Below are 52,280 nucleotides of genomic sequence, written 5' to 3' on the forward strand. Positions count from 1 at the left end.
TGGGATGACACGGTTCCTCCTCGGGCGGATGCTGCGGCAACGCCGCGCCCCCCGGTGCGACCGTCTCCCCAGGGTAGTACGTCCGTCTTCCGAGCCGCAGGGCTCGACGGGGGGCTCGCGAGCTGTCAAGCGGGTGCTCGCCCGAGAGGCCGCGCGTAGCGTGGCTGGTCCCGACGAAAGGCAGAGGCACATGGACGAGCACGAGCAGGGATCGACGATCGGCGCGACGGACGGCGCGGCTCCGGCGACGCGGACCAGCAGCGAGCAGGTCGAGAAGGACCGCGCCGAATCCCCCGGCAGCGAGCGCGAGACCGAGGTCCGCCAGGAGCAGGACCCCACCACCAGCCGGACGGAGGTCTCCGGCTCGGCCGAGGTCGTCTCCGTCCCCGGCACCGGCGGCGCCGACGACGTCGGCACCGTCGAGGTCGACCCCGACGAGGTCAGCCTGAACGGCAAGCCGTTCCCGGGGCACGCCGGAACGAAGTAGCCGCTCCGCACGTCCTAACGAGCGGCTAAGCCGCTTCACATCTCGGTGGTGAGGAGAAGGACGCGCGGCGTCCACTCATGCTGGTCGAGTAGCCCCGCAGGGGCGTATCGAGACCCGCCGTCCCCGACAGGGCGGTCTGCAGACTCGTCTTCCGACGCGAGTGGATCTCGATACGCCCGCGCCGCGGGCTACTCGATCAGCATTGGCTTCCCCGTGTACTCGGTGATCTCTCCCAGGGCGCTGAACGCGCATCGTCCCGGGGGCGCTCAGCTCCTCTCGGGCCGCCCGAACCGGAACGGGCGTGTCTCCGACTCTTCTGGCGCTGCGCTCGGCCGGAGGTGTGACTCGAGATACTCAGTCAATCTCCTCGACGAATGCGCAACCGCTTCCAATCGGAGGGATCGGAGCGTGTCGACGTCCATCTCGCTCCACCGGAGTGTGAAGCCGGCACGATTCGCGAGCATGGTGACGAAGGCGCTCTGGCTTCGAGTGTTGCCGTCCCGGAAGGGATGCAGAGCGGTGATCTCGCCCCAGTGGTCCGCCAGCCCCTCGGCGAGATCACGCAGGTCCCTCCCGTAGAGCCAGTCGTCGTCCTCGAGGCGCTGGAACTCCTTCTCGATCTGCTCGACGAGGAACTCCGGCCGGCAGTACGCGATCCCGGTTCCGCCTGCCTGGACGTCCACGTCGCGAAGCTCACCGGCGAAGGGGTACACCGCCGCGAACAGACGCCGGTGGACGTATTGCAACTGCGCGAAGTCGAGCCGGTCCGGAAGCGGCTCCCGCCGAAGTGCCGCCCACTCGATCGTGGCGAAGTCGTTGAGCGCCTCGTCGAGGTCCGCACTGCTGCGGAGACCGAGCAGATTGACCAGGACGCCTCCGGAGCCCGGGTAGGTGTAGTGGTCGTCACCGTTCACACGGCGTACTTCGCGCGCAACTCCCGTCGAGCATCCTCGATCGAGCGCTCGCCGGTCAGAACCTGGCGACCGCGCTCGAGCGTCTCCTCCGAAGGGAAATGGCCGGCGAGCTGCTGGCCCTTGGTGATCTCCGCCATGATCTCGTCGATCGACGCGGGCAGGTCGACTCGGCCGGGCACGACAGGCGCATCGGACGTCGGGACACCCGGGGAGACGCGTGCGAAGACCATTCATCAAGGCTACTCGCCCCAGGCGCTGAGCGTCGGAGAGGAGCCCTGGGTGGCGCGCGATCCGAGAATCGTCCCGGGCTTGTCGAGCGGGAGGTCCTACGCGACCGGGTCGAGCAGCCCCGGGTCGTGGCGGTCGACCGTCCGCGCGTTGTTCACGCGGCGGTCGACCGGGTAGGCCGTGATCGTCGACGCGACCGCGACCGACGCGCGGTCGAGGGTCGCGAGCATCTCCTCGCTGGAGGCGAGCGGCTCCGGGCTCAGCCAGGCGTCGCGGACGTCGGGCGTGAGGAAAACGGGCATCCGGTCGTGCACCTCGCCGGACGCGTCTCGGGCCTCGCGGGTGATGATCGTGAAGGAGACCCGCCACTCGTCGCCCTCCTTGCGCGCCGCGTAGAGACCCGCCGCGGCGAGGATCGGCTCCTCGCCGTGCAGGAACCACGGCTGCTTGCCGTCGGCGCGCGCCTCCCACTCGTAGTAGCCGCGCATCGGCACGATGGCGCGCTGCTTGGCGAAGGCCCCGCGGAACAGCCCGTTCGAGGCGACCGTCTCGAGCCGCGCGTTGATCGGCGACGGCCCCTTCCCCTTCGCCCAGGACGGCCGGAACCCCCAGGAGGCCAGCTCGATCTCGCGCTCCAGCGACTCCTCGTGCCGGTGCTCGCGCACGATCGGCGCGGCGTCGGTGGGCGCGACGCTGAAGTCGGGCGCCCAGTCGGCCGCCCGGCCGCCCGCCGCCACGAACTCCGCGATCAGGGCGTCGGTCTCGGAATCCATCGCGAAGCGTCCGCACATGCGGGCGACACTACGCCGGACCGCCGACAGCGGCGAGGACGGGATCGCGCCGGCCTCGGCGGATCGTCGCGACCGCGAGCCCCGCGACCATCACCGCGCCGCCGATCAGCACGCCGACCGACGGCAGCTCGCCCAGCAGCACCCACGCCGACAGCACGCCGACCACCGGCACCAGCAGCGTGAACGGCACCACCGACGCGGCCGGGTAGCGGGCGAGCAGCGAGTTCCAGATGCCGTAGCCGATCAGCGACGCGAACACCGCCGTGTACAGAGTGCTGAGGACCGCCGCGAGCGAGAGCCCCTGGATCGCCTCGGCGATCGCGGGCCCGCCGTCGACGAGCAGCGAGAGCAGCAGCGCCGGGATCGGCACGACCAGCGCCGACCAGACCACCAGCGAGAGCCCCGAGGCGCCCTTCGCGCGCCGGGTCAGCACGTTGCCGATCGCCCAGGAGAGCGCGCCGCCGAGGCAGACCACGAACGGCAGCCACGGCGCGACGGCCCCGTGCGAGAGGGCGACGACCACGAGCCCGGCGACGCCGACGACCAGGCCGATGCTCTGCCGCCGCGTCGGCCGCTCCTTCAGCAGCACCGCGGCGATCAGCACCGTCAGCACGATCTGCGCCTGCACCACCAGCGACGCGAGCCCCGCGGGCATCCCCAGCGCCAGCGCCAGGTAGAGCAGCGCGAACTGCCCGAGGCTCATGAACGCGCCGATGGTCGCGACCGTCCGCAGCGGCGCCTGCGGCCGCGGCACGAGGAACACGGCCGGCACCGCGACCACCGTGAACCGCATCGCCAGGAACAGCAGCGGCGGCACGTCCGCGAGCCCCACGTCGATCACGACGAAGTTCAGCCCCCAGAGCAGCACGACGAGGAGGGCGAGGAGGCTGTGCCGGCGGGTCACCGCCGGTCGCCGACGACGCGGCTCTTCGCCGACCAGAAGCGCATCAGCGCACCGGCCGCGATCGAGCCGGCCGCGCCGGCCGCGAGGTCGCCCAGCGTGTCCTCGTAGCCGACGAAGATCGACGGGTCGACGAAGCGGTGCCCGGCCCACTCGCCCCACTCCCAGACCACGCCCATCGACAGGCCGAAGCAGGCGCAGAGCACGATCGCCGGGGCGAGCGGCCCGCGGTCGCCGGCGACCGTCGGCACCACGCCGGCGCGCGCGGCGACGATGTAGGCGACGGCCGCGACCAGCCCGTTCAGCACGAAGTGCACCACGAGGTCCCACGACGCCCAGGCCTGGTAGAGCCCGAGCACGCTGCTCCAGGACGCGACCAGCAGCGCCAGGCCGAACGCGGCGTCCAGCGCCGGCCGGATCCCGAGGAACCGCGGCAGCACCAGCCCGATCGCGGCGAGGGCGAGCACGGCGACGTCGACGAGGTCCCAGCCGATCACCGCGGCGACGATGCTCACGGCGCCGAGGGCGCGGACCGCGTCGGCGAACCACTCGCCCCGGGTGCGCGGGGGCTCCATGAAGGTCGAGATCAGGACGGGCTCGTTCTCGGGGCGGGCTCTCACGGCGGGTCGGGTCACGGCTTCGTGAAGCGGAGGACGGCCTGGACCGCCTCGTGGTCCGAGCCCGGCGCCGTGCCGTAGCGGGTCGCGTTGATCGCCGCCGAGACGACCTCGAAGGCCCCGGCGCTGACCGTGAGCCAGTCGATGCGGCGGCCGGCCTTCGGCGGGCGGTAGTTGGAGTAGGTGCCCCAGTGCGGGGTGAGGTGCGTGCCGGCGACGACCCAGGAGTCCGCGAGCCCGCCCTCGTCCAGCAGCGCCCGGTACGGCTCGGTGCCGACGTCGGTGTTGGTGTCGCCCATCACGATCGCGGGCCGGCCGAGGTCGGTGATCCGCTCGGCGACCAGCTCGGCCGAGCGCAGTCGCGAGCGCCGCGAGAGGTGGTCGAAGTGCGTCGCGACGACGGTGAACTCGCGGTTCGTCGCGTGATCGGTCAGCTCGGCGATCACCGCGGTGCGCGGGATCCGGTTGCCCCAGCTGCGCGAGCCGGCGACGTCCGGAGTCGCGGACAGCGCGATCTGCGACCAGTCGCGCACCGCGAAGCGGCTCCGGTCGACGAAGAGCATCACCCGCTCACCGCCGCGGTCGGCGTCGCGGCCGAAGCCCATGCCCTCGAACGAGGCGCCGAGCGACTCGTGCACCCACTGCGCCTGATCGGGCAGCGCCTCCTGCACCGCGAGGATCGAGGGGCTCTCCTCCTGCAGCAGCCGGCGCACCAGGGGCTTCCGGCGCTCCCACTGGTCGACCGCGCGGGCGGTCAGGCGGGGCATGCGGCGGCGGATGTTGTACGTCATGACGTGGAGCTCGGGCGCCGGGATCGGACCGATCAGGGGGGACGGGTCGGTCATGACTCCACCCTACGGCGGCGATCGGAGCTGCCAGGGAGGCTTGCGGAGTCGCTCCCGCGCACCCCTACTCTTCGAGGATGACCCTCTCGCCCGCTCTCGCGGCCCTCTCCGACGCCTCGTTCGTCTCGCTCACGACCTTCCGGAAGACGGGCGTCGGAGTGTCGACGCCGGTGTGGATCGCCCGGGACGGCGCGGACCTGATCGTCACGACTCCCCGCAAGAGCGGCAAGGTCAAGCGCCTGCGCAACGACCCGCGGGTGACCCTCGTCCCCTGCGACCGCCGCGGCCGCGTCGCCGACGGCGCGACCGCCCTCGAGGCGGAGGCGCACATCGTCTCCGACACCGACACCGTCGAGCGCCTCGGCCGCGTCTTCCTCCGCAAGTACCGCCTCGAGTACCGCGCCTTCATGGTGATCGAGCGGATCGTCTCCCGCGGCGACCGCACCCGCGTGATGCTCCGCATCGCGGACCGCTGAGCCGGGGGCCGCCGCCGCGCAGAGCGTCGCCGCACCACCGTGAGGCGCCATCCCCCACACTCCAGCGATCGCCGTTCGAGACTGGAGGGATGACCCAGGTGCTCCCCGACGGCTATGCGCAGACACTCGAGCTTCTCGTCCGTCGAGCGCACGAGGCGCGGTTCGCGGTGCAGCGGACCGCGAACACGGAGGTCGTCGCACTGTGGTGGTTCATCGGCCACACGCTCGTCGAGCGGCAGCGGGCGGAGCCGTGGGGAAGCGGTGTGCTCGCCCGGCTGGCGGCGGATCTCCGCGCGGAGTTCCCGACGATGAAGGGCTTCTCGGAGTCGAACCTGCGCTACGCGCGGCGGTTCGCGGAGGCGTGGCCGTCCGAGAATCTAATTCGCCAACAGCCTGTTGGCGAATTGCCATGGGGCCACACGATCCAGCTGCTGGACAAGCTCGACGACCAGCGCCTCCGCGACTGGTACGCCGCGCAGGACGTCGAGCACGGGTGGAGCCGAGCAGTCCTGCAGCACCAGATCGCGACTCGACTGCACGAGCGGGCGGGAGCTGCTCCGTCCAACTTCTCGTCCGCGCTGGAGCGCCGTGACTCGGAGCTCGCTCAGCAGCTCACCAAGGACCCGTACGCACTCGACTTCCTCGCGATCGACTCCGACGCCGGCGAGCGCGAACTGGAGGAGCGACTCACCCTCCAGGTGGTCGACACTCTGCGCGAGCTCGGCGCAGGGTTCTCCTTCGTCGGACGTCAGGTTCACTTCGATGTCGACGGCGACGACTTCTTCGTCGACCTGCTGTTCTTCAACTGGCAGCAGGTGCGGTTCGTCGTCGTCGAACTCAAGACCCGCAGATTCGATCCGCGCGATGCCGGCCAGCTCGGCTTCTACGTCGCACTCGTCGACGACACGATGCGCATCCCCGAACTCCATGCGCCCACCGTGGGGATCCTGCTCGTGACGGACAAGAACGAGACGGTGGTCAAGTACTCCCTCGCCGGCTCGACGCAGGCGGTCGCCGTGAGCCGGTATGAGCTGTCGCCAGCCGACCAGGCGACGCTGCCGGCGGAGGAGACGCTCACCCGGATCGCGACCGAAGTCGTGGACGAGACGAGATCGAAGGCGCCCTGAGGCGCGCGTCCGGGCTGCAAGAAGACAACGAATGCCGACGAAAATGGTCCGAATGACGCGTCCGGTCGGGGCGGTCACGCCGGGTCGAGCCGAAATCGATCGGCATCTGCTGTTCGCTGAAGCCGCTCTCGCTCTGGGAGGCCACGAGGTCGAGGATCCGGCGCTGCGCGCCATCATCGGGCGGGCCGCGCGCCGTGAGCTGACGGGGGACGAGGCGATCGCTGCGATACGGCGCCGTGTCCAGGGTTGAAGCCTCGCAGGACGCAGCAGCAGTTTCCCGACGGTCGCCCGCCTGGGGTCGGTGAGGGAAAGGACGCGGCAGCAGCCCTTCATGCTGGTCGAGTAGCCCCGCAGGGGCGTATCGAGACCGGCCGTCCCCAGCAGGGCGGGTCTGCAGACTCAGGTCCTGACGGTGGTGGATCTCGAGACGCCCGCTCCGCGGGCTGCTCGATCAGCAGGGGACGTCCCCACCGCCGGTCCTCTCCGATCGAGACGCCCGCTCCGCGGGCTGCTCGATCAACACGGGCGTCCCGCCTACACCCCGGCCGGCTGTGGCGGATAGGGCTTCGGCGGCGGGACGCCGCGGCACTACGGTGGGGCGTCGCCCGCCGGTGCCCATCGCGCCTCCCGCGCACGCCGGCGTACGCAGAAGGAGCACGTATGAGCATCGGAGCAGGGATCTTCCTCCTCGTCGTCGGCGCGGTCCTCGCGTTCGCCGTGGACGTCCAGGTGTCGGGAGTCGACCTCAAGCTGGTCGGCTACATCCTGATGGCCGCCGGAGCCGTGGGCCTCATCCTCGGCCTCGTCCTGATGACCCGCCGCCGCCAGGCCGTCTCGACCACCCGCTCGGCGGTCGACCCCGCCAGCGGCGAGCAGGTCACCCGCCGCACCAGCGAGGGCAACGGCCCCGTCGTCTGACCTCGGAGAACGACGAGAGGGGCGTCACCGGCATCACCGGTGGCGCCCCTCTTCTCGTCCCCGAGTGTGCCGCGGCGACTACTCGTCGTCCGGCTCGCCGCCCGAGACGGTGTCCGTGTCGCCGCCGCCGCTGGAGGTGTCGGTGCCGGTGCCGTCGGGGAGGTCCTCGGTCTTCTCGGTCTTCTCGTCCTCGGTGCCGTTGCTGCTGTCGCTGCTCATCGCCGCTCTCCCTTCGCCCGGCGCTCTGCCGGAACGCCCACTCTCCTCCGCGCCGCACGGACCGCGCCAGGGGGTGGCGGCGGGCGGCCCGGGGAGGCCACGATGCCCACGCACCGCACAATCCCCAGCGGCGCACCCCGCGCCTCCGGTTGACTGGGGTCGCTCCGCCATCCGACGGCGGCACTCTGGAGGAGACATGGCGAACCACCGATTCGAGCTGCGGTCCGGACGCGGGATGGGCGTCTCGGCCGCCGGCGACCCGATCGCGGACCGGCTGGTCGTCTTCTGCCACCCCACTCCCGGCGCGGGCGGCTTCGACCCCGACCCGCTGGTCACCGGGCCGTGGGGCCTGCACCTGCTGATCCTCGACCGCCCCGGCTACGGCGCCTCCGATCCCGTCGACGCGCAGCACGGCCGCGTCCAGGACCGCGCCGACGACCTCGCGGAGTACCTCCGCCGCTCCGAGCGCACCGCCCGCGACGTCGACGGCGCCCGCTTCGGCAGCGTCGGCGTGGTCGGCTGGGGCTCCGGAGGCGCCTTCGCGCTCTCGCTCGCCGCACGGCACCCGGACCTCGTCGACCGCATCGCGATCGTCGGCACCCCCGCTCCCCCGCAGGCCGGCGCTCTCGTGCACCCGACGACGGCGTGGGAGCGGCGGCAGACCCTGCCCGGCGAGGACGCCGCGGGGATCGCCGCGACGCTCCCCGCCGACGTGCCCGGCCTCGACTCGCTCGGCGTCGACCCCGGCGACCCGGTCCTCGAGAGCCACGGCGGGCTGCGCAACCGGCTCGAGCGGATGCTCGGCGAGGGCTGGCGCCAGGGCCCCGGCGGCGCCGCGACCGACCTGGTCGCGCTCCGCGACGGCTCCTGGGCGGACGAGCTCGACCGGGTCACGGCCGAGGTCCTGATCGTGAACGGCGACGCGGACCCGGTCGCCGGCTCGGAGGACGCGCGCTGGTTCCGCTCCCGGCTCGCCGACGCGCACTCCGCGACCGTCGACGGCAGCGGGCGGCTGGCGCTGGTGCGCGAGTGGCGCCGGATCCTCGACCACGTCGCTCCGCTCGAGCGCGGGGCGCAGGGACGATGAGCCGCCGCACCCGTCGCCGGAGCGGCAGGGGCCTCGGCGCCGGACCGCTCGCGCTCGTCGGCGCGATGGCGGTCTCGGGCGTGATCCACCTCGTGCGCCCCGCCGTCTTCGAGCGCGCCGTCCCGCGGGCGATGCCCGGCTCCGCCCGAGGCTGGGTGCTCGTCTCGGGGGTCGCTGAGCTCGCCTGCGCCGCGACGACGCTCTGGCCGCCGACCCGCGCTGTCGGCGGTCTCGCCTCCGCCGCCCTGATGGCGGGGGTCTTCCCCGCCAACGTGCAGATGGCCCTCGACGCCCGCCGCCCGCGGACCCGGGCGATCACGCTGCTCCGCCTGCCGCTGCAGATCCCGCTGGTGCTCTGGGGGCTGCAGGCCGCCCGCTCGACCCCGCGCTGAGAGCGGCCGCCGAGGCCGACGCAACCCCGAGCGGCGCTCGCGATCGCGCTGCTACCGTCCAGGCATGAGCGACCAGAAGGCGGATGATCGCCGAGACCAGCTGACCAGCGCACCGAAGGCGACGGAGGCCGACGCGGCCCCGCGCATCGACGTGACGACCACCCCCGCGGGCGACACCCGCATCGACATCCGCGACGACGCCGCCGTGCGCCCGGGCCGGGTCGACGCCGACGGGAACGAGCTCGACGAGGACGAGGACGGCGCCGATGTCTGAGCTCCGCCGCGCCGCGATCGTCTACAACCCCGTCAAGGTCGACCTCGAGGCCGTGAAGGCCGCCGTCGCGCGCGCCCAGGAGGCCGCCGGCTGGGACGAGACCCTCTGGTTCGAGACCTCCGTCGAGGACCCGGGAGCCGGCCAGACCAGGGAGGCGCTCGAGCAGGGCGTCGACATGGTGATCGCGGCCGGCGGCGACGGCACCGTGCGCGTGGTGGCCGAGGCGCTGCAGGACTCGAAGGCGTCGCTCGCGCTGCTGCCCTCCGGCACCGGCAACCTGCTCGCCCGCAATCTGAACCTCACGCTCGACGACGTCGACAACTCGCTGACCGTCGCCTTCTCGGGTGAGGACCGCGCCATCGACATCGGCGTGATCGACATCGAGACGTCGAAGGGGCGCGACCGGCGCTCCTACGTCGTGATGGCCGGTCTCGGGATCGACGCGAAGATGCTCGCGAACACCGACGACGACCTGAAGAAGCGGGCCGGCTGGCTCGCCTACGTCGACGCGCTGCGGAAGGCCCTGCTCGACAAGAACCAGCTCGAGTTCCGCTACTCCCTGAACGGCGCGAAGACGCGCAAGGTGCGCGCGCACACGATCATCGTGGGCAACTGCGGCGCCCTGCCGGCGAACATCCTGCTGCTGCCGGACGCCGCGGTCGACGACGGCGAGTTCGACATCGTGCTGCTGCGCCCGGAGGGCTTCTTCGGCTGGGTGCAGATCATCTTCAAGGTGGTCTGGGAGAACGGCGTGCTGCGCCGCAGCGGCGTGGTCGGCACGAAGCTGATGGGCCTCACGAAGGAGGTCTCGGCGCTGCGCTACGTGAAGGGCCACGAGCTCGTGGTGCGCCTGGAGAAGCCGCAGGAGATCGAGCTGGACGGCGACCCGTTCGGAACGACGTCGGCGTTCCGCACCTGGATCGAGCCGGGCGGACTGACCGTCCGGGTCCCCGCCGCGTAGCGCGGCCGTCCCGGACGAGCGCGGACCCGCCGCCTGATCGGCAGGCGGCGGGCACCGGCGAGCGACTGCGGCGCGGGTTCGGGTCCCGCACCCCATGCGCTTGCATGGACACGGCGACCCTAGTGCGCATTCCGTCGTCGAAGCAATGGATTCCGCACCTCTGCGCGCCATTTCGCCACAGAACAGGCGATTCTGCTCAGTCAAGGCGGCCGGACGCAACCGATTCCGCACTCCACGCTCGATCCGGCCGCCGCCCGGCGACCCCCGTCACCGGGCGACCGCGCGGTCGTCAAGCGGGAGAACCGCGCCCCGTCCCTCCACTACGGTTCCCCCCATGGGCTTCTTCGACCGCACCGTCCCCCCGGCCGCCTCCCCGGCCGCCTCGCCGGCCACTCCCCCCGCCGAGCGGCGGCCGACGGTGTGGACCGACGGACTCGGGCGCTTCGCGCTGCGCTGCCTCCAGGTGCTCGTCGTCCTGGCGCTCGCGGCGGTCCTCGTCCTCGCGATGACCCAGCTGACGCTGGTGCTGATCCCCGTGCTGATCGCGATCATCCTCGCGTCCGCGATCCACCCCGTCCTGGCCTGGATGCGCCGCAAGGGCGTGCCGTCGATCCTCGCCACCTGGATTGCCCTGATCGGACTGCTCGCGATCCTCGGCGCCATCGGCTGGCTGATCACCGTCGCGGTCCGCAACCAGTGGGACGAGCTGGTCAGCAGCGCGTCCGACGGCATCGCGTCGCTGCAGGACTACGTGCAGCACCTGCCGTTCCAGATCGATGAGCAGCAGATCGAGGACGCCCGCCAGAGCGTCGTCGACTTCCTCACCTCGAGCTCCTTCGGCTCCGGCGCCCTCGCCGGCGCGGCCGCCGCGGCGAACTTCGTCACCGGCCTGGTGCTGATGATCGTCGTCCTCTTCTTCTTCATGAAGGACGGCCCGAAGATCTGGGAGTTCCTGCTCCGCCCCTTCACCGGCTCGAGCTACGACCGCGCCAAGCGCGTCGGCGGCAAGACCGTCGACGTCCTCGGCGGCTACATCCGCGGAACGGCGACCGTCGCCGCGGTCGACGCGATCGGCATCGGCGTCGCCCTCGCGATCCTGCAGGTGCCGCTCGCCCTCCCGCTCGCCGTGATCGTCTTCCTCACCGCCTTCATCCCGATCGTCGGAGCGACCGCCGCCGGCATCCTCGCCGCACTCGTCGCCCTCGTCGCGAACGGCCCGCTGGCCGCGCTGATCGTGATCATCGTCGTCATCGCCGTCAACCAGCTCGAGGGCAACTTCCTGCAGCCGGTCGTGATGGCCCGCTCGCTCAAGCTGCACCCGCTGATCGTGCTGATCGCCCTGACCATCGGCACCGTGCTCGCCGGCATCGTCGGCGCCGTGCTCGCCGTGCCGATCGCCGCGGTCGCCTGGGGCATCGTCTCGGTCTGGAACGGCCCCGACCGCCCGGCCGAGCCGGCCCGGCAGAAGCGCGACGAGTCCGTCTGACCCGAGCCGGTCGCCGACCGCGGCGGGATCGTCGACCGCGCCCTTAGGGCGTTCGCCCGATGATCCCGTCGCGCAGGGCCTGCCGGCGCAGCGCGATCTTGGTGCTCACGCCCACGCCCTCGGCGCGGTACTTCGCCCGGGCGTTCCGCAGCGAGCTGCGCGCCGCGTCCTGGGTGATCCCGAGCTCGGTCGCGACCTGCTTGAGCGAGAGCCCCTCGACGAAGAGGCCGACGATCCGGCGCTCGCGGGCCGTCAGCGGGCCCGTGCCGCCGCCGCCCAGCAGCGCCCGGGTCTGCGGGGTGAGGAAGCACTCCCCGCGCGCCGCGGTGCGGATCGCCTCGAGGATCACCTCCGTCCGCTCGCTCTTCACCAGATAGCCGCGCGCTCCGGCCTCCAGCGCCCCCGCGACGGTCTCCGCCTGGGAGTGGGTGCTGATGATGACCGGGGCCGCGCCGGCGGCGGTGATCGTGCGGATCTTCATCGCGAGGTCGAGGTCGTCGCCGAGGTCGATGTCCAGCAGCACGACGTCGGTGGGGAAGCGCGGATGCGCCAGCAGACCGGTCCAGCTCGAGGCCGTCGCGACGACGCGGATCTCGGCCCCGGAGCGGTTGATCCACTCGGTGAGCGCGCTGAGCAGGATCGGGTGGTCGTCGAGGATCGCGAGGGCGATCCCGGGCTGCTCGACGGTCGCCGTCCCGGCGTCCGCGCTCACGCCGGCCGCCCCGGCGGGCGGTGGTCCAGCTCGATCGTCGTGCCCGTGCCCTCGGGGGACGCCCGGTGCGCGCCGATCTCGCCGAGGATCCCCCAGACCGCCGGGTCGACGTCCCGCGGTCGCAGGCCCGGCGCGCGCAGGACGATCCGCACCGGCACCGCCGCGTCCTCGCGCTGCGCGAGCACCAGCTCGAGGGCGGGCCGGCCCGCGGCGGCCTGCGCGGTGAGCAGCCAGAGGACGGAGAGCAGGCGCGAGCGGTCCGGCGGCGCCAGAGCCGCGGCGACCCCCCGCGGGTCGCGGACGAGCACCGCTCCGGAGAGCAGCGCGGACTCCTCCACGGCGATCACGAGCCAGGTGCGGTCGTGGCTGCGCGCCAGCACCTCGCGGAGCCGGTCGCCGAGCACCCGGGCCCGCTCGCCGAGGTCGGCGTCGGGCGCGGCGCCCCGGGCGACGACCTCCTCGAGCAGCTCCGCGATCTCCGCGTCGACCCGCGCGAGCTCCACGGCCGCGAGACTGCCCGGACCGGTGCCCGGCCCATCGACCACACTGTCGGCCAGGGTGCGATCGAGCCCGCGGTGCACGTGGCGGTCGAGCGCGGTGAGCAGCGAGGCGTAGACCGCCACGGGGGTCGTCGCCAGCAGCACGTTGCCGACCGCGATGCTCGACCCCTCTCCGGAGATCAGCGCGTGGGCGAGCAGCCCGAGCAGGCTCAGCCCGACGAGCACGATGATCGCCGCGGTGCTCCGCGACGGCGGCTGGAAGCCGAGCAGCGCGATCACCGTCGCGCCGACCCCGATGCAGACCGTCGGATAGTAGAGCGGCGCCGGCGCCGGCAGCGCGTAGTCGGCGAACTCCAGCGCCATCGCCACCGCGTCGACGGCGAGCACCCCGGCGAAGACCGGCCGGGGCAGCTCGCCGTGCCGCGTCACCACGACGACGATCCCCACCGCGAGCGCGGCGAGCACGAGCGCCCAGGACAGACCGGACAGCCCGGTCGCCGACCGGTCGTTGAGCGCCCAGAGGAAGGACGCCAGCCCGCGGACCACCAGTGCCACGGTGATCGCGAGGAAGCCGGCGCTGAGGTAGCTCGCGGTCAGGCGATGGGTGCGGGTGATCCTCTGGCGGACCGAGTCGAGCGTCCTCGGCCCCTCGCCGGCCGCGCGGACCAGCTCGACGAGCGTGCCCTCTCCGGCGCGGTCGGCGGGGTCGGAGCGGTCGGCTCCGGCGGAGCGGTCGGCGTGGTCGCCGGCCCCGATCGGCGCGGTCATCGCGGCACGCTCAGCAGGACGGTGGTGCCGGCGCCGACCGCGGAGAAGATCCGCACCGTGCCGCCGACGGCCTCGATCCGCCCGACGACCGACTGCGCGAGGCCGAGCCGCGACGCGGGGACGGCCGCGGGGTCGAAGCCGCGCCCGGCGTCGGCGACGGTCACGCGGACCGAGTCCGCCCCCTCGTCGAGCGTGACGTGGGCCGTCGCCGCACCGGAGTGGCGCCGCACGTTCTCGAGGCACTCCCCCGCCGCGCGCGCGAGGGCGTCGAGCGCCGCGCCGGGCAGGGGCGGCGCGTCGGGCGCGGCCGTGCCGGAGTGCCAGCGCACCTGCACGCCCAGCGCCTCCGCGCGGCGGCCGACCTCGGCGAGCACCGAGGGCGCGCTGCCCGCGTCGTCGGTCGGCGCCGGGCTCCCCTCCGCGGAGTCGGCGGGGGCGGGATCGGCGCGGTCGAGCCGGCGCAGCAGCGCGAGGTCCGCCGCCGCCTGCGAGCGCAGCGTCGCGGCGGGGACGCCCTCGCCGCGGTGGGCGAGCAAGGTGAGGGTGGCGAGGATGGTGTCGTGCATCAGGCGCGCCTCGCGACGGCGCTGCGCCTCGCTCTCGCTCGAGCGGCGCTCGGCGGCGTGCGCCGTGCGCAGGCGGGTGGTGCCGGCGTGGGCGCGCTCGACGCTCGAGGCGAGCCAGCGGGCGCCGATGACGGCGACGATCCAGCAGACGACGACCGAGAGTCCGACGAACAGCGCCCGTCCCGAGCCGCTCGTCGCCGCCATCCCGAGGGCCAGCGCCGGGACGCCGCCGAGGACGGCCGCCCAGCCGAGCCGCGGCGACGAGCCGATCGCGAGCAGCGGGGCCGGCAGCGCCATCGAGGCGAGCATGGTCACGCAGCTGAGCACGGTGCGGTCGCCGTCCGGGACGCCCGGGCCGAGGAACGCCGCGAGCGCGACGACGCCGAGCACGAGGCCCGCGATCACGGCCCGCGCGCCGCTCGGACCGGCGCGGCGCGAGGAGAGCTGGATCGCGGCGCTGATCACGAGCAGGAGGGCGCTCGGCAGCACGGCGGGCAGCTCGGTCGGCACGAGCATCACCAGGTGGAGCGCGGACGCGCCCGCGAACACTCCCCCGGCCCGGCGCGCGCAGGCGACGCCGACCTCGCTCTGCTCGCGGCCGAGCTCGAGCTCATCCGCGACGGCGGCCTCGGCGCTCGGGAGCCCGGCACTCGTGAGCAGCATCGACACCTCGCCGTGAGGGGTGCGCGAGCCGCACCCGGAGTTGCATCGTGGCACAGGCGCGGGCCGCCTGAGGAGCCGGTCTGGACCCGACGGTCGCGCTCGGGCGCTCCTCTCCCGTAGAGTGGAGTCATCTCCTGGGCGATCGCCCGAATTCCACGGCTGAGAAGTCGCACGACGACGAAGAGACTCAGCCCCTGATAGAGACCGCAACGATCGAGTGCATCGCCCTCGATCCGCCGGTTCGAACGCCCGCCTCATCCGCGGGTACCGCCCTTCACAGGACGCCGCGGAAGCCGCGCCGTTCCTCGTTCGACCCCCGCTTCTCCGACACTCTCGGTGAGCGGGACGTTCTCCCCCGCGCAGTCGCACTCCCCACGAGGAGCCGCGCTCTCCGCCCCCAGACGACCCGGATCGACCGGCCGACGCGTGTTTCACCCGCGGCGGACGAGCGGACCGGGTACCGCACAGCTGTGCGAAATCTAACGACGGCCGCTCACGCGGGCGTCACCATCACGTAAGGAAAAGAAATGCCTACTGGCACCGTTAAGTGGTTCAACTCCGAAAAGGGCTTCGGCTTCATCGCTCCCGACGACGGAGGCGCCGACGTGTTCGCGCACTTCTCCGCCATCGCCAAGGAGGGCTACCGCGAGCTCGTCGAGAACCAGCACGTCGAGTACGACGTCGAGCAGGGCCGCAAGGGCCCGCAGGCCGCGAACATCCGCGGCGTCGGCGAGTAATCACCGACTCCAGCGTCACACGGCCTCCGGGTCGCAACGACCTCTGAACGCCCCGTCCACCGCGATCCTCGGATCCGCTGGGCGGGGCGTTCGCCGTTCCCGGTCCGACCCACCCGGAGCCCGCCGCGGCGGTATCCTCGCCAGCATGGGACGACTGATCTACGGGCCGCAGTCACTCGAGATCGACTTCGACGATCGACTGCTCGCCCACCTCAAGGTGGCGATGTTCGCGAAGATGCGGCGGAACGAGTCGTTCAGCCTCTCCTGGACCGAGCCGGAGTCGAGCGGCTACGGCCGCAGCTCCGTCTGGATCCACCCGACCACGCCGCTGCACTTCCGCTTCCACGGCGGCCGGCGCCCGGCGCTCAACCGCGCCTGGATCGACGAGCTGATCGCCCACGCCAACAGCACCGGCGAGCTGGTGCTCACCGAGGAGCCCCCCGAGTACACCTGACTCCCGGACACGCTGATCGAGTAGCGCCCGCAGGGCGCGTATCGAGATCCACCCCCGCCGGACGACGAGCCTGCCGTGAACGCCGGGTCTCGATACGCCCCTCCGGGGCTACTCGACCAGCATGTCCGCGGGCGTCTCTTCCGCGGGGCTCAGACCACGCGGGGGCGGGCGGTGTGCACGAGCTCGTCGTGGGGCAGGGCGCGCAGGCGGGACGCGATCTCCTCGCGGGCGGTGGTGTCGACCGAGGCCCAGGCGTACTCCTCCGGCCAGAGCGGGGTGACGGTCACCAGCTCGACGTCGCCCGTCGCCAGCTCGAGGCGCTCGGGGAGTCCGCCGCCGCGCAGGCCCAGCAGCACGCCGACCGAGCCGCGCTCGTCCGCCCAGGCGGCCGGTGCGGCCGCGCCCGGAAGAGTGGCCGTGTCGACGCCCGTGCGGCAGCACACGCCCTGCAGCGCGGCGAGCCGCGCCGCCTCGTAGAGGACGCGGAACTGCCAGTGGTTCCAGAGGTCGGCCGCGGGGATGCCGCGCAGCGCCGAGGTCTCGAGGCACAGCTCGAGCCCGAGGCCGGTGCCGGGGCGGGCGAGGCGGTCGAAGGGATCGCTCAGGCCGTCGGTGGCCAGCACCACGGAGGAGCCGCGCTCGACGCGGAGGAAGGCGCGGTGATCGGTGGGCCAGCGGGCGCCTCCGCGGACGCCCGGGTCCTCGGTCGAGACGACGACCGTGCGGTCCAGGTCGCCGACGCTGCGCCACAGCTGGGCGCGGTCCTCGGCCACGGCCTCCGCGAGGGCCTTCCGCTCGTCCGGGGTCCAGCGGAGCTCCCGGGTGCGGTTGAACAGCAACGACATGAGACTCTCCGTCCACGCGGCGGGCCTGCCGCGTCCTCCGGAACCGTACGGGGCCCGCCAGGGGGGCTCCTCCGAGCAACCGGAGTAGTTCCTGGACGCGAAGCCCCGCGCGGGACGGCGTCAGCCGAGCGGATCGACGCCGTTCTGCCGCCAGCGCTCGTCCGCGAGCTGGCCCGAGCCGGCCTCCCCGTCGTGCGCGCCGAGCGGCTCGGCCTCGCGCCGCGCCTCGACCGGGACGGCCCCGAGCGAGGTGCCCGCACCCTCGGCCGTGCTGCCGGGGGCGAGCAGCCCCTCCTCGTCCTCGCGCGAGCCGACCTCGTCCTCCGGGGCGTTCTCGGTGCCGCTCTCGGCCATCGAGTCGTAGGGGTGGTCGGGGTCGGCGCTCTCCTCGGGAGTCGTGCTCTCCTCGTTGTCGGCGTCGGCCGGCTGCACGTCGTCCGGGTGCTCGACGTTCGCCGAGCCTCCGCTGGTGAATCCGGCGAACTCGGGGCTGTCGTCTGCGCTCATGGCCGCCACGGTAGCACCGGGCGGCCAGCGCCTAGGCTCGGAGGACGACCGCCTCGGCGGCGCGACGACGGGAGCGGGAATTGCGACGACTCGGCTACGAGCGGTTCGGCGGACCGGACGTGCTGTCCTGGCGGGAGGCCCCGGTGCCGATGCCCGGACGCGGCGAGGTGCTGGTGCGCACGCGCGCCGCGAGCATCAACGCGACCGACGAGAAGATCCTCTCCGGTGCCGCCCGGATCATGGCGGTCGGCCGGAAGCGCCCCTACGGCTTCGGACTCGACATCGCCGGCACGGTCGAGGCGCTCGGCCCCGGCGACCACTCCGTCTCGATCGGCGACCGCGTCGTCGGCATGACCCGCGACGGCGACGCGTTCGCCGACGCCGCGATCGTCCGCGGCCGCTCGCTGGTCCCGCTGCCCGACTCCCTCGACGACGTGCAGGGAGTGACGCTGGCGATGTCCGGCGGCACCGCGATCGGCACGGTCGACGCCCTGCGGGTCCGCGCCGGCGAGCAGATCCTGGTGGGCGGCGGCTCCGGCGCGATCGGGAACCTCGTCGTGCAGCTGCTGCTCCGCGCGGGCTGCACCGTCGCCGCGACCGGCTCGGCCGCGTCCGCCGACACCCTGCGCGCGCTCGGCGCCGAGCCGCACGACTACCGCCTGCTCGACCTCGGCGTGCTCGGCGGGCGCTTCGACGCGGTGCTCGACGTCTCCGGGCACCTGCCGGCGAGGGACGCCGCGCTCCTCCTCGCCGACGGCGGCCGCTACGCCACCCTCGTGCCGAGCGGCCCGGACCTCGGCGCCCAGGCGGCGAGCCTCGTCCGGCGCGGCCGCCCGAAGGTGAGCAACCTGATCGTGACGGCGAGCGCCGAGCGCATCGGCCGGGCCGTCTCACTGGCCGTCTCGGGCGAGCTCGTCCCCACGGCCGGCGCCGTGCATCCGCTCGAGGACGTCATCGCCGTGCTCTCGCGGCGGGCGCAGGGCACCGACCGGACGATCGGCAAGATCGTCTTCACCGCCGACGACGCGGCTCCGCTGAGCTGACCGGACCCGAGCCGACCGGCTCGGCGGACTCGCCCTTCTCCTCGCGCGGCGCCGCGCCGCCGAGGGAGAGGGTCGCCGCGAAGCCGACGGCGAGGAAGCCCGCCGCGGCGAAGGCGGCGAAGCGCGTGCCGTCCGACAGCGCTTCCCCGGCCGCGCGGGCGACGTCCGCCGTGCCCGGATCGGCCGCGAGTCCGGCGATGGCCGCTCCCGAGGAGTCGACGACGGCGTCCACCGTGCTGCTGACCTGCGCGGCCGGCAGCCCCTGCTCCTCCAGCGACGAGGTGAGCACGCCCGCGGTCGAGGTGTAGAGGATGGTGCCCAGCACCGCGATGCCGAGTGCCGAGCCGATCTGCCGGGCGGTCGACTGGGTGCCGGAGCCCTGGCCGCTGAGCTCGACGGGCACGTCGCGGAGGACCACTCCGGTCAGCTGCGCGGTGGCGAGGCCGACGCCGAAGCCGTAGACGGCGAGGAAGGGCACGAGCGCCCACCACGGCGTCGTGTCGGAGACGACGGCGCCGATGCCGACCACACCCACGATCTCGGCCGCGAGCCCGACCCGGACGATCAGCACGGCGGAGACGCGGTTGCCGAACGCACCCGCGAAGCCGGAGGCGACGAACGAGCCGAGCGCGAGGGCGATCAGCACCAGCCCGGTCTGCACCGCGGTGTAGCCGAGCACGTTCTGCAGCCAGATCGGCAGGGCGAGGATGATGCCGAACTCGCCGAGCGAGACGATCATCGCGGCGATGCTGCCGTTGCGGAACGAGGCCAGCCGGAAGAGCCTCAGCGAGAGCATCGCCGAGCGGCCCGCGCGCTCGCGGGCCCGGCCCCAGAGCACGAACGCGATCGTCGCGAGGACCGCGACGACGAAGGCGACCGGCACCGGCGAGGGCAGCCACCAGCCCAGGCTCCGGCCCTCGATCAGCCCGAAGACCAGGCCGGCCGAGGCGACGACCGAGAGCAGCGCGCCGACCAGGTCGACGCGACCCGCGTCCGGCTGCTTCGACTCGTCGACGAAGAGCAGCGCGCCGACGACGATGACGATCCCGAGCGGGATGTTGATCCCGAACGCCCAGCGCCAGGAGAAGTCGGTGGTGAGCCAGCCGCCGAGCAGCGGGCCGACGGCGGTCATCCCGCCGATGGTCGAGCCCCAGACGGCGAACGCGATCGCGCGCTCCTTGCCGCGGAAGGTCGCGTTGATCAGCGACAGCGTCGACGGCAGCACCATCGCGCCGCCCACGCCCTGCACGACCCGGGACAGGATCAGCAGGTCGCCGGTGGCCGCGAGCGAGGCGGCCACGGACGAGAGCGCGAACAGCGCGATGCCGACGACGAGCATCCGGCGCCGCCCCCAGCGGTCGGCGAGCGTGCCGAAGGCGAGCAGGAGCGCGGCGAAGACGAGCGTGTAGGACTCCTGCACCCACTGCACCTGGGTCGAGGTGATGCCGAGGTCCGCGACGATCGACGGGATCGCCACGTTCACGATCGTCGAGTCGACGATGATCGTCGCGACGCCGAGGCTGATCACGATCAGTCCGATCCAGCGGCGCCGAGCTGCTGCGAGAGCCATGAGGCCGTCCTCCTCCGCCCCGGAACCGGTCCGGAGCTCAATTAGTAAGCCAGCTGACTATATGCCTCGGCGGGCCGATCGCGCCAGGGTGGCGCGTGGAGAGGGGTCCGGAACAGTACCGGCCCGTGCCCCGCTGGACAAGGGCGAGAACCGCTCAGGGAGCGTTCGTCAGGATGGTCGCATGCCCGCATCTCCCCGTTCCTTCCCCTATCCCCTCGGCGTCTCCCTGCGCGGCGACGCCGGCGCGAACGTCGCCGTCTACTCCGAGACCGCGGACAGCGTCGAGGTCTGCCTCTTCGACTCCTCCGGAGCCGAGACCCGTGTCGCCCTCTCCGAGCGCACCGGACACGTCTTCCACGGCATCGTCCCCGAGATGACGGTCGGCACCCGCTACGGTCTGCGCGTCGACGGCCCCTGGGACCCCGCCAACGGCCTCCGCCACAACGCCGCGAAGCTCCTGCTCGACCCGCACGCCACCGCGATCGAGGGCGGCTACGACTGGAGCGAGGACGTCTTCGGCCAGTTCTACGAGGACGCCGACACGCGCAACGACGCCGACGACGCGGCCGCCGTGCCGCGCTGCGTCGTGACCGACCCCGACTCCTTCGACTGGACCGGCGACGAGGCCCCGCGCATCCCGCTGGACGAGACCGTCGTCTACGAGGTGCACGTGAAGGGCTTCACTCAGCTGCACCCGGACGTGCCCGAGAACGTCCGCGGCACCTACCGCGGCCTCGCGCACCCCGCGTCGATCAAGCACTTCACCGACCTCGGCGTGACCTCGGTCGAGCTGCTGCCGGTGCACCAGTTCGTGCAGGACTCGCACCTCGTCGAGAAGGGCCTGCGCAACTACTGGGGCTACAACTCGCTCGGCTTCTTCGCGCCGCACAACGAGTATTCGCACGCCGGCGACGACGGCTCGCAGGTCGACGAGTTCAAGGCCATGGTCAAGGCGTTCCACGAGGCGGGCCTCGAGGTCATCCTCGACGTGGTCTACAACCACACCGCCGAGGGCAACGACAAGGGACCGACGCTGTCCTTCAAGGGCATCGACAACGGCTCGTACTACCGCCTCGTCGAGGACGACCGCGCCAACTACTTCGACACCACCGGCACCGGCAACAGCCTCAACGTCGCGCATCCCGCGGCGCTGGGCCTGATCATGGACTCGCTGCGCTACTGGGTGACCGAGATGCACGTCGACGGCTTCCGCTTCGACCTGGCCACCACGCTCACCCGCCAGACCGGCGAGGCCGAGGTGCACAGCGCCTTCCTCGACCTGATCGCGCAGGACCCGGTGCTCGCGCCCGTCAAGATGATCGCCGAGCCGTGGGACACCGCCGGCTACCAGGTGGGCGGCTTCCCCGCCGACTGGTCGGAGTGGAACGGGAAGTTCCGCGACGACGTGCGCGACTTCTGGCACGGTGCCGACTCGGTGCTCGGCACGACCGCGCAGCGGATCCTCGGCTCGCCGGACGTCTACGAGGCCGACAAGCGCTCCCCCGTCTCGAGCGTCAACTTCGTCACCGCGCACGACGGCTTCACTCTCGCCGACCTCACCGCCTACTCGCGCAAGCACAACGCGGCCAACGGCGAGGACAACAACGACGGCGAGAGCGACAACCGCTCCTCGAACAACGGCGCGGAGGGCGCGACCGACAACGGCGCCGTCAACGAGCGCCGGGCCCGGATGCGCCGCAACTTCCTCGCGACGCTGCTGCTCTCGGCCGGCGTGCCGATGATCCTCGGCGGCGACGAGCTCGCGCGCACCCAGGGCGGCAACAACAACGCCTACTGCCAGGACGACGAGATCTCGTGGTTCGACTGGGAGAACGCGGACCTCAACCTGCTCGCCTTCACCCGCGAGCTGATCGCGCTGCGGAAGGCCGAGCCGGCCCTGCGGCCGAAGTGGTTCCGCCGCGCCCCCGGCGACGGTCCCGAGACCGTCGACATCCTGCGCTCGGACGCCGCCGGCTTCGCCGACGAGGACTGGGACAACCCGGACGCCCGCTCGATCACGTTCGTCTTCCGCTCCGAGGGCAGCGCCAGCTTCGCGCTGCTGCTGAACTCGGCGGAGAACGGCGTCGAGTTCACGGTGCCGGACGCACCCGGCGCCGAGTGGCAGCTGGCCGCCTCGAGCGACCCGGAGCAGGTCGTCGAGGGCGAGGTCACCACGCTGATCGTGCGCGACGCGTCCTTCACGCTGCTGCGCTCCGCCGCCTCCTGATGACTGGGCCGGGCCGGACCTCGCGGCGCCTGCGCTTCAGCGGGCGCATCGCGGGGTTCGGCACGGCCTCCGGCACCCGGATCGTGCTCGGGCTGTGGGAGAGCACGCCGTTCGGCGCGTTCGCCGACGCCATGGTCGAGCGGGCGGACGGGCACCGGCTCCTGATCGCGCCGACGGACGAGGTCGCGGACTTCATCGGGTCGACGTACTCGTTCGACGAGGTGCGGCTCGCGCCGGTCGCCTGGCACCGCGTCGACGGCGGGATCGAGGCCACGGCCGGCGCGCTCTCGCTCGCACTGCGGCTCGGCGAGCTCACTCCGCTGGGCCGCCTGCTGCGCGTCGTGCCGCGGCCGCTCGCCGAGCACCCGGCCTGGTTGACCGCGATCTCCCCGGTCGCCTCCGTGCTGGTGCGCGGCGTGAGCACCGCCGGCTCGGCCGGCCACGGCAGGCGGGAGTACTACGGCGTCCGCGCCATCCGCTCGATTTTCGGGGTCACCGCCTCGCTCGACGGCGCGGACCTCGGCGCACTCGGCCCGCTGTCGCCGCCGGTCCGCTTCGGCTTCTCGTCGGCACCGGCCACGCCGGCGATCGTCGACGTCACCACCACCATCACGCTGCCCCGGACCCCCGGTGCGGCACGAGAGAGAGGAAGCGCCTCATGAAGAAGGGCGACAAGATCAGCTGGAACACCTCGCAGGGCGAGACCCACGGCGAGCTGGTCGAGAAGAAGACGAAGGAGTTCCAGTTCGAGGGGCAGAAGTTCAACGCCTCGGACGACGAGCCCTACTGGATCGTGCAGAGCGACAAGACCGACGCGAAGGCCGCGCACAAGGAGTCCTCGCTCAAGAAGAAGTAGCGGCGCACACTGGGGAGCATGAGTGACGACGACGACGTGCGCCGACTGGCGCTCCTGCTCCCCGGCACCGAGGAGCGGACCGCCTACGGCACCCCGGCCTTCTACGCCGGCCCGAGGATGTTCGCCCGCCTGCACCAGCGGCCGGGTGTCCTGCTCGTCTGGCGGGCCGATCTCGGCGAGCGCGAGGCGCTGCTGCAGAGCGACCCGGAGACGTACTTCACGACGAGCCACTACGACGGGCATCCGAGCGTGCTCGTGCGGCTGGAGAAGATCGGCGCGGACGAGCTCGGCGAGCTGCTGCGCGAGGCGTGGGCCGCGAGGGCGCCGCGCCGGCTGCTCGACGGCGAGGCCTGACTCCTAGATCCCACGGCGACGAGTCACAGCTGTGCGCCGCGGCGACGAGTCACAGCTGTGCGCCGCGGCGCACCAGCTCGTGCACCCAGGCGAGCTTCTCGGCGATCGCGGGCGTGATGACGAAGGGGTAGAGGTCGTCCTTGCCCATCGAGCGGTTCACGCTGTTGAGGGCGAGCGAGAAGCCGTGCCAGCGGGCGAGGATCTCGGGCATCTCCAGGCCGGAGACCCGCTCCGCTCCGGTCGCCTGCACGCCGCCGACGAGCGACTCGGGGAGGCGGCCCCAGGGCCCCGCGACGGTCAGGCCGACCGTGGCGGTCGTCTCCAGCGCGTCGGCGATGTGCAGGTAGTGCGCGAAGGTCTCGGCGAAGTCCTCCCACGGGTGCGTCGTGGCGTACTGCGAGATGTGGTCGCTCGCCCAGTCCTCGGTCGAGGAGCCGCCGTAGTGCGCGTCGAGCGCGGCGCCGTAGTCGGCCCGCTCGTCGCCGAACAGCGCGCGGAACGCGGGCAGGAGCGACGTGCCGTCGACGAGCAGCTGCCAGTAGTAATGGCCGATCTCGTGCCGGAAGTGGCCGAGCATCGTCCGGTAAGGCTCGCCGAGGCGGGCCTTCAGCGCCTCGCGGTGCGCGTCGTTCCCCTCGGCGAGATCGACGGTGATCACGCCGTCGGCGTGCCCGGTCGTCACGGAGCCCTGCGCGGAGGAGAGCAGCTCGAAGGACAGCCGCCGACCGCGGTGCACCGGCAGGTCGAGGTGCCGCAGCTGGCGCAGCAGCCGCCGCTTGGCGAACTCGGCGACCGTCAGCTGGCTCAGCGTCGCCGCGTCGTACACCGGCGGCCGGGCGCTGGTCAGGGCGCAGGAGGCGCAGGCGCCGCCGGTGCCCTCCGCCGCGAGCCAGGTGCAGTCGATCGTTCCGCGGTAGACGCAGAGCGCGCGCCCCTCGGCCTCGACGAGCACGTCCGCGTCGACGTCGTAGGCGAGCGGCGTGCCGCAGCGCAGGCACCGCGCGTCCTCGAACTCCACCCGCGCCTCGCAGTGCGGACAGCCGAAGACGCGCATGACGGGCGAGTTTACCCGCCTTCAGGCCCGACGAGCCTCGAGCCCTCACCGGCGTCGGCGCCGGCCATGTCGGCGAGGACATCGACGACGACGCTCCGGATCCCCGCGAACGCCTCCGACGACGAGTCCGCCGCCCAGGAGAGCGAGGGGAACTCCGCCACGGTGCCGAGGAACTGCTCGTCCTCCTGCGACCACTGGACCCGGTAGGTGCAGCGCTCCGCATCGATCATCGTCGCTCCCCTTCCCCTTCTCGGTCGCCGCGAGCACCTGCTCGACGTGACCGGACGAGTATCACGGGCGATCTCAGCGAGGCAGTGATCGTGCGCCAGGCCACGTCACCGCGAACGGCGTCTCTCCAGACCTCGCCTGCGCGGAGACGGTGGGCCGGGCGCAGGACGCGCTCCTCACCGAACGGGGAGCGACCCGAGCCGAGGACGCTCGACCGCCGAGCGGTACAGTTGTGTCATGGACGTCAAGCAGGCCGCCGAGCGACTCGGAGTGACTCCGCGCCGCGTGGTGGCGCTGATCGCCGCCGGCCGGATCGAGGCGACGAAGGTCGGCCGCCGCTGGGAGGTGACGGAGGTGCCCGGCGCACGTTCGCGCCGTCCGCTCTCCGCCAGGTCGCGGCAGTCGCTGGCGCACGCCCTGCACGAGCGGACCCTGTCGGGCCTCGAGGGGCAGGAGCGCGCCAGGACCGCCGCGCGCATCCGCCGGCTCCGCGCGTCGCAGGACCCCGCAGGGTTGCTGGCGGACTGGTGGGGTGGAGAGGTGGAGTCCGGGCTCGTCGACTTCGGCACCAATCTCGTGCAGCACGCGCTCCACGGTGATTCCGACTACGTGCGGGAGGCTCTGCACCGACCGCGACGCGAGTACCTGCGACGTCTGGAAGACCTGGCGGATACTGTGAGCTCGGAGCGACGCATCATGGGACTCTCGATCGACGACCTCGCGCGAACCGCGGACGTGGACGTCTCCGACGTCCGACGCCTCGAACGCGGGCTGCCGGTGTCGCGGCCCTCGACCGCGCGACGAGTGCTGGACGCCCTGGGCGTCGAGCCGACCGCGCTTCCCGACCTGGTGCTGCGATGACGGAACGACTCGAAGCGTGGCTCGAAGGCAGACATGCCGGGCGGTTCACCCGAGACGCCGACGGCACGATCGGCTTCACCTACTCCGACGACGCACCGTCGACGCCGATCTCCCTGTCGCTGCCGCGCGAGGGCACGACGACGCGCACGGCGGCGGCGAGGTTCCTCGACAACCTGCTGCCCGACCAGGAGCACACGCGACGCCGGATGGCACAGGCGTACGGGGTCGCGAGCACGGGGACGTTCGAGCTCCTGCGCACGGTCGGCGGTGACGTCGCCGGCGGCCTGGTGCTCCTCCCGGACGGCGAGGCACCGCCGACAGGACCGGCGCAGCTGAACCCCGCTCTCGATGGGGACGTGGCCGATCGCATCAACAGCATCAAGCTCGATCCAGATGCCTGGGTGCCGAGACAGACTCCCGCGCGCTTCTCCCTCGCGGGAACGCAGGGGAAGTTCGCCCTGGCTCGAGTGGACCGGAACTGGTACTGGTCGAACGCCGCCGTGCCGTCGACCCACATCGTCAAGCCCGCGCGCCTCGAGCACCTCGGTCTCGAGGCGGCGGAAGCGGCCGCGCTGACGCTGGCTGCGGACGTCGGCCTCCATGCTCCCCGGGCGGCTGTCCTGCACACGAAGGATCAGACGGCCTTCGTCGTGGAGCGCTTCGACCGGATTCTCGACGATGAGAGCGTCTTCGCGCGACGGATTCATGCCGAGGATCTCGCTCAGGCGCTGGGCATCGACGTTGCACGGAAGTACTCCGTGACGGCCGCGCAGATCGTGGAGAAGCTCCGGTCGGTCGACGCGACCGGCGGGGTGGTGCGCGCCTTCCTCCGGCAGCTGGCCTTCAACATCCTCATCGGCAACGCTGACGCGCACGCCAAGAACTACTCCGTCCTTCTCCGCCCCGACACCGTCCTCCTGGCCCCGATCTACGACGCGGTTCCGACCGGCCTGTACCCGGCGTTCGATCAGGAGCTGGCGATGCGCATCGCCGGCGCGCGGTTCCCGCAGGCGGTGACGCAGAACCACTGGCGGAAGTTCGCGAGGAGCACGGGGATCGACGAGGAGGAGGTCGTCACTCTCGTGGAAGAGGTGGCGCGCGGCGTCGCCGCGAGGAACGACACCGCGTGGAGAACTCTCGACGACGATCAGGCGACGCTTCTGAAAGAGACCGTGGAGCGCAACGTCGCCGTCGCGCTGGCACGGCCCCGCCGGGCGACTGAGACCTAGGCGATGCGGATCAGCTTCTTGTTGACGAACTCCTCGAGGGCGCTGCGGCCCATCTCGCGGCCGGTGCCCGAGCGCTTGACGCCGCCGAAGGGGAGCTCGGCCGCGTCGCCGAGGACGAGGTTGATCCAGACCATGCCGGCGTCGATGCGGTCGGCCAGGCGGAGGGCCTGCTCCGAGTCGGTCGTGTAGAGGTACGAACCGAGGCCGTACGGGGTGTCGTTGGCGAGCGCGATCGCCTCGTCCTCGTCGTGCACGCGGTAGAGCGCGGCGACGGGGCCGAAGAACTCCTCGCGGTAGGCGTTCATCTCGGGGGTGACGTCCTCGAGGACAGCCGGCGGGAAGAAGTTGCCGGTGACCTCGCCGCTGGCGCGCACGGTCGCGCCCTGCTCGCGGGCGACGGCGAGCTGCTGCTCGAGGCGCTCGGTCGCGGCGGCGGAGGAGAGCGGGCCGAGCAGGGTCCCCTCGGCGAAGGGATCCGCGGGGCGGGCGGCGGTGAAGGCCGCGGTGAACTTCTCCGCGAACGTGTCGTAGAGCGCGTCGATGACGATGAAGCGCTTGGCGGCGTTGCAGGACTGGCCGTTGTTGTCGAGGCGGGCGGCGACCGCGTCCTCGACGGCCTTGTCGAGGTCGTCGGTGGAGAGCAGCACGAACGGGTCGGAGCCGCCCAGCTCGAGCACGACCTTCTTGAGGTTGCGGCCGGCGATCTCGGCGACGGCCGCTCCCGCGCGCTCGGAGCCGGTGACGGAGACGCCCTGCACCCGCGGGTCGGCGATGACGGTCGCCGCCTGGTCGTTGCTCGCGTAGAGGTTGACGTAGACGCCGGCGGGGGCGCCGAGCTCCTCGGCGGCCGTGCGGAAGATGTCGGCGATCGCGGCGGCCGACTCCGGGCACTGCGGCGCGTGCTTGAGCATGATCGTGTTGCCGTTCACCACGTTCGGGCCGGCGAAGCGGGCGACCTGGTAGTAGGGGAAGTTCCAGGGCATGATCCCCAGCAGCACGCCCAGGCCCGAGCGGCGGACGAACGCCGAGCCGGTGCCGTCGGCCAGCGCGATCGGCTCGTCCTTCAGGAACTCCTCGCCGTTCTCCGCGTAGTAGCGGTAGATGTCGGCCGCGAAGCCGACCTCGCCCTGCGCCTGGTCGAGCGGCTTGCCCATCTCTCGGACGATGATCTCGGCGAGGGCGTCCGCGCGCTCGACGTGCAGGTCCGCGACGCGGGCGATCAGCGCGGCGCGGGTGGCGACGGGCACGGTGCGCGACCAGGTGGAGTACGCGTCGTGGGCCGAGGCGATCGCGTCGGCGAGCTCGGCGTCGGTGATGCCGGGGTACTCGCTCAGCGTCTCGCCCGAGGCCGGGTCGATGACGGCGTAGCTGCTGCTGCTCATGCGGGGAGTGCTCCTTCACGGTCGCGGGCCGGCGCGGTCGCGTCGGCGGTGTCGTGCTGTCTCTCGGCGTCGGCGGTGTCCTCGTCGAGGATCTCCTGCGCCAGGCGCCGTCCGACGCGGATCGCGCCGTCGACGTGCTGGTAACCCTCGGCCGCGAGGTCGCTCGAGCCGAAGCGGAGCGGCCCCACCGGCTCGAGCTGCAGCGCGCCGTAGCGGGTCAGTCCGCCGAGGTCGAAGCTCGCGGCGTACGCGCCCTGCGTCCACTCCTCCGACGCCCAGTCGCTCTCGTAGTAGACGACGGGGTCGAGCGCGGCCGGGCCGTAGTAGGCGGCGAGCGAGTCGAGGATCGCGGCCTTCCGCTCGGCCTCGGGCAGCGCGAGCACTCGGTCGGCCTTCTCGTCCGAGACGAAGCCGACGAGGGTGCCGCGCTCCTCCCCCGCGTTGGAGTTGTCGTAGGCCTCGTGCACGAGGGCGTGCGGGCTGAACGCGGTGCCGGAGAGGCCGTCGGCGCGCCAGAACGGGGTCGCGTAGGTCGCGTGGACCTTGATCACGAGGCCGAGGGACTGGTGCTGGAGGGCCTGCTGGCGGAGCCGGGGCAGCGGCGGGTCGAAGGTGATCCGGTTGACGAGGTTCGGCGGCACGGCGACGATCGCGCGGCGGGCTCGCACCGTGACGCCCTCGGCGCGGACGGTCACGCCGTCGTCGCCGTACTCGACGGAGCGGACGGGCCGGCCGAGCAGCACGCGCTCGGCGCCCACGCGCTCGGCGAGCCGCTCCGGGACCTGCTGGAGCCCGCCGAGGACGCGCTTGTCGAGGATGAAGTCGGCGTCGACGAGGTTGCCGAAGCTGCCCGCGCTCGCCGCCATCAGCAGGGCCTGCAGCAGCGAGAAGGAGTGCGCGGGCTTGGTGAGCATGGCGTCGGCGATGAAGAGCGCGATGTTCGCGCGGGCCTCGGCGTCGTCGCTCTGCGCCTCCAGCCAGGCGCTGAAGCTGATCCGGTCGTAGTCGTGCGCCCGCGGGTGCGACCACGGCGCGGACGGGTCGGTCTCGGCGACGAGGCCGTCGAGGATCCCGATCAGGCGCTCGATCTCGGCCTCGGTGTCCGCGCCGCCGGGGAAGATGTCGCCGGTGAAGCGCCGGGCTCCGCCGTCGGCGCCGATGTAGACACTCTCGCCCTCGCGGTAGCGGGAGTAGGTGTCCAGGCCCAGCTCGTCGAGCGTCTCGAGCAGGGCGGTCTGATCCGGCGAGACCCACTGGCCGCCGAGCTCGAACATCTGGCCGTCGACCACGCGGGTCTCGAGGCGGCCGCCGACGCGCTCGCGCGCCTCGAGGACGACGACGCGGCGGCCCTGCTCCTGCAACCGGAGGGCGGCGGTCAGGCCGGTGGCGCCGGCGCCGATCACGACCACGTCGCAGTCGAGATCGGATTCGAGGGCGGTCGCGCTGGACTCCACCACGCTGTGCATGACAACTCTTTCCGTCGGTGATCCCCGCTTTCGACGAGGGATTGCGAACAATTCTGGCACAGCAACGGTGGAGAAGGGCAGTGCGGGACGTGACGGATCGGTGTTTCCCGCGATACATAGGCGTGCTATGTTTAAGCACGTGCTCGAACCCTCCGCCCCTGTCCGCCTCGCCTCCGCCGCCACCGCGCTCGCGCGGTACGCCGGCCGCTCCAGCGGCGCCACCGGGCTCGGCGCGCAGTCCGGTGCCGTCTGGTCGACGCTCGCCGAGCTGCGCACCGCCTCCCCGATCCGCCTCGGCGAGCTCGCCGAGCGCGTCCGGGTCACCCAGCCGACGATGACCGGCATCATCGCGCGCCTCGACGAGGCCGGCTGGATCCGCCGCGTGCACGACGAGAGCGACGGTCGCGCCTGGCTGATCGAGGGCACAAAGGCGGGAGCCGCGGCGCTCACCGAGCACCGCCTCCGCCTCGACACCGCCCTCGCCCCGCTGTTCGACGACCTCGACGACGACGACCGCCGCGCCCTCGAGCGCGCCGCGGCCCTCGTCGAGGAGCGTGTCCTGCGCGTCGCCGGCAGCCCCGCCTCCTGACTCCCCTTCCCCGCACGACCCCTCCCCCGAAAGGCCCCTCCGTGTCCACTCCCCACTCCCCCGCCGCGGGCGGCTCGATCCTCCGGCAGCCGCTCGCCGTCTGGGCCGTCGCCTTCGCCGCCGTCATCGCCTTCATGGGCATCGGCCTCGTCGACCCGATCCTCCCGGCCATCGCCGAGAGCCTCGAGGCGACGCCGACCGAGACCTCGCTGCTGTTCACCAGCTACCTCGTGATCACCGGCGTCGTGATGTTCTTCACCAGCTGGCTCTCCAGCCGCATCGGCGCGAAGAAGACGCTGATGATCGGCCTGGTGCTGATCGTCGTCTTCGCCGCGCTCGCCGGCACGGCCGGCAGCGTCGAGGGCGTCATCGGCTTCCGCGCCGGCTGGGGCTTCGGCAACGCGCTCTTCATCTCGACCGCGCTCTCGACGATCGTCGGCGCGGCCAGCGGAGGATCCTCCGCCGCGATCGTGCTCTACGAGGCCGCGCTCGGCGTCGGCATCGCGATCGGCCCGCTGCTCGGCGGCCTGCTCGGCTCGGTCTCCTGGCGCGGACCGTTCTTCGGCACGGCCGTGCTGATGGCCGTCGGCTTCATCGCCATCGCGACCCTGCTGCGCGAGGACGGCCCGCGGCCGACCCCGACGCCGCTCTCCGCGCCGTTCAAGGCGCTGGCCGTGCCCGCGATCCGGACCCTCGCCGGTGCGGCGCTGTTCTACAACATCGGCTTCTTCGTGCTGCTGGCCTACACGCCGTACCCGCTCGGGCTCGACGAGATGGGGCTCGGCTTCACCTTCTTCGGCTGGGGCCTCGGCGTCGCGATCACCTCGGTCTTCGTCGCTCCGCTGCTGACCGCGCGGCTGCCGCGCACCGTCGTGCTCCGCTCGGTGCTGGTGCTGCTCGCGCTCGACCTCGTCGCCGGCGGACTGCTGATCTCCTCGCGGGTCGGCCTGATCGTCTGCATCATCGTCGGCGGCCTGCTGCTGGGCGTCGTCAACACCGTGCTGACCGAGTGCGTGATGGAGGCGACCGACCTGCCGCGCTCCGTGGCCTCGTCCTCCTACTCGGGCGTGCGCTTCCTCGGCGGCGCTATCGCCCCGCCGGCCGCCTCGGCGCTGGCCGCGGCGATCTCGCCGGCCTTCCCGATGTACGCGGCGGCGGGCGCGGTGCTGATCGCCTCGCTGATCGTCTTCCTCGGGCGGCGGACGCTGGCGCGCGCGGACGCGCACGGGGCGGAGAGCGCCGCCGTCGAGGCGCAGTCGATCGCGGTGGGCGAGAGCCTCTGAGCGCGTCGGTCTCGATACGCCCCTCCGGGGCTACTCGACCAGCATGCAGGACAGCGTCAGCTCCGTTGCAGCAGCTCTCTGTTGATCGAGTAGCCCGCGCAGCGGGCGTATCGAGATCCACCACCGTCAGGAGCACGGGTCTGCAGACCAGCCCTGCTGGGAACGGCGGGTCTCGATACGCCCCTGCGGGGCTACTCGACCACCATGAGGCGCCTGTGCGGCGCCTTCCATGCTGATCCGCCGGGCCGTGCAGCCCCGTTCATGCTGATCCGCCGGCCCGTGCAGGCCCGTCCATGCTGATCGAGTAGCACGCGCAGCGGGCGTATCGAGATCCACCGTCGTCCAGGCCTGAGCCGTCAGGGCGCGACCTCGAACATCCGGGGGCGCAGGGGCGCCGTGCGCGGGTCCGCGGCGCAGGCCGCGAGGGCGGCGGCCAGGACACCGGCGGCCGGGCGCGCCTCGCGGACGTACACGTCGACGCCGGCCGGGGTGAACGGCGTGCGGGCGAAGCGGGTCAGCGCCCAGCCGGCCTCCTCATCGGCGGCGACGAACGACCAGCGGCTGCGGGCCAGCAGCGTCAGCGGCTCGACGCCGCGCCAGCGGAAGCCGTCGGGATCCGCGGGGTCGGGGGCGTCGATCCCGACCACGTAGCGCGTCGAGCGCCGGCCGCGCCAGCTGACCACGTCGCCGACCTCGCCGCCGGGCAGGGGCGCGTACGTGATCGCGACACCCGCCCGCCCCTGCCAGAGCGGCAGACTCGAGCCGCGCACGAACCAGGTGCCCGTCGCGAGCGCGGCGCGGTCGATCGCGGGAGCGTCGATCACGGCAGCGCGTGCTTCACGTTGGAGCGGGCCAGCGCGATCGCCTCGCCCGCGCCGCCGTTCATCACCATCTTCGACATCGCCAGCGCGAAGCCCTTCACCTGGGCGCCGGTGACCGTCGGCGGCAGCGAGAGCGCGAGCGGATCGGTGACGACGTCCACGAGCACGGGCCCCGGGTCGGCGAGCGCCTCGCGCAGCGCGGACTCCACCTCGCGCGGGTCCTCGACCCGGATCCCGCGGATGCCGACCGCCGTCGCGACCTGCGCGTAGTCGACCATCGGCACGTCCACCGCGAAGTCCGGGAAGCCGTCGACGAGCATCTCCACCTTCACCAGCCCGAGCGTCGAGTTGTTGAAGACGACGATGGTCACCGGCAGCTTGTAGGCCGCGACCGTCACCAGCTCGCCCATCAGCATCGAGAGCCCGCCGTCGCCGCTCAGCGAGACGACTTGGCGGCCGGGCTGCGCGAGCTGGGCGCCCACGGCCTGCGGCAGCGCGTTCGCCATCGAGCCGTGCGAGTACGAGCCCAGCAGCCGGCGGCGGCCGTTCGGCGTGACGTAGCGGGCCTGCCAGACGTTGCCCATGCCGGTGTCGGCGGTCACGATCGCGTCGTCGGCGAGCAGTGCGTCCAGCGTCGACGCGACCAGCTCGGGGTGGATCGGCCGCTTCGTGGCGACCTCGGTGTACTTGCCGACCACTCCCGTGACGAGCTTCTCGTGCTTCTTCAGGAGCTTGTCGAGGAAGCGGTGGTCCTTGCGCTTCACCAGCGGGGTCAGCGCGTCGAGGGTCGCCGCGACGTCGCCGTGCACGGGGTGCGCCACGCTCACCCGGCGGCCGAGCTTGGAGGCGTCGCTGTCGACCTGCGCGATGACGACCTTCGACGCGTCCGGCAGGAACTGCTCGTAGGGGAAGTCGGTGCCGAGCAGGATCAGGAGGTCGGCGTCGTGCATGCCCGCGTGGGCGGCGCCGTAGCCGAGCAGCCCGGTCATGCCGACGTCGTAGGGGTTGTCGTACTGGATCCACTCCTTGCCGCGCAGGCTGTGCCCGATCGGCGCTCCGATGAGCTCGGCGAAGGCGACGACCTCGTCGTGCGCGTCCCGCACGCCGGCGCCGGCGAAGATCGCGACCGTCTTCGCCTCGTCGATCGCCTGCGCGAGCGCGCGGACGTCGGCCGCGGCGGGCACCAGGGCCGGCCGCTCCGGCAGCACGAAGGACGGGAAGTCGCCCTCCGCGTCGAACTCGGCGACGTCGCCCGGGAGGGTGACCACGGCCACGCCGCGGAGGGCGACGGCACTGCGCATCGCCGCGTTGACGACCCGCGGGGCCTGCGCCGCCGTCGAGACCAGCTCGCGGTAGTGCGAGCACTCGACGAAGAGGCGGTCGGGGTGCGTCTCCTGGAAGTAGCCGGAGCCGATCTCGCCGCTCGGGATGTGGCTCGCGATGGCGAGCACGGGCGCACCCGAGCGGTGCGCGTCGTACAGGCCGTTGATCAGGTGCAGGTTGCCGGGGCCGCAGCTCCCGGCGCAGACCGCCAGCTTCCCGGTGATCTGCGCCTCCGCGCCGGCCGCGAAGGCGGCTGCCTCCTCGTTGCGGACGTGGATCCAGTCGATCCCGCCCTTCGCCGAGCCGCCGCTGCGGCGCACCGCGTCGACGATCGGATTGAGCGAGTCCCCGACGATCCCGTAGATCCGGGCGACCCCGGCGTCGATGAGCTGGGCGATGAGCTGGTCTGCGACGGTCTTCTGAGCCATGCCCCCATTCGACTCCACCCGGCTGGACTTCGCCTGCCCCTCGCGGGGCCTTGCCGGGCGGCGACGATCGGAGTAGCGGGCCGCACCGCACAGGGGGGTGCCCCGGCGGGCCCCGCCACCCCTACCCTGGAGCCGACCCCGTCACCGCCGTCTGGAGCCTCCGATGAACCGCCGCCGTTCCGCCCTCGTCCTCGCCGCCGCCGCGGCCCTCGCCCTCGGCCTCACCGGCTGCTCAGGGATCAACAGCATGATGGGCGGCGAGACCCGCGACGACACCTCCGGCGAGATCGTCGACGGCGGCACGACCGACGTCTTCCAGCTCCGCGTCGGCGACTGCCTGAACGACGAGCTGAGCGAGACCGCGACCGAGGTCACCGACGTCCCGACCGTGCCGTGCTCCGACGCGCACAGCTACGAGGTCTTCCAGAACATCACGATGGCCGACGCGGACGAGTACCCCGGCGAGACGGCGACCACCGAGCAGGCCGACTCCGAGTGCCAGGCCGCGTTCGAGGGCTTCGTCGGTCTCAGCTACGAGGAGTCGCAGTACGACTTCAGCTACTACTACCCGACCCAGGAGAGCTGGGACGGCGGCGACCGCGTCATCAACTGCCTGATCACCGACCCCGCGGGCCCAAGCACCGGCACCCTCTCGGGCGCCGCCGCCTGACCCTCTGACCCACCCCGCGAGATGCCACTTGTGCACGCTTTTCACGGCGTGTCGCGCTCATAAGTGGCATCTCGCGGCGGGGATCAGCTCTCGCGCGTGGCCGCGGGGCGGGGGAAGAGGGTCAGGAGCAGGCCCGAGGCTATCCAGACGGCGGCGATGCCGAGGATGAGCCAGCCGGCGTCGAGCGAGGACGCGGCTCCGGCCAGGGCGGCACCGACCGCGGCGGCGGCGGCGCGCAGGCCCGCGCCGATGGTGAAGACCTGGGAGCGGACGGCGGCCGGGCTCTCCTGATCGCGCAGCAGCAGCATCGCGGCGTTCGCGGGTGCGGTGAAGACTCCGGCGACGGCGAACGCGACGAGGGCCACGACGATCCCGAGGTCGGGCGCGGCGGCGAGCAGGGCGACGCCGGTCGCGGCGAAGCCCGCCCCCATCACCCAGGCCGGCGGGCGTCGCGTCCAGCGCCGCACGGCGACCGCGATCGCACCGAGCAGCCCGCCGACGGCGAACGCGGTGAGCAGCCCGGCCGCCGCCGCGGTGCTGCCCACCCGCTCGAGCGACAGCCCGATCGCCGCGACGCCGGCCGCGCCGCCGCCGATCTGGCTGATCGTCCCGGAGAGGGTGACGATCGCGATCGGCCGGTGCCGCACGAGGTGGGTGACACCGGCCGCGATGGTGCGCCGGACGCCGACGGTGGGGGTGGGCCGCGCCTCCATCCGCAGGGCGAGCGAGCCGAGGACGCCGACGAGCGCGAGGGCGGCCATCGCGAGCATGGCGAAGCGGGCCGAGGCGACGGCGATCACCAGCCCGGCGATCGCGGGGCCGCCGATCGAGGCGACGGTGTAGGACAGCGAGTCCTGAGCGTAGGCGCGGCGCGGGTCGGCGATCGCGCTGGTCACGAAGCTCGACATGCCGCCCATGTAGACCGGGGTCGCCAGGCCCGCGATCACCAGGAGCAGCGCGATCAGCACTGTCGGCACGTCGCCGAGGAAGGACGCGAGCGCGAAGGAGGCGGCGGTGGCGAGCGCCGCGCCGACCAGCAGCCGGCGCGGCGCGCGCACCCGGTCGAGCACGGTGCCGACGAGCGGAGCGGCGATCACGCTCGGGAACAGGGCGGCGCCGGTCAGCAGCCCGCCGAGCGCGACGTCGTCGAGGCGCTCGACGGCGAGGACGGGCAGGGCGACGACCATCCCCGCGCTCGCGAGGCGCAGGGGGATCGAGGCGGTCAGGTAGGTGGCGGCGCTCATGCGGCTCGGGAGGACATCGCCTCCCATTTTTCCATGGTCCCGAGGACCCGCTCCCCGGCCGCGGCGATCAGGGCAGCAGGATCACCTTGCCGTCGAGCGTCCGCGACTCGGCGAGCTCCATCGCCGCCACGATCTCCGTGAGCGGGAAGCGCGCCGCGATGTTGGCGGTGAGCGAGCCGTCCGCGAGCAGCGCGAGCACGCGGCCCAGGTCCTCCTCGAGCCGCGCGCGGAACCGGGCGGGCCGGAGCGAGTGCCCGGACCAGAGGTCGTAGAAGACGGCGCGCTTCCCGTTCGGCGCCAGCTGGTACGCCTGCACCCGGGCGAGCTGCTTCAGGAACGGCGGCCAGATGCTGCCGGTGCTCGCGCTGACGATCGCGTAGGCGACGAGGGTGCCGCCGGGCGCGAGCAGCGACCAGGCCAGTCGGGTGGTCTCCCCGCCGATGTTGTCGAAGACGGCGTTCACGCCGCCCGGTGCGAGCTCGCGGACGCGGGCAGCGAGCTCCGGGTCGGCGTAGTCGACCGGCTCGACGCCGGCCGCGCGGAGGGCGTCGTGGTGCCGCGGCGAGGCGGCGCCGATCACCCGGATGCCCTCGAGCGAGGCCAGCCGGTGCACGAGGCCGCCGACGCCGCCGTTCGCCCCGAACAGGAGGATCGTGTCGCCGCGGGAGAGCCGGGCCGAGCGGTGCAGCATCTGCCAGGCCGTCACTCCGTTCACCACCACGGCCTCGGCGTCCTCGGGCGCGACGCCCTCGGGGACGAGGACGCAGTCGCGCGCGGCGACCCGGGCGTGGCCGGTCCAGCCGCCGGTCTTGGTCAGGGCGGCGACTCGGCGGCCCTCGAGGGACGCGTCGCCGCCGGGCCCGACGGCGAGCACCCGGCCGACGAGGTCGTAGCCGGGCGTGAACGGGAAGGCGGGCTGGGCGAAGTAGCGGCCGCGGCGCATGGACTGCTCGGCGAAGGAGATGCCGGTGGCCTCGACGGCGACGAGCAGCTCGCCGGCCGCGGGCGGCTCGACCGGCGCCTGCTCGAGGAGCAGTCCGGCCGGCTCGACGAGCCCGGGGAGGACGACGCGGGTGGTGGTGTGCGGGAGGGCGGTGGTCATGGGGTGCTCCTTGGGGTAGGTGTGAGTGACTGGACAGTCACTTCTGTAGAGATGGAAAAGTCGGTCATGCGGTGTCGGCGCCCCCCATGCTGATCGAGTAGCCCGCGCCGCGGGCGTATCGAGATCCACCAGCGTCAGAGGCCGAGTCTGCAGGTCCGCCCTTCTGGGGACGGTGGGTCTCGATACGCCCCTGCGGGGCTACTCGACCAGCATGGGTCGACCAACACGCGTCGACCAGCAGGTGGCGGCTCGCCGACGCTCAGTCGTGGTGCCGGATGCCCGCGGAGACGATGCGCGCCCACTCGGAGTCGACGCCGCCGAGGTCGGTCTGCACGATCAGGTGGCAGAGCTGGCCGTAGGCGACGAAGCGCTGCACGGCCGGGCCGTCGGCGCCGGAGACGACGCTCACCGTGCGGACGACCGTCGAGATCCCGCGGCGGACGGCCTCGCGGATCTCGGGCACCCCGCTCGCGCTCTGCGCCTGCGACTGCAGCATGATCAGGTCGCGGTCGGCGATCAGGTCGATGTAGGCGAGGGTCATCGCCTCGAGCCGATCGGCTGGGTCCGACGAGACCGAGGCCTCCCCCGCCACGGCGAGTGTCGACGCCACCAGCTCGTAGCAGCGGTCGACCGCGGCGACGAAGACGCCGAGCTTGCCGGGGAAGAGCCGGAAGACGTAGGCGGGCGAGACCCCCGCCTCCGACGCGACCTCGGTGATCGGGGTCGCGGAGTAGCCGGTGCGGGCGAAGACGTGCACGGCGGCCGCGGTGATCCGCTCGCGCTGGGCTTCTGCGGTGGAGCGGGGGGTCGTGGTCGGCATGTGACTGATCAAACACTCACATCAGTGCGCTGTCAAGAGGCGACCGGTGGAGATCCCGGATCAGGACCGCTTCCGCCGCCCCTTCAGCGCGAGCTGCAGCGCCGCCAGGAGCAGCAGCGCGGCGAACAGCACGCCCGAGATCCGCGCGGGCAGGAGGAACGACAGCGCGACGCCGGCGAAGGAGAACCCCGTCGCGCAGAGCCCGACCACGAGCCCGGCCCGGACGTCGAGCAGCCCGCGGCGCGCGTTCGCGATCGAGCCGCTGATCGCCGTCGGGATCATCGCGGCGAGCGAGGTGCCCTTGGCGAGCAGATCGGCGAGACCGAACGCGCCCACGAGCACGGGCACGGCGATCGCGCCGCCGCCGATCCCGAAGAGCCCCGAGGCCACTCCCATCGCCAGGCCCAGCCCGCCGAAGCCGGGCCAGACGCCCCAGCCCTCCGCGACCTCGCCGGTCTCGTTCGAGCCGAACACCGCCATCCGCACGGCCGCCGCGACCAGCAGGGCGACGAACAGCCAGCGGAGCACGCCGAGCGGCAGGCGCGCGAGTAGCCAGGAGCCGAGGATCGCGCCGATCATCGCGGCCGCGGCGATCACCGCGGCGGGGACCCAGGCGACCTGCCCGCCGAGCGCATAGCCGAAGGCACCGGCCACCGCGGTCGGCGCGATCGCGAGCAGCGAGGTCGCGGACGCCCGGCGCTGGTCCATCCCGGCCCAGGCGATCAGCATCGGCACCATCACGATGCCGCCGCCGACGCCGAACGCGCCCGAGAGCACCCCGCCGATCGCGCCGATCAGCGCCAGCACGAGCATCGCCCTCGCGCGGAGGGCCTTCGGGCGGGTCGCCGGTGCGCTCGCCGCCGTCTCCGGGGCGGCCTGCGCGCTCGTCTCGTCCGTCACCCGCCCAGCCTGCCACCTGCGCCGTCGCACGGCGGAAACATGCGGTGCGTACCCTTCGTGATGCGTCGCCGGTGGGGGCCGGGCGATCGACGCGAGGAGGGGGCACCGTGCGTGCGACGCCGATCCGGGCCGCGTCCTGGCCGGCCGCGCTGGCGGTCCGTGCGGTCTTCGAGCGCGAGGCGCGGCGGACGGCCGCGGCGATGCTGCCGTTCGCTCCGGAGGGGATCCAGCGGGTCGCCGAGCCGATCCCGGCGCGTCCGGACGCTCCGGCCACGACGGCCGACGTCCTCCGCTCCGCGGGCGCCGGCTCGCGCCCGACCGTGGTCTGGATCCACGGCGGCGGCTGGGTCTCCGGCCACCGGCGCGACGTGGACCCCTACCTGCGCCTGCTCGCCGAGGCCGGCTACACCGTCGTCTCGCTCGACTACAGCCGCGGGCCCGAGGCGGTGCACCCGACCGCGCCGCGGCAGCTCCTCGCCGCACTCGAGCACCTGCGCCGCAGCGCCGGCCGCCTCGGGATCGCCCGCGACCGCCTCGTTCTGGCCGGCGACTCGGCGGGCGCGCAGCTCGCGAGCCAGCTCGCCACCGCGATCACGAACCCCTCCTACGCCCGCGCGGCCGGGCTCACGACGACCCTGCCCGTCGACGCCGTGCGGGCGGTGATCCTGCACTGCGGAGTCTTCGACCTCGCCGCCCTCGCCCGCGCCACCGGTCTCGCCGGCCGCGGGCTGCGCGCCGCCCTCTGGGCGTACACCGGCCGGCGGGCCTGGTGGACCTCCGACGCCGCCCGGTGGATGTCGACGATCGAGCACGTCACGCCGCGGTTCCCGCCGACGTTCCTCAGCGGCGGCAACGCCGACCCGCTCACCGCGCAGCAGTCGCGCCCGTTCGCGGCGCAGCTGCGCTCGCTCGGCGTCCCGGTCACGGCGCTGCTCTGGGGCGACGGGCACGAGAGCGAGCTCGGCCACGAGTACCAGTTCCACCTCGAGCTGCCGGAGGCGCGCGAGGCGCTGGAGCGGACCCTCGCGTTCCTGGCGCAGCAGACGGCGCGATGAGGCCCGCCTCCCTCCCGACCCTGGCAGTCCCCTGGGCAGCCGGGACTCGACCGTGACGTTCGCCGTGCACGCTCCGTCCTACCTCTGAACCGCCCGATCGACCGACCGGGCACCGAGACGAAAGAGGAGATCATGGCCGAGAGCACCGCGAACACCACGACGACGAACGGGACCGGACGTACGGTCATCGACGACGGCGTCATCGCGAAGGTGGCCGGCATCGCGGCCCGCGAGGTGCCCGGCGTGCACGCCCTCGGCAACGGCGCCGCCCGCGCCCTCGGCGCCATCCGCGGCGCGCTCGGCAACGACGACCGCGCCCAGGGCGTCAAGGTCGAGGTCGGCGAGCGCCAGGTCGCCGCCGACGTCACGATCGTCGCCGAGTACCCGGCCGCGCTCCAGGACGTGGCGGAGGGCGTGCGCTCCGCCGTCGGCCGTGCGATCCGCGAGATCGTCGGCATGGACGTCGCCGAGATCAACGTCACCGTGCAGGACGTCCACATCCCCGAGGACGACGCCCCCGAGGCCGAGCCGCGCGTCGCCTGATCACCCCGCACCACCCCTGACGCCCCGCGGTCGATCCGGCCGCGGGGCGTCTCGGTGCATCCGGCCCCGGAGCCGGCAGCGCCCCCTCACCCGCCCCACCCGCCCCCGACCGCGTCCCCCGCGCGGCACCGAACCCCTGGAGATGCGCATGGAGAACAACTGCGCCCGACCCCTCGACGTCGACGACGCCGTCGCGCTCATCGGAGTCCTCACCACCCTCGAGGTGCTCACCTCCGCCGGCCGCCTCGGCAGCCCCGAGCTCGACTCCCTCCGGCACAGCCTCGCGCAGGGCGGCGCGGTCCTGCCCGGCGCCGACGAGTCCGAGATCGCCGCCGCCCTCGCGGCCCTGAACGCGCGACTTCGCGACAGCATCTCCTAGCCGCCGACATCGGCTCTCCGCAAGAGCGTGTTTGTGACAGGCTTGTCATCGCGCGCCACTGCGCGACGATGAAGGAGCAGCCATGAGCGTCGGACACTACGTGCTCTCGACCACCGGGCCGTTCGCGGACGAGACCGAGATCCTCGGCGTCTACTCCACCGAGTCCTGGGCACGCGAAGCCGCCGCCAGCTGGCTCGACGCCCTCGACCTCGAGGCCTTCCCGCAGTGCGTGATCGAGAACTGGAACGGGTCGCACCTGCTCCACCGCGAGGTCCTCGGCGGCCTCGGCCTCGACGACGACGGCTCGGCCGCCGGCACCGTCGAGGGCTGACCCTCCGGCGCTCGAGGCCCAGCGCTCACGATCCGGTGCTCGCCGCCCAGTGCGACGGGCGCTCGAAGTCCGGCGGCAGCGCGGTCCGCGCGTCGCCGCGAGTGCTGCTGACCTGCGCCTGCGTGAGGTAGATGGCCGTCGAGAGATCGGCCCCCGCCACGTCGGCGTCCCGCAGATCGGCGCCGAGGACGTCGCAGCCGCGGAGATCCGCGCCCCGGAGGTCCGCGGCGATCAGCAGGGAGCCGCGCAGGTCGGCACCGCGCAGATCGGCGCCCGCGAGGGCGGCCGCCACGAGGTCGGCGCCGGGCTGCAGGCGCAGCCGGCCGTGCCGCCGCCGCCGTGGGCCGTCGTGCCGCGCGGCCGCGCTCGCCGCGATCAGCAGCGGTCGGGCGGCGCCGTACTGCGCGTCGACGTCGGCCGCGAGGATCGCGTCGGCGTCGGCGAGCGTCAGGGCGTGAACCGCGTCGAAGCGGACGCGCACCGCGTCCCGCAGGGCGGCGTCGACCTCGCGCAGGCCGAGGGCGACGTCGAGGTACCAGAGCAGCTCGTGCAGGCGGCGCATCAGCGGGAAGACCGCGAACATCCGCGCGCGCACCTCCGCGTCGCTTCGCCAGGAGACGCCGCCGAACGTCTGCATCGACACCTTCTGGCCGGCGCCGAAGCAGTCGAAGACGGTGCAGCCGGCGAAGCCCTCGGGGCGCAGCCGCCGGTGGATCGTGCAGGCGTCCTCGGTGTCGAGGTTCGTGCACGGCTCGCCGGCCGGCTTGTCGACGGGGAAGTCGGCGGAGCGGGTGAACGCGAGGGCCACGCAGCAGAGGCCGAAGCAGTTCGCGCAGTCGGCGCCGAGGTCCTCCCGGCGGCCGAGCTCGACGCGGGTGCGGGTGCCGGTCACGATCGCCGGCCCCTCAGTGCGACAGGGCGAGCACGCCGACGACGGCGGCTCCCAGTCCGACGAGGCCAAGCAGGCCGATGACGCTCTGCCCGACGCCGAGGCCGGCCCGGACGACCGCGATCAGGGCGATGCCGGCGAGGGTCGCGACGTAGACGCCGACGCCGATCCGCAGCGCGACCACGTCGTCGATCCAGCCGAGCGCCGAGGCGATCAGCACCAGGACGGGGAGCGAGGCAGAGGCGAGGGCGCCGCCGGCGATCCGGAGCATGACGCGAGCTTCGGCCGCGGTCGGGGTCGCGGCGTGGGCGACCTGGTGCGCGATGACGTCGGCCACGAAGCCCGCGGCCGAGATGCCGACGATCGCGATGACGAGGCTGCGCAGGGCGTGCGCGGAGTCCGCCTGCTCGTCGACGGCGTAGATCATCACGACGGCGAGCCCGGTGAAGGCGGCGTAGACCCGCTCCTTGAGCGCCTTGGCGACGACGTCGAGGGACCCGCCCTCCGCCGCGGCGCGCCGACCGGACGGCCCTCCCCCGCGCACGGCGCTCAGTACGACGCGGCGTCGACGCGGGCGGCGGAGGCGTCGCCCGCCTGGCGCGCGGTCAGGTCGCCGAGGATGACGGCCGAGCCGCTGGTGCCGAAGCGGGTGACGCCGAGCTCGCGGAAGGCGAGGAGCGTGTCGAGGTCGCGGACGCCTCCCGAGGCCTTGACCTGGACGGCGTCGGAGACGGCGCCGCGCATCAGGCGCAGGTCGTGCTCGTTCGCGCCGCCGCCGCCGAAGCCGGTCGCGGTCTTGACGAAGTCGGCGCCCGCACGCTCGGCGGCCTCGCTGCCGGCGACGATCTGCTCGTCGTCGAGGTAGCTGGTCTCGAGGATCACCTTGACGACGTGGCCCTCGGCGGCCTCGACGACCGCGCGGATGTCGGCCTCGACGTCGTCGAGCAGTCCACTGCGCAGGCGGCCGATGTTGACGACCATGTCGAGCTCGACGGCGCCGTCGGCGAGGGCCTGCGTCGACTCCGCGACCTTCGCCGCGGTGGAGGTCGTGCCGTGCGGGAAGCCGATGACCGTGCCGACGAGGACGCCCGAGCCCTCGAGCCGGCGGACGGCGTGCGCGATGTCGGAGGGGCGCACGCAGACGCTGAAGACGCCGGCCGCGCGGGCCTCGTCGAGCTGCGCGTCGACCTCGGTCCGGGTCAGCTCGGGCTTGAGGATCGCGTGATCGATGAGCGCCGCGATCTCGGCGACGGTCGGAAGGCTGCTTGTCATGCCCGCCATTTTACGCGGCGCCACGGCAGCCGGATCTCGATACGCCCGCTGCGCGGGCTACTCGATCAGCATGCAACGGATCCCGTTCGCAGTGCGGCTCCGCCCATGCTGGTCGAGTAGCCCCGCCAGGGGCGTATCGAGACCCACCGTCACCGAGAGGGCGGTCTGCAGACCTCCGCGGCCTACTCGATCAGCATGCAGGGGGCGGGGAACGCCGAAAGCCCGGCGACCGTGAGGTCTCCGGGCTTTCGGGAGGAGTGCAGCGGTACTTCTACCAGCTGCTCTTGGTGATGCCGGGCAGCTCGCCGCGGTGGGCCATGTCACGGAAGCGGACACGCGAGATGCCGAACTTCGAGAGGTTGCCGCGGGGGCGGCCGTCGACGGCGTCGCGCGAGCGGACGCGGACGGGCGAGGCGTTGCGGGGGAGCTTCTGGAGGCCCGTGCGGGCGGCCTCGCGGGACTCGTCGGTCCCGGCGGGGTCGACGAGGGCCTTCTTCAGCTCGAGGCGCTTGGCGGCGTAGCGGTCGACGACCACCTTGCGCTGCTCATTGCGGGCGATCTTGCTCTTCTTGGCCATACTTAGCGCTCCTCGCGGAAGTCGACGTGCTTGCGCACTACGGGGTCGTACTTCTTGAGCACGAGACGGTCGGGGTCGTTGCGGCGGTTCTTCTTGGTCACGTAGGTGTAACCGGTTCCGGCCGTCGAGCGGAGCTTGATGATCGGACGTACGTCCTGCTGCTTGGCCATTAGATCTTCACCCCACGAGCGAGAACATCCTTCACGACGGACTCGATGCCACGGGCGTCGATGACCTTGATGCCCTTGGCCGACAGCGTCAGCGTGACGTTACGGCGCAGGGACGGGACGTAGTACGTCTTCTTCTGCACGTTCGGGTCGAAGCGGCGCTTGGTGCGCCGGTGCGAGTGCGAGATGGCGTGTCCGAAGCCGGGAACGGCTCCGGTCACCTGGCAGACTGCTGCCATGGTTTCCTCCATGTGTGGGTACCGTGGGCCACGCGCGGCACGAGGCCTCGCCCGACCCACCCAAGGTCACTTGTCGGCGCACCGCCCGCCTGTCGAGGAGGACCGGGGTCCCGCCCGGAGGGCAGCGCGCAAGAGCGTGCAGATGCACGCAACCCGAGTAGCTTAGGCGACACGCGCGCACCCTGCAAGACTCGCCGGTGCTACGGTCGCTCCGGTGCACCGGGGGGTCCGGGTCGCCGCGGGGGGAATCATGAACGGCTCGAGGCCGGATGCACTGCGGCGCCGTGCGCTGCTGCTGGGGATCGCCTCCGCCGCCGCCGGTCTGGCCGGGTGCACGAGCACCGGGCGGCTCACGCCGACCGCGACGCCGGTGGCCGCGACCACGACTCCCACTCCCACCCCCGCTCCCCCGTCGCGCCCCGTGCCGACCGCGACGGCGACGCCCGTGCCGATCCGCGCGCGCTTCCCGCTCCCGGAGGGCACGATCACCGAGCTGCCCGGCGACGGGAACCTGATGGCGTGGACGGTCGACGACGGAGCCGACACCGACGTCGTCGCCGCCTACGCGCAGTTCGCGAAGGACACCGGCACCCGGCTCACCTTCTTCCTCAACGGGAAGTACGACTCCTGGACCGTGAACGCGCCGGCACTCGCGCCGCTCGTCGCGAGCGGGCAGGTGCAGCTCGCGAACCACACCTGGTCGCACGCCGACCTGACCTCGCTCTCGGACGACGGGATCCAGGAGGAGCTCGGCCGCAACGGCGACTTCATCCGCGCGACCTACGGCGTGGAGGCCGCGCCGTTCTACCGCCCGCCGTTCGGCTACACCGACGCGCGCAGCCGGGCGGCCGCGGCGGCCGTCGGCTACACGGCGACGACGCTCTGGTACGGCTCGCTCTCGGACTCGGGGCGGATCACGCCGGAGCAGCTGCTCGGCTTCGCGGACGAGTGGTTCCGGCCGCAGCGCATCGTGATCGGGCACGCGAACTTCGACCCGGTGACGACGGTCTACGCGCAGCTGGTCGACCTCCTCCGCGCCCGCTCCCTCGAGACGGTCACCCTCCGCGACGTCTTCGCCGTCTGACCCCCGCCCCGCCGGCTCCGCGAGATGCCACTTGTGCACGCTTTCCACGGCGTGTCGCGTGCACAAGTGGCATCTCGCGGCGGGGATCAGACGCGCAGGGTCGCGTGGGCGGCGGTGGTGATCGCGGCGGCGACGGCGTATCGAGGCTCGGGGTGTGCAGGGACCACTGCTGCCAGTAGAGGGGGACGTCGACGGGGGCGCCGCCGAGGGGGACGAGGCCCGGCGCGCCGACGGGGGCCTGCAGCTCGGGGAGCATGCCCCAGCCGAGACCCAGGCGCACGGCCTGCTCGAAGTCGGCCGAGCCGGGCACGCGGTGCTGCGGCGGGCGGGCCTCCACCCCGGCCGCAGCGAGGAACCGGGCCTGCAGGCGGTCCTTCTCGTCGAAGACGACGACGGGGGCGACGGCGAGCGCCGCCGCGTCCGGACCCTCCGGGAACCAGCGCTCGGCGAAGGCGGGGGCGGCCATCGCGCGGTAGCGCATCACGCCGAGCGGGGCGACGGTGCAGCCGAGCACCGCCTCCGCCTCGGCCGTCACCGCGGCGAGGACGGTGCCGTCGCGCAGGAACGCGGTGGTGTGCTCCTGGTCCTCGCGGTGCAGCTCGACGACGACCTCGGGGACGGTCGCGAGCGCGGGCAGGACCCAGGTCGCGAGCGAGTCGGCGTTGACGGCCATCGGCACGGTCACCGGTCCGCGGCCCTCGCGCGCACCGCCGTCGAGCGCCCGGACGGCGTCCTCGGTGAGCAGCTCGATCTGGCGGGCCAGGCGGAGCAGCCCGGCACCCGCCTCCGTGGCGACGACGGGGCGCGAGCGCACCAGCAGCACGCGCCCGGCGGCGGACTCGAGCGCCTTGATCCGCTGGCTGAGCGCCGAGGGCGTGACGTGCAGCTCGCGCGCGGCGGCGTCGAAGGAGCCGAAGCGCACTGCGGCGGCGAGGGCGCGGAGGCGGGCGAGGTCGAGATCGTCGGTCAGCATCGGGTTCCCCATCAGTTGCGCTTACGGTACTGAAGGAGCGTGAGCTGGTCTACAGGCGCGGTCGCCCCTAGCGTCGGAGTCGTGTCCCCCCTCCTCGCCGCCGTGTCCGGCCTCGGCTTCGGCCTCTCGCTCATCATCGCCATCGGCGCCCAGAACGCGTTCGTCCTGCGGCAGGGGCTCCGCCGCGAGCACGTGCTCGCCGTCGTCGCGATCTGCGCGCTGGCGGATGCGGCGCTGATCATCCTCGGCATCGCCGGGATCGGCGCGGTGCTCGAGTCGGCGCCGTGGCTGCTGGTGGTCATCCGCTGGGGCGGGATCGCCTTCCTCCTCGCCTACGCGGTGCTCGCCGCGCGGCGGGCCCTGCGCCCGGGGACGCTCGAGGGCGACCCGGCCGGCGCCTCCACCTCGCTGCGGACGGCGATCGGCACCTGCCTCGCCCTGACGCTGCTCAACCCGCACGTGTACCTCGACACGGTGGTGCTGCTCGGCTCCGTCGCGAACACGCACGGCGACGAGCGCTGGTGGTTCGGCGCGGGGGCGGCGCTGGGCAGCGTGCTGTGGTTCACGGCGCTGGGCTTCGGGGCGCGGGCGCTGCGCCCGCTGTTCCGCAGCCGGACGGCCTGGCGTGTGCTCGACGGGGCGGTCGCGGTCGTGATGGTCGTGCTGGCGGTGTCGCTGACGCTGTCGTCCTGAGCGGTCGTCCTGAGCGGAAGCGCGCCCGTCAGCCCGCGCGGACCATCGAGCGGGCGGCGAGCAGCCAGACGGCTCCGGTGGCGAGGATCGCGAGCGACCCGGCGATCGAGGCCACGATCGAGATCCCGATCAGCAGCCCCTGCGAGGGCGTCGCCGTGACCAGCAGCGGGACGGTCGTCGCGAGTCCTCCGGCGGCGTTCACGGCCACGGCGACCGCGGCGATCACCACCACCCGCCGCGGGACGGTGCGCGAGCGCCCGAGCGCGACGAGCCCCACCACTCCGGCGGCCGCGGTGAGCACGGCCAGGGTGAGCACGAGCGTCGAAGCGGCGATCATCTCGGGCGTGGACGTCGAGCCGGTCGTGCTCGGCGAGGACCAGGACACGATCGGCCGCAGCACGATCAGGACCGCGAAGACGATCAGCGCCGTCGCTCCGGTCGGGCCGACCAGCCCGCCCTTCGAGTCGGCGCCGCGCGCGAGGACCGAGGCGGCGGCCGCGAGCAGGGCCGCCCCGAGGAGGACGACGGCGCGCGCCGCGAGCAGGGAGCCGGAGCCGGTCGGGGCGAACAGGAACACGACGTCCAGCAGGCCGGCGGCCGCGACGAAGAGGCCGGCGAGGCGCAGGGTGGCCGCGCGCCGGGCCGCGGACGGCGCACCGGTGACCGGAGTCGTCATCGGGGTCCCCTCTCCCGTGCTGGACCCTCCACGCTAGCGCGCTCGACTCCTCGCTCATTGTTCTACTAATATTGCGAACATGTTGCTGCGTGTCGACCACTCCTCGCCGCGCTCGCTGGCCGATCAGCTCGAGGCGCAGGTCCGCGCCGCTGTGGCGGCGGGCGAGCTCTCGGCGGGCGACCGCCTGCCGCCGGCGCGGGAGCTAGCCGACTCCCTCGGCATCAACATGCACACCGTGCTGCGCGCGTACGCCGCGCTCCGCGACGACGGGATCCTGCAGATGCGACGGGGCCGCGGTGCCTGGATCGCGGAGTCGGCCGGCCCCGGCCTCGTGCGCGTCACCGCCCTCGTCGAGCAGCTCGTCGCCGAGGCCCGCCGCAGCGGCATCAGCCGCGCCGACGTCATCCGCCTTCTCGAGAGGACCGCACCGTGACCACCACCGGCACCACCACCGACCGCAGCCCGCGCACGCTCGTCGCCGCCGCGTCGCTCCTGCTCCCCGCCGCGGCGGTCCTCGTCTCCCTGGCCGTCCTCGGCGACCGGCTCCCGCCCGTGCTCGCCTCGCACTGGTCGAGCACCGGCGCCGCGGACGAGTCGCAGCCCGTCGCGGTCCTCCTCCGGCTGGCACTGCTGCTGGCGGGCGTCCCCGCCGTCGCCGGACTCGTCGCCGCGGCACTCGGCCGCGCCCCGCGCCTCCTGCTCGGCGGACTCGGCCTCGTCGCCGGTCTCGGTGCCGGCGCCTGGGCGACCTCGGTCGGCACGACGCTGGCCGCGGGGTCGGCGGAGGAGGCCGTGCTCGGCGCCTGGCTTCTCGCACTCCTCGGCGGTGGGCTGTTCGCCGTGGTGCCGGCGCTGATCGCGCCGCCCACCCGGCACGCACCGCGGGTCGCCGTCGACCGGCTGCCGCTCGGCCGTGAGGAGACCGGCGCCTGGTCGCACACCGTCACCGGCCGGGTGTTCGCCGTCACGGGAGTGGTGCTGCTGCTCATCGCGGCGGCCGCCGTCCCGGGGCTGCTCGCCACGGGCGACACGGGACCGGCGATCGCGATGGCGATCGTGCTCGGAGCGAGCGCGGTCGTGATGCTCGGCTTCACCCGCCTGCGCGTCACGGCCGACCGTCGCGGGCTGCGCGTGGTGTCCCGGGCGCTCGGGATCCCGCTGCGGCGGATCCCGCTGGCGTCGATGGCCTCGGTGACCACCGCCGCGCTGCGCCCGTCGGAGTGGGGCGGCTGGGGCTACCGGATGTCCCCGGGCCGCTCGGCCCTCATCCTCCGCGCCGGCCCGGGGCTCGTCGTGACGACCACCCACGGCAGCGAGTTCGCGATCAGCCTCAGCGACCCGGAGACCCCGGCCGCCCTCCTCGAGACGCTGCGCCGACGCGCCGAGGACCGACGCGCGTAGGGTGCGAGCGAGTGAGTACGAGGGAGTGGGCATGGACGAGCTGCGCAGCAAGACGGTGACCTGGCACGATCCGATGGCGGGCGCGGCTGCGGCGATGCGGATGAGCGGGCTGGACTACCTGCGGGCGATGCAGGACGGGACGATCCCGCCGCCGCCGATCATCACGCTGATGAACATGGAGCTCGGCGCGGTCGACGAGGGCCGGGTGGAGTTCCGCTGCTCGCCGGACGAGTCGCACTACAACCCGATCGGGCGGGTGCACGGCGGCTTCGTCTGCACGGTGCTCGACTCGGCGGCGGGCTGCGCGGTGCAGTCGACGCTGCCGATCGGCGTCGGCTACACCTCGCTCGACCTCACCGTCAGCTACCTCCGCGGCCTGCACCAGGACAGCGGCGAGCTGCTCGCCGTCGGCACGGTCGTGAAGCCGGGCCGCCGCGTGGCGTTCGCCGAGGCGAGGGTGACGGACGTGCAGGGGCGCCTGGTTGCGACGGCCACGTCGACGCTGCTGGTGTTCCCGCTCGGCGAGAGCGCGTGAGCGCGGGGACGCGAAGGCACTCCGCCATGCTGGTCGAGTAGCCCCGCCAGGGGCGTATCGAGACCCGACGTCCTCAGCAGAGCAGGTCTGCAGACTCGCCTTCCGACGCTGGTCGATCTCGATACGCCCGCTCCGCGGGCTACTCGATCAGCATGAACCGCCCGCTCCGCGGGCTACTCGATCAGTACGAGCTGCTCACAACGGCAGCAGGTCCGGCTCGACGGCGCGGCGCACGTGCTCCTTGAGGCCCTCCTCAGGGATGAGGTCGACCGGAGCGCCGAGGATCTCCGCGAGCTCGCGCTCGAGGCCGGCCAGGGCGAGGACGCCGAGACCGGCCGGAACCGACACCAGGAGATCGAGGTCGCTGTCAGGGCGGTCGTCTCCCCGAGTCGCGGATCCGAAGATCTTCGCGTCGACGATACCGCGACGGCGCAGCGCGCGACGGAGCTCGCCGCGATGGCGGAGGACGCGGCCTCCGACCGGCCCCGAGAGGGCCGTGGCCGAGGCGCGTGATGGATCTGTGGCTCGCGGAACGCGGGCGCGGAGAGTTCTCTGGGCAATTTCGGCATTTGCACCGAAATCTCCCTGACGGCCTCCGGCTCCATTCTGAGCCGCGCTTGAGGGCCGGTCAGCTCCGTTGTCCATCCGCACAAGATAGCCAGTGTCGCACCTGCCAGCCCGTCGATGGACGCGAGTCATACGGTGCTCTGTTCACGAGCACCGGTGAGGAGGATGATCAGCGCCACCGAGCAAAGGATGATCATGACCGACGACGTTCAGATCCGCTTCCTCTTCGACAACCTGGCTCCGACGGAGTTCCGCGAGCTGCAAGAGCTCGCCGAGCGTTCAGGCGGTAAGGGATTCGCCCCGCCAAGTGATGAGCAGCATCTCTTCCCGCCGGCGATCGTCATCGTCGGAGGGATCGTGGTAGTCGCCGCCGTCCTGCGCTTCTGGCGCCAGAAGCGCGGTGGCCAGTACATCGACACGACCGTCACTCCCCCGCGGTCCTGGTTCGACAAAGATCTCGACTTCCGCCGGACGATCGTCATCAAGCAGGACGGCACGGTGACGATCGAAGTCGACGACAAGCCTGACGCATGGGACCGCATAGTCGACATGCTCTCGAAGCTCTTCCCCTTCATTGGAGGTGGAAACAAGGAGACGCCGGCTGCCTCCGAGGGCACGGCAGAGGATCTCAAAGCGCAGATCGAGAAACTGTACGAAGCGGCGAAGCCGGGACCTGCCACAGTTCCGACGGTGACGGTACAGCGGAGCAATCTCTGACGGACGGTCGCTGGCACGAACGCGGGTCGCCCGCAAGTGGCAACGCGGGTTCCCGCGCTGTGGTCGCATGGAGGCCGGATGCCGCCGCTCGGGCGCCTCCCCGATGCGACAGGACCTGCATGCCCACGACCGCGAGCCGGCCGACGATCTTCGCCCTGCACGGGCTCGGCCTCAGCGGCCGCCTCTTCGATCCGCTCGCCCGCGAGCTCGCCGACGCGGCGGACGTCGTGGCGATCGATCTGCCCGGCTACGGCGACGCGCGCGACGCCGAGGACGTCTCGCTCGAGGCGATGACGACCGCCGTGATCCGCACGATCCGCGAGCACGGCGCCTCGCGCTGGCTGCTCGTCGGGCACAGCATGGGCGGCAAGGTCGCCTCGCTGGTGGCCGCGCGCACGCTGTCGGGCCGCTCCGGACTCTTCGGGCTCGCGGGCGTCGTGCTGCTGGCCGGCTCGCCGCTCTCGCCCGAGCCGATGCCCGAGGAGAAGCGGAGCGAGATGCTCGGCTGGGTCGCCGACGGCCCCCTCGACGAGGAGCACGCGCGCACCTTCCTCGAGCAGAACATCGGCGGCGCCCTGCCCGCGGCCCTGGAGCGGCAGGCGCTCGCCGATCTGCTCCGCTCCTCCCCCGCCGCCTGGCGCGACTGGCTGGAGACCGGCAGCCGCGAGGACCGCACGGACGTCGCCGAACTGCTCTCCGCCCTGCCCGCCCTGCTGATCGCGGGCGGCGAGGACGGCGACCTCGGCGCCGACGGCCAGCGCGCGACCAACGCGCACACCTACCCGCGGGCGAGCCTGGTCGAGCTGCCCGGCGCCGGCCACCTGCTGCCGATCGAGCGGCCGGTCGAGGTCGCCGCGGCGATTCGCGCCTTCTGGAGCGACGAGGCCGGCACCGGACCGGCCGTGCCCGCCGACGTCGCGGAGACGATCCGCTCCAGCCGCACCACCTCCCGGATCCGCGCGCTCTTCGCCGAGCGCCTGCTCGCGGACGACCCGGCGTACGCGCCGAAGGCGCTCACTCCCGCCCAGCTGACGACGCTGCGCGCCGTGGCGGACCGGGTGGTCCCTCAGGACAGCGGCGACAGCGCCGCCCCGGGCCGGATCGACCTCGCCGCCCGCGTCGACGCCCAGCTCGCGGCCGGCCGCGGCGACGGCTGGCGCAACGCCGACCTGCCGAGCGACCCCGAGGCCTACCGCCTCGGCCTCGACGCGCTGGCCGGAGTCGACAGCCTCTCCGCCGAGGAGCAGGACGCGCGGC

The 52,280-nt window shown here is 73.0% G+C and carries 66 protein-coding genes (2 of these 66 cut by a window edge); 33 read left to right on the forward strand and 33 right to left on the reverse strand.

Annotation, left to right across the window (positions count from 1 at the left end):
• Positions 1–11 carry the 5' end (the start) of a serine/threonine-protein kinase gene (locus EDF43_RS01060; RefSeq protein WP_132434908.1) on the reverse strand. 1,264 nt of this gene lie to the left of the window's left edge, so only the first 11 of its 1,275 coding nucleotides appear in the window; the start codon lies at positions 9–11; its stop codon lies beyond the left edge, outside the window.
• A 179-nt stretch (positions 12–190) separates the two neighbouring features.
• Between EDF43_RS01060 and EDF43_RS01065 the strand changes: the two genes are divergently transcribed.
• Positions 191–487 carry a hypothetical protein gene (locus EDF43_RS01065; protein ID WP_123734848.1) on the forward strand — a complete coding sequence of 99 codons (297 nt, stop codon included), beginning with the start codon at positions 191–193 and terminating at the stop codon, positions 485–487.
• Between the two features lie 266 nt (positions 488–753).
• Here the strand turns inward: EDF43_RS01065 and EDF43_RS01070 are convergent, their stop codons facing one another.
• The 6 genes from EDF43_RS01070 to EDF43_RS01095 form a co-directional block, all read right to left on the reverse strand.
• Positions 754–1,401 (reverse strand): Fic family protein, encoded by a 648-nt coding sequence (locus EDF43_RS01070; RefSeq protein WP_123734847.1) that lies wholly within the window; start codon positions 1,399–1,401, stop codon positions 754–756.
• A complete protein-coding gene (locus tag EDF43_RS01075) occupies positions 1,398–1,631 on the reverse strand; it encodes an antitoxin VbhA family protein (protein ID WP_132434910.1) in 234 nt (77 codons plus the stop codon). Before EDF43_RS01075 ends, EDF43_RS01070 begins: the two co-directional genes overlap by 4 nt.
• 96 nt (positions 1,632–1,727) lie before the next feature.
• Positions 1,728–2,420 (reverse strand): SOS response-associated peptidase, encoded by a 693-nt coding sequence (locus EDF43_RS01080; RefSeq protein ID WP_132434912.1) that lies wholly within the window; start codon positions 2,418–2,420, stop codon positions 1,728–1,730.
• 10 nt (positions 2,421–2,430) lie between these two features.
• Positions 2,431–3,324 carry an EamA family transporter gene (locus EDF43_RS01085; RefSeq protein WP_132434914.1) on the reverse strand — a complete coding sequence of 298 codons (894 nt, stop codon included), beginning with the start codon at positions 3,322–3,324 and terminating at the stop codon, positions 2,431–2,433.
• Positions 3,321–3,941: a hypothetical protein gene (locus EDF43_RS01090; protein ID WP_165908969.1), complete on the reverse strand. Its 621-nt coding sequence runs from the start codon at positions 3,939–3,941 to the stop codon at positions 3,321–3,323. Before EDF43_RS01090 ends, EDF43_RS01085 begins: the two co-directional genes overlap by 4 nt.
• A gap of 11 nt (positions 3,942–3,952) precedes the next feature.
• A complete protein-coding gene (locus EDF43_RS01095) occupies positions 3,953–4,783 on the reverse strand; it encodes an endonuclease/exonuclease/phosphatase family protein (RefSeq protein WP_123734401.1) in 831 nt (276 codons plus the stop codon).
• Between the two features lie 77 nt (positions 4,784–4,860).
• Here EDF43_RS01095 and EDF43_RS01100 point away from each other — a divergent pair, with 77 nt between their 5' ends.
• The 4 genes from EDF43_RS01100 to EDF43_RS01115 all read left to right on the forward strand — a co-directional run bounded on the left by EDF43_RS01100 (position 4,861) and on the right by EDF43_RS01115 (position 7,304).
• Positions 4,861–5,259 carry a PPOX class F420-dependent oxidoreductase gene (locus EDF43_RS01100; RefSeq protein WP_127888335.1) on the forward strand — a complete coding sequence of 133 codons (399 nt, stop codon included), beginning with the start codon at positions 4,861–4,863 and terminating at the stop codon, positions 5,257–5,259.
• 89 nt (positions 5,260–5,348) lie between these two features.
• Positions 5,349–6,386, forward strand: coding sequence for a PDDEXK nuclease domain-containing protein (locus tag EDF43_RS01105; RefSeq protein ID WP_132434918.1), 1,038 nt, complete (start codon positions 5,349–5,351; stop codon positions 6,384–6,386).
• A gap of 52 nt (positions 6,387–6,438) precedes the next feature.
• Positions 6,439–6,636, forward strand: a complete 198-nt coding sequence (locus EDF43_RS01110) for a hypothetical protein (protein WP_132434920.1) — start codon at positions 6,439–6,441, stop codon at positions 6,634–6,636.
• A gap of 410 nt (positions 6,637–7,046) precedes the next feature.
• Entirely contained in the window at positions 7,047–7,304 is a 258-nt protein-coding gene (locus tag EDF43_RS01115; RefSeq protein ID WP_123444811.1) for a DUF6458 family protein, read from the forward strand.
• 78 nt (positions 7,305–7,382) lie between these two features.
• Here EDF43_RS01115 and EDF43_RS21620 read toward each other — a convergent pair whose 3' ends face one another.
• The gene (locus EDF43_RS21620) at positions 7,383–7,523 is read right to left on the reverse strand and encodes a hypothetical protein (RefSeq protein ID WP_159423548.1); all 141 of its coding nucleotides are present in this window, start codon (positions 7,521–7,523) and stop codon (positions 7,383–7,385) included.
• A 196-nt stretch (positions 7,524–7,719) separates the two neighbouring features.
• Here EDF43_RS21620 and EDF43_RS01120 point away from each other — a divergent pair, with 196 nt between their 5' ends.
• From EDF43_RS01120 to EDF43_RS01140, 5 genes are all read left to right on the forward strand, one after another.
• Positions 7,720–8,610 (forward strand): alpha/beta hydrolase, encoded by an 891-nt coding sequence (locus EDF43_RS01120; RefSeq protein ID WP_132434922.1) that lies wholly within the window; start codon positions 7,720–7,722, stop codon positions 8,608–8,610.
• Positions 8,607–9,002 carry a hypothetical protein gene (locus EDF43_RS01125; protein WP_243581044.1) on the forward strand — a complete coding sequence of 132 codons (396 nt, stop codon included), beginning with the start codon at positions 8,607–8,609 and terminating at the stop codon, positions 9,000–9,002. Before EDF43_RS01120 ends, EDF43_RS01125 begins: the two co-directional genes overlap by 4 nt.
• A gap of 64 nt (positions 9,003–9,066) precedes the next feature.
• Positions 9,067–9,276 carry a multidrug transporter gene (locus EDF43_RS01130; protein ID WP_123444809.1) on the forward strand — a complete coding sequence of 70 codons (210 nt, stop codon included), beginning with the start codon at positions 9,067–9,069 and terminating at the stop codon, positions 9,274–9,276.
• A complete protein-coding gene (locus EDF43_RS01135; protein ID WP_123734839.1) occupies positions 9,269–10,237 on the forward strand; it encodes a diacylglycerol kinase family protein in 969 nt (322 codons plus the stop codon). Before EDF43_RS01130 ends, EDF43_RS01135 begins: the two co-directional genes overlap by 8 nt.
• Before the next feature lie 334 nt (positions 10,238–10,571).
• Positions 10,572–11,723, forward strand: a complete 1,152-nt coding sequence (locus EDF43_RS01140) for an AI-2E family transporter (protein ID WP_123734838.1) — start codon at positions 10,572–10,574, stop codon at positions 11,721–11,723.
• Positions 11,724–11,766: 43 nt separating this feature from the next.
• On the opposite strand, the gene EDF43_RS01145 is transcribed toward EDF43_RS01140, so the two are convergent.
• The 3 genes from EDF43_RS01145 to EDF43_RS01155 are packed head-to-tail and all read right to left on the reverse strand — an operon-like array spanning position 11,767 to position 14,932.
• On the reverse strand, positions 11,767–12,435 hold the full coding sequence (locus EDF43_RS01145) for a response regulator transcription factor (RefSeq protein WP_132434924.1): 669 nt from the start codon (positions 12,433–12,435) through the stop codon (positions 11,767–11,769).
• On the reverse strand, positions 12,432–13,703 hold the full coding sequence (locus EDF43_RS01150) for a hypothetical protein (RefSeq protein ID WP_132434926.1): 1,272 nt from the start codon (positions 13,701–13,703) through the stop codon (positions 12,432–12,434). The genes EDF43_RS01145 and EDF43_RS01150 overlap by 4 nt, the downstream gene beginning before the upstream one ends.
• Positions 13,700–14,932: an ATP-binding protein gene (locus EDF43_RS01155; protein WP_132434928.1), complete on the reverse strand. Its 1,233-nt coding sequence runs from the start codon at positions 14,930–14,932 to the stop codon at positions 13,700–13,702. The genes EDF43_RS01150 and EDF43_RS01155 overlap by 4 nt, the downstream gene beginning before the upstream one ends.
• Before the next feature lie 527 nt (positions 14,933–15,459).
• On the opposite strand from EDF43_RS01155, the gene EDF43_RS01160 reads away from it, so the two are divergent.
• Both EDF43_RS01160 and EDF43_RS01165 read left to right on the forward strand, forming a co-directional pair.
• On the forward strand, positions 15,460–15,669 hold the full coding sequence (locus EDF43_RS01160) for a cold-shock protein (protein ID WP_123444803.1): 210 nt from the start codon (positions 15,460–15,462) through the stop codon (positions 15,667–15,669).
• A 145-nt stretch (positions 15,670–15,814) separates the two neighbouring features.
• Positions 15,815–16,123 (forward strand): hypothetical protein, encoded by a 309-nt coding sequence (locus EDF43_RS01165; protein ID WP_132434930.1) that lies wholly within the window; start codon positions 15,815–15,817, stop codon positions 16,121–16,123.
• Positions 16,124–16,272: 149 nt separating this feature from the next.
• Here EDF43_RS01165 and EDF43_RS01170 read toward each other — a convergent pair whose 3' ends face one another.
• Together EDF43_RS01170 and EDF43_RS01175 are read right to left on the reverse strand one after the other, a co-directional pair.
• Positions 16,273–16,968: a hypothetical protein gene (locus EDF43_RS01170; protein ID WP_132434932.1), complete on the reverse strand. Its 696-nt coding sequence runs from the start codon at positions 16,966–16,968 to the stop codon at positions 16,273–16,275.
• A 120-nt stretch (positions 16,969–17,088) separates the two neighbouring features.
• Entirely contained in the window at positions 17,089–17,475 is a 387-nt protein-coding gene (locus EDF43_RS01175; RefSeq protein ID WP_132434935.1) for a hypothetical protein, read from the reverse strand.
• A gap of 80 nt (positions 17,476–17,555) precedes the next feature.
• On the opposite strand from EDF43_RS01175, the gene EDF43_RS01180 reads away from it, so the two are divergent.
• Complete coding sequence (locus EDF43_RS01180; RefSeq protein ID WP_132434937.1) at positions 17,556–18,518, forward strand: NADP-dependent oxidoreductase; 963 nt, start codon at positions 17,556–17,558, stop codon at positions 18,516–18,518.
• Here EDF43_RS01180 and EDF43_RS01185 read toward each other — a convergent pair.
• A complete protein-coding gene (locus tag EDF43_RS01185) occupies positions 18,487–20,088 on the reverse strand; it encodes a DHA2 family efflux MFS transporter permease subunit (protein ID WP_123735549.1) in 1,602 nt (533 codons plus the stop codon). The genes EDF43_RS01180 and EDF43_RS01185 overlap by 32 nt on opposite strands.
• A gap of 181 nt (positions 20,089–20,269) precedes the next feature.
• On the opposite strand from EDF43_RS01185, the gene glgX reads away from it, so the two are divergent.
• From glgX to EDF43_RS01205, 4 genes are read left to right on the forward strand one after another with little or no spacing between them, the layout of a single operon-like run.
• Positions 20,270–22,315: a glycogen debranching protein GlgX gene (gene glgX / locus EDF43_RS01190; RefSeq protein WP_132434939.1), complete on the forward strand. Its 2,046-nt coding sequence runs from the start codon at positions 20,270–20,272 to the stop codon at positions 22,313–22,315.
• Positions 22,315–22,977 (forward strand): hypothetical protein, encoded by a 663-nt coding sequence (locus EDF43_RS01195; protein ID WP_132434941.1) that lies wholly within the window; start codon positions 22,315–22,317, stop codon positions 22,975–22,977. Before glgX ends, EDF43_RS01195 begins: the two co-directional genes overlap by 1 nt.
• Positions 22,974–23,171: a DUF2945 domain-containing protein gene (locus tag EDF43_RS01200; RefSeq protein ID WP_123701627.1), complete on the forward strand. Its 198-nt coding sequence runs from the start codon at positions 22,974–22,976 to the stop codon at positions 23,169–23,171. The genes EDF43_RS01195 and EDF43_RS01200 overlap by 4 nt, the downstream gene beginning before the upstream one ends.
• Positions 23,172–23,189: 18 nt before the next feature.
• Positions 23,190–23,525 carry an MmcQ/YjbR family DNA-binding protein gene (locus tag EDF43_RS01205; protein WP_123444796.1) on the forward strand — a complete coding sequence of 112 codons (336 nt, stop codon included), beginning with the start codon at positions 23,190–23,192 and terminating at the stop codon, positions 23,523–23,525.
• 49 nt (positions 23,526–23,574) lie between these two features.
• Here EDF43_RS01205 and EDF43_RS01210 read toward each other — a convergent pair whose 3' ends face one another.
• Both EDF43_RS01210 and EDF43_RS01215 read right to left on the reverse strand, forming a co-directional pair.
• Complete coding sequence (locus tag EDF43_RS01210; protein ID WP_132434943.1) at positions 23,575–24,579, reverse strand: putative zinc-binding metallopeptidase; 1,005 nt, start codon at positions 24,577–24,579, stop codon at positions 23,575–23,577.
• Positions 24,580–24,590: 11 nt separating this feature from the next.
• The gene (locus EDF43_RS01215) at positions 24,591–24,809 is read right to left on the reverse strand and encodes a hypothetical protein (protein WP_132434945.1); all 219 of its coding nucleotides are present in this window, start codon (positions 24,807–24,809) and stop codon (positions 24,591–24,593) included.
• A gap of 235 nt (positions 24,810–25,044) precedes the next feature.
• On the opposite strand from EDF43_RS01215, the gene EDF43_RS01220 reads away from it, so the two are divergent.
• Both EDF43_RS01220 and EDF43_RS01225 read left to right on the forward strand, forming a co-directional pair.
• A complete protein-coding gene (locus EDF43_RS01220) occupies positions 25,045–25,668 on the forward strand; it encodes a helix-turn-helix domain-containing protein (RefSeq protein WP_132435657.1) in 624 nt (207 codons plus the stop codon).
• Positions 25,665–26,897, forward strand: a complete 1,233-nt coding sequence (locus tag EDF43_RS01225) for a HipA domain-containing protein (RefSeq protein WP_132434947.1) — start codon at positions 25,665–25,667, stop codon at positions 26,895–26,897. Before EDF43_RS01220 ends, EDF43_RS01225 begins: the two co-directional genes overlap by 4 nt.
• On the opposite strand, the gene EDF43_RS01230 is transcribed toward EDF43_RS01225, so the two are convergent.
• Positions 26,894–28,279: an NAD-dependent succinate-semialdehyde dehydrogenase gene (locus EDF43_RS01230; protein ID WP_132434949.1), complete on the reverse strand. Its 1,386-nt coding sequence runs from the start codon at positions 28,277–28,279 to the stop codon at positions 26,894–26,896. The two genes, EDF43_RS01225 and EDF43_RS01230, sit on opposite strands and share 4 nt — an antisense overlap.
• Positions 28,276–29,745 carry an NAD(P)/FAD-dependent oxidoreductase gene (locus tag EDF43_RS01235; protein ID WP_132434950.1) on the reverse strand — a complete coding sequence of 490 codons (1,470 nt, stop codon included), beginning with the start codon at positions 29,743–29,745 and terminating at the stop codon, positions 28,276–28,278. Before EDF43_RS01235 ends, EDF43_RS01230 begins: the two co-directional genes overlap by 4 nt.
• 127 nt (positions 29,746–29,872) lie before the next feature.
• Between EDF43_RS01235 and EDF43_RS01240 the strand changes: the two genes are divergently transcribed.
• Both EDF43_RS01240 and EDF43_RS01245 read left to right on the forward strand, forming a co-directional pair.
• The gene (locus EDF43_RS01240) at positions 29,873–30,334 is read left to right on the forward strand and encodes a MarR family transcriptional regulator (protein WP_132434952.1); all 462 of its coding nucleotides are present in this window, start codon (positions 29,873–29,875) and stop codon (positions 30,332–30,334) included.
• A 41-nt stretch (positions 30,335–30,375) separates the two neighbouring features.
• A complete protein-coding gene (locus tag EDF43_RS01245) occupies positions 30,376–31,617 on the forward strand; it encodes an MFS transporter (protein WP_123444789.1) in 1,242 nt (413 codons plus the stop codon).
• A gap of 356 nt (positions 31,618–31,973) precedes the next feature.
• Here the strand turns inward: EDF43_RS01245 and EDF43_RS01250 are convergent, their stop codons facing one another.
• Positions 31,974–32,441 carry a hypothetical protein gene (locus tag EDF43_RS01250; protein ID WP_132434954.1) on the reverse strand — a complete coding sequence of 156 codons (468 nt, stop codon included), beginning with the start codon at positions 32,439–32,441 and terminating at the stop codon, positions 31,974–31,976.
• Complete coding sequence (locus EDF43_RS01255) at positions 32,438–34,189, reverse strand: pyruvate dehydrogenase (protein ID WP_132434956.1); 1,752 nt, start codon at positions 34,187–34,189, stop codon at positions 32,438–32,440. Before EDF43_RS01255 ends, EDF43_RS01250 begins: the two co-directional genes overlap by 4 nt.
• A 163-nt stretch (positions 34,190–34,352) precedes the next feature.
• Between EDF43_RS01255 and EDF43_RS01260 the strand changes: the two genes are divergently transcribed.
• A complete protein-coding gene (locus EDF43_RS01260) occupies positions 34,353–34,859 on the forward strand; it encodes a septum formation family protein (protein ID WP_123444786.1) in 507 nt (168 codons plus the stop codon).
• A gap of 83 nt (positions 34,860–34,942) precedes the next feature.
• Here EDF43_RS01260 and EDF43_RS01265 read toward each other — a convergent pair whose 3' ends face one another.
• The 4 genes from EDF43_RS01265 to EDF43_RS01280 form a co-directional block, all read right to left on the reverse strand.
• Positions 34,943–36,103, reverse strand: coding sequence for an MFS transporter (locus EDF43_RS01265; RefSeq protein ID WP_165908970.1), 1,161 nt, complete (start codon positions 36,101–36,103; stop codon positions 34,943–34,945).
• A gap of 67 nt (positions 36,104–36,170) precedes the next feature.
• Positions 36,171–37,205 carry a medium chain dehydrogenase/reductase family protein gene (locus EDF43_RS01270; protein ID WP_132434960.1) on the reverse strand — a complete coding sequence of 345 codons (1,035 nt, stop codon included), beginning with the start codon at positions 37,203–37,205 and terminating at the stop codon, positions 36,171–36,173.
• Positions 37,206–37,464: 259 nt separating this feature from the next.
• Entirely contained in the window at positions 37,465–38,025 is a 561-nt protein-coding gene (locus EDF43_RS01275; RefSeq protein ID WP_132434962.1) for a TetR/AcrR family transcriptional regulator, read from the reverse strand.
• Between the two features lie 60 nt (positions 38,026–38,085).
• A complete protein-coding gene (locus tag EDF43_RS01280) occupies positions 38,086–38,925 on the reverse strand; it encodes a sulfite exporter TauE/SafE family protein (protein WP_132434964.1) in 840 nt (279 codons plus the stop codon).
• A 107-nt stretch (positions 38,926–39,032) separates the two neighbouring features.
• Here EDF43_RS01280 and EDF43_RS01285 point away from each other — a divergent pair, with 107 nt between their 5' ends.
• The 4 genes from EDF43_RS01285 (at position 39,033) to EDF43_RS01300 (ending at position 41,233) form a co-directional block, all read left to right on the forward strand.
• Positions 39,033–39,980 carry an alpha/beta hydrolase gene (locus tag EDF43_RS01285; protein WP_123701600.1) on the forward strand — a complete coding sequence of 316 codons (948 nt, stop codon included), beginning with the start codon at positions 39,033–39,035 and terminating at the stop codon, positions 39,978–39,980.
• Between the two features lie 132 nt (positions 39,981–40,112).
• Entirely contained in the window at positions 40,113–40,523 is a 411-nt protein-coding gene (locus tag EDF43_RS01290) for an Asp23/Gls24 family envelope stress response protein (protein ID WP_123734818.1), read from the forward strand.
• A 148-nt stretch (positions 40,524–40,671) separates the two neighbouring features.
• Entirely contained in the window at positions 40,672–40,902 is a 231-nt protein-coding gene (locus EDF43_RS01295; RefSeq protein WP_132434966.1) for a hypothetical protein, read from the forward strand.
• A gap of 82 nt (positions 40,903–40,984) precedes the next feature.
• A complete protein-coding gene (locus tag EDF43_RS01300; protein ID WP_123444778.1) occupies positions 40,985–41,233 on the forward strand; it encodes a hypothetical protein in 249 nt (82 codons plus the stop codon).
• A gap of 25 nt (positions 41,234–41,258) precedes the next feature.
• Here EDF43_RS01300 and EDF43_RS01305 read toward each other — a convergent pair whose 3' ends face one another.
• The 6 genes from EDF43_RS01305 to rpmB form a co-directional block, all read right to left on the reverse strand.
• Positions 41,259–42,125, reverse strand: a complete 867-nt coding sequence (locus EDF43_RS01305; protein ID WP_132434968.1) for a pentapeptide repeat-containing protein — start codon at positions 42,123–42,125, stop codon at positions 41,259–41,261.
• A gap of 13 nt (positions 42,126–42,138) precedes the next feature.
• Complete coding sequence (locus EDF43_RS01310; RefSeq protein ID WP_132434970.1) at positions 42,139–42,666, reverse strand: hypothetical protein; 528 nt, start codon at positions 42,664–42,666, stop codon at positions 42,139–42,141.
• Between the two features lie 5 nt (positions 42,667–42,671).
• Complete coding sequence (gene deoC, locus EDF43_RS01315) at positions 42,672–43,394, reverse strand: deoxyribose-phosphate aldolase (RefSeq protein WP_123734815.1); 723 nt, start codon at positions 43,392–43,394, stop codon at positions 42,672–42,674.
• Positions 43,395–43,665: 271 nt separating this feature from the next.
• Positions 43,666–43,971 (reverse strand): 30S ribosomal protein S14, encoded by a 306-nt coding sequence (rpsN, locus tag EDF43_RS01320; RefSeq protein ID WP_123444774.1) that lies wholly within the window; start codon positions 43,969–43,971, stop codon positions 43,666–43,668.
• 2 nt (positions 43,972–43,973) lie between these two features.
• The gene (gene rpmG / locus EDF43_RS01325) at positions 43,974–44,141 is read right to left on the reverse strand and encodes a 50S ribosomal protein L33 (protein WP_027692168.1); all 168 of its coding nucleotides are present in this window, start codon (positions 44,139–44,141) and stop codon (positions 43,974–43,976) included.
• Positions 44,141–44,377 carry a 50S ribosomal protein L28 gene (gene rpmB, locus EDF43_RS01330; RefSeq protein WP_056038148.1) on the reverse strand — a complete coding sequence of 79 codons (237 nt, stop codon included), beginning with the start codon at positions 44,375–44,377 and terminating at the stop codon, positions 44,141–44,143. The genes rpmG and rpmB overlap by 1 nt, the downstream gene beginning before the upstream one ends.
• Before the next feature lie 250 nt (positions 44,378–44,627).
• On the opposite strand from rpmB, the gene EDF43_RS01335 reads away from it, so the two are divergent.
• Entirely contained in the window at positions 44,628–45,461 is an 834-nt protein-coding gene (locus EDF43_RS01335) for a polysaccharide deacetylase family protein (protein WP_132434972.1), read from the forward strand.
• Here EDF43_RS01335 and EDF43_RS01340 read toward each other — a convergent pair.
• Positions 45,433–46,446 carry an ArgP/LysG family DNA-binding transcriptional regulator gene (locus EDF43_RS01340; protein WP_243699269.1) on the reverse strand — a complete coding sequence of 338 codons (1,014 nt, stop codon included), beginning with the start codon at positions 46,444–46,446 and terminating at the stop codon, positions 45,433–45,435. The genes EDF43_RS01335 and EDF43_RS01340 overlap by 29 nt on opposite strands.
• Positions 46,447–46,515: 69 nt before the next feature.
• Between EDF43_RS01340 and EDF43_RS01345 the strand changes: the two genes are divergently transcribed.
• Entirely contained in the window at positions 46,516–47,127 is a 612-nt protein-coding gene (locus EDF43_RS01345) for a LysE/ArgO family amino acid transporter (protein WP_207901597.1), read from the forward strand.
• Positions 47,128–47,155: 28 nt separating this feature from the next.
• Here EDF43_RS01345 and EDF43_RS01350 read toward each other — a convergent pair whose 3' ends face one another.
• Complete coding sequence (locus EDF43_RS01350) at positions 47,156–47,803, reverse strand: hypothetical protein (protein ID WP_132434978.1); 648 nt, start codon at positions 47,801–47,803, stop codon at positions 47,156–47,158.
• Positions 47,804–47,882: 79 nt separating this feature from the next.
• Here EDF43_RS01350 and EDF43_RS01355 point away from each other — a divergent pair, with 79 nt between their 5' ends.
• Genes EDF43_RS01355 through EDF43_RS01365 form a run of 3 tightly spaced genes read left to right on the forward strand, consistent with a single transcriptional unit; the run spans position 47,883 to position 49,739 of the window.
• A complete protein-coding gene (locus EDF43_RS01355) occupies positions 47,883–48,236 on the forward strand; it encodes a GntR family transcriptional regulator (protein ID WP_123734810.1) in 354 nt (117 codons plus the stop codon).
• Positions 48,233–49,204: a hypothetical protein gene (locus tag EDF43_RS01360; RefSeq protein ID WP_132434980.1), complete on the forward strand. Its 972-nt coding sequence runs from the start codon at positions 48,233–48,235 to the stop codon at positions 49,202–49,204. Before EDF43_RS01355 ends, EDF43_RS01360 begins: the two co-directional genes overlap by 4 nt.
• Before the next feature lie 31 nt (positions 49,205–49,235).
• Positions 49,236–49,739, forward strand: a complete 504-nt coding sequence (locus EDF43_RS01365) for a PaaI family thioesterase (RefSeq protein WP_132434982.1) — start codon at positions 49,236–49,238, stop codon at positions 49,737–49,739.
• A 195-nt stretch (positions 49,740–49,934) separates the two neighbouring features.
• Here the strand turns inward: EDF43_RS01365 and EDF43_RS01370 are convergent, their stop codons facing one another.
• Positions 49,935–50,438 carry a nucleotidyltransferase domain-containing protein gene (locus tag EDF43_RS01370; RefSeq protein WP_347812531.1) on the reverse strand — a complete coding sequence of 168 codons (504 nt, stop codon included), beginning with the start codon at positions 50,436–50,438 and terminating at the stop codon, positions 49,935–49,937.
• 63 nt (positions 50,439–50,501) lie between these two features.
• Here EDF43_RS01370 and EDF43_RS21625 point away from each other — a divergent pair, with 63 nt between their 5' ends.
• Positions 50,502–51,023 carry a hypothetical protein gene (locus tag EDF43_RS21625; RefSeq protein WP_165908971.1) on the forward strand — a complete coding sequence of 174 codons (522 nt, stop codon included), beginning with the start codon at positions 50,502–50,504 and terminating at the stop codon, positions 51,021–51,023.
• Between the two features lie 119 nt (positions 51,024–51,142).
• Positions 51,143–52,280, forward strand: the 5' portion of a protein-coding gene (locus tag EDF43_RS01375) for an alpha/beta hydrolase (RefSeq protein ID WP_165908972.1). It continues 311 nt past the right edge of the window; the window shows 1,138 of its 1,449 coding nt (coding positions 1–1,138); it begins with the start codon at positions 51,143–51,145; its stop codon lies beyond the right edge, outside the window.

The sequence above is a fragment of the Rathayibacter sp. PhB179 genome, from assembly GCF_004345345.1.
Classification (GTDB): domain Bacteria; phylum Actinomycetota; class Actinomycetes; order Actinomycetales; family Microbacteriaceae; genus Rathayibacter; species Rathayibacter festucae.

Coding starts and splice junctions, on each gene's coding strand:
- EDF43_RS01065 (WP_123734848.1), top strand. CDS start 191: ATGGACGAGCACGAGCAGGGATCGACGATCGGCGCGACGGACGGCGCG.
- EDF43_RS01075 (WP_132434910.1), bottom strand. CDS start 1,631: ATGGTCTTCGCACGCGTCTCCCCGGGTGTCCCGACGTCCGATGCGCCT.
- EDF43_RS01080 (WP_132434912.1), bottom strand. CDS start 2,420: ATGTGCGGACGCTTCGCGATGGATTCCGAGACCGACGCCCTGATCGCG.
- EDF43_RS01095 (WP_123734401.1), bottom strand. CDS start 4,783: ATGACCGACCCGTCCCCCCTGATCGGTCCGATCCCGGCGCCCGAGCTC.
- EDF43_RS01100 (WP_127888335.1), top strand. CDS start 4,861: ATGACCCTCTCGCCCGCTCTCGCGGCCCTCTCCGACGCCTCGTTCGTC.
- EDF43_RS01105 (WP_132434918.1), top strand. CDS start 5,349: ATGACCCAGGTGCTCCCCGACGGCTATGCGCAGACACTCGAGCTTCTC.
- EDF43_RS01110 (WP_132434920.1), top strand. CDS start 6,439: ATGACGCGTCCGGTCGGGGCGGTCACGCCGGGTCGAGCCGAAATCGAT.
- EDF43_RS01115 (WP_123444811.1), top strand. CDS start 7,047: ATGAGCATCGGAGCAGGGATCTTCCTCCTCGTCGTCGGCGCGGTCCTC.
- EDF43_RS21620 (WP_159423548.1), bottom strand. CDS start 7,523: ATGAGCAGCGACAGCAGCAACGGCACCGAGGACGAGAAGACCGAGAAG.
- EDF43_RS01120 (WP_132434922.1), top strand. CDS start 7,720: ATGGCGAACCACCGATTCGAGCTGCGGTCCGGACGCGGGATGGGCGTC.
- EDF43_RS01125 (WP_243581044.1), top strand. CDS start 8,607: ATGAGCCGCCGCACCCGTCGCCGGAGCGGCAGGGGCCTCGGCGCCGGA.
- EDF43_RS01130 (WP_123444809.1), top strand. CDS start 9,067: ATGAGCGACCAGAAGGCGGATGATCGCCGAGACCAGCTGACCAGCGCA.
- EDF43_RS01135 (WP_123734839.1), top strand. CDS start 9,269: ATGTCTGAGCTCCGCCGCGCCGCGATCGTCTACAACCCCGTCAAGGTC.
- EDF43_RS01140 (WP_123734838.1), top strand. CDS start 10,572: ATGGGCTTCTTCGACCGCACCGTCCCCCCGGCCGCCTCCCCGGCCGCC.
- EDF43_RS01150 (WP_132434926.1), bottom strand. CDS start 13,703: ATGACCGCGCCGATCGGGGCCGGCGACCACGCCGACCGCTCCGCCGGA.
- EDF43_RS01155 (WP_132434928.1), bottom strand. CDS start 14,932: ATGCTGCTCACGAGTGCCGGGCTCCCGAGCGCCGAGGCCGCCGTCGCG.
- EDF43_RS01160 (WP_123444803.1), top strand. CDS start 15,460: ATGCCTACTGGCACCGTTAAGTGGTTCAACTCCGAAAAGGGCTTCGGC.
- EDF43_RS01165 (WP_132434930.1), top strand. CDS start 15,815: ATGGGACGACTGATCTACGGGCCGCAGTCACTCGAGATCGACTTCGAC.
- EDF43_RS01170 (WP_132434932.1), bottom strand. CDS start 16,968: ATGTCGTTGCTGTTCAACCGCACCCGGGAGCTCCGCTGGACCCCGGAC.
- EDF43_RS01175 (WP_132434935.1), bottom strand. CDS start 17,475: ATGAGCGCAGACGACAGCCCCGAGTTCGCCGGATTCACCAGCGGAGGC.
- EDF43_RS01185 (WP_123735549.1), bottom strand. CDS start 20,088: ATGGCTCTCGCAGCAGCTCGGCGCCGCTGGATCGGACTGATCGTGATC.
- glgX (WP_132434939.1), top strand. CDS start 20,270: ATGCCCGCATCTCCCCGTTCCTTCCCCTATCCCCTCGGCGTCTCCCTG.
- EDF43_RS01195 (WP_132434941.1), top strand. CDS start 22,315: ATGACTGGGCCGGGCCGGACCTCGCGGCGCCTGCGCTTCAGCGGGCGC.
- EDF43_RS01200 (WP_123701627.1), top strand. CDS start 22,974: ATGAAGAAGGGCGACAAGATCAGCTGGAACACCTCGCAGGGCGAGACC.
- EDF43_RS01205 (WP_123444796.1), top strand. CDS start 23,190: ATGAGTGACGACGACGACGTGCGCCGACTGGCGCTCCTGCTCCCCGGC.
- EDF43_RS01210 (WP_132434943.1), bottom strand. CDS start 24,579: ATGCGCGTCTTCGGCTGTCCGCACTGCGAGGCGCGGGTGGAGTTCGAG.
- EDF43_RS01215 (WP_132434945.1), bottom strand. CDS start 24,809: ATGATCGATGCGGAGCGCTGCACCTACCGGGTCCAGTGGTCGCAGGAG.
- EDF43_RS01220 (WP_132435657.1), top strand. CDS start 25,045: ATGGACGTCAAGCAGGCCGCCGAGCGACTCGGAGTGACTCCGCGCCGC.
- EDF43_RS01225 (WP_132434947.1), top strand. CDS start 25,665: ATGACGGAACGACTCGAAGCGTGGCTCGAAGGCAGACATGCCGGGCGG.
- EDF43_RS01230 (WP_132434949.1), bottom strand. CDS start 28,279: ATGAGCAGCAGCAGCTACGCCGTCATCGACCCGGCCTCGGGCGAGACG.
- EDF43_RS01235 (WP_132434950.1), bottom strand. CDS start 29,745: ATGCACAGCGTGGTGGAGTCCAGCGCGACCGCCCTCGAATCCGATCTC.
- EDF43_RS01240 (WP_132434952.1), top strand. CDS start 29,873: ATGTTTAAGCACGTGCTCGAACCCTCCGCCCCTGTCCGCCTCGCCTCC.
- EDF43_RS01255 (WP_132434956.1), bottom strand. CDS start 34,189: ATGGCTCAGAAGACCGTCGCAGACCAGCTCATCGCCCAGCTCATCGAC.
- EDF43_RS01260 (WP_123444786.1), top strand. CDS start 34,353: ATGAACCGCCGCCGTTCCGCCCTCGTCCTCGCCGCCGCCGCGGCCCTC.
- EDF43_RS01265 (WP_165908970.1), bottom strand. CDS start 36,103: ATGAGCGCCGCCACCTACCTGACCGCCTCGATCCCCCTGCGCCTCGCG.
- EDF43_RS01270 (WP_132434960.1), bottom strand. CDS start 37,205: ATGACCACCGCCCTCCCGCACACCACCACCCGCGTCGTCCTCCCCGGG.
- EDF43_RS01275 (WP_132434962.1), bottom strand. CDS start 38,025: ATGCCGACCACGACCCCCCGCTCCACCGCAGAAGCCCAGCGCGAGCGG.
- EDF43_RS01290 (WP_123734818.1), top strand. CDS start 40,113: ATGGCCGAGAGCACCGCGAACACCACGACGACGAACGGGACCGGACGT.
- EDF43_RS01295 (WP_132434966.1), top strand. CDS start 40,672: ATGGAGAACAACTGCGCCCGACCCCTCGACGTCGACGACGCCGTCGCG.
- EDF43_RS01300 (WP_123444778.1), top strand. CDS start 40,985: ATGAGCGTCGGACACTACGTGCTCTCGACCACCGGGCCGTTCGCGGAC.
- deoC (WP_123734815.1), bottom strand. CDS start 43,394: ATGACAAGCAGCCTTCCGACCGTCGCCGAGATCGCGGCGCTCATCGAT.
- rpsN (WP_123444774.1), bottom strand. CDS start 43,971: ATGGCCAAGAAGAGCAAGATCGCCCGCAATGAGCAGCGCAAGGTGGTC.
- rpmG (WP_027692168.1), bottom strand. CDS start 44,141: ATGGCCAAGCAGCAGGACGTACGTCCGATCATCAAGCTCCGCTCGACG.
- rpmB (WP_056038148.1), bottom strand. CDS start 44,377: ATGGCAGCAGTCTGCCAGGTGACCGGAGCCGTTCCCGGCTTCGGACAC.
- EDF43_RS01335 (WP_132434972.1), top strand. CDS start 44,628: ATGAACGGCTCGAGGCCGGATGCACTGCGGCGCCGTGCGCTGCTGCTG.
- EDF43_RS01340 (WP_243699269.1), bottom strand. CDS start 46,446: ATGGGGAACCCGATGCTGACCGACGATCTCGACCTCGCCCGCCTCCGC.
- EDF43_RS01350 (WP_132434978.1), bottom strand. CDS start 47,803: ATGACGACTCCGGTCACCGGTGCGCCGTCCGCGGCCCGGCGCGCGGCC.
- EDF43_RS01355 (WP_123734810.1), top strand. CDS start 47,883: ATGTTGCTGCGTGTCGACCACTCCTCGCCGCGCTCGCTGGCCGATCAG.
- EDF43_RS01365 (WP_132434982.1), top strand. CDS start 49,236: ATGGACGAGCTGCGCAGCAAGACGGTGACCTGGCACGATCCGATGGCG.
- EDF43_RS01370 (WP_347812531.1), bottom strand. CDS start 50,438: ATGACTCGCGTCCATCGACGGGCTGGCAGGTGCGACACTGGCTATCTT.
- EDF43_RS21625 (WP_165908971.1), top strand. CDS start 50,502: ATGACCGACGACGTTCAGATCCGCTTCCTCTTCGACAACCTGGCTCCG.